At 71.1% G+C, this 57,671-nt stretch carries 44 protein-coding genes (1 of these 44 running past the window's edge); 9 read left to right on the forward strand and 35 right to left on the reverse strand.

The window, feature by feature from the left end:
- Positions 1 to 81: 81 nt before the first annotated feature.
- The 9 genes from ABZ880_RS33180 to rimP form a co-directional block, all read right to left on the reverse strand.
- Positions 82 to 1,029, reverse strand: a complete 948-nt coding sequence (locus ABZ880_RS33180) for a bifunctional riboflavin kinase/FAD synthetase (RefSeq protein WP_361270482.1) — start codon at positions 1,027 to 1,029, stop codon at positions 82 to 84.
- A gap of 127 nt (positions 1,030 to 1,156) precedes the next feature.
- Positions 1,157 to 4,645 carry a serine protease gene (locus tag ABZ880_RS33185; protein WP_361270484.1) on the reverse strand — a complete coding sequence of 1,163 codons (3,489 nt, stop codon included), beginning with the start codon at positions 4,643 to 4,645 and terminating at the stop codon, positions 1,157 to 1,159.
- Positions 4,646 to 4,895: 250 nt separating this feature from the next.
- A complete protein-coding gene (gene truB / locus ABZ880_RS33190) occupies positions 4,896 to 5,801 on the reverse strand; it encodes a tRNA pseudouridine(55) synthase TruB (protein ID WP_361270488.1) in 906 nt (301 codons plus the stop codon).
- Positions 5,798 to 6,244 (reverse strand): 30S ribosome-binding factor RbfA, encoded by a 447-nt coding sequence (gene rbfA / locus ABZ880_RS33195; RefSeq protein WP_361270491.1) that lies wholly within the window; start codon positions 6,242 to 6,244, stop codon positions 5,798 to 5,800. Before rbfA ends, truB begins: the two co-directional genes overlap by 4 nt.
- 33 nt (positions 6,245 to 6,277) lie before the next feature.
- Positions 6,278 to 6,571: a DUF503 domain-containing protein gene (locus ABZ880_RS33200; RefSeq protein WP_361270494.1), complete on the reverse strand. Its 294-nt coding sequence runs from the start codon at positions 6,569 to 6,571 to the stop codon at positions 6,278 to 6,280.
- A 130-nt stretch (positions 6,572 to 6,701) separates the two neighbouring features.
- Positions 6,702 to 9,818 (reverse strand): translation initiation factor IF-2, encoded by a 3,117-nt coding sequence (infB, locus tag ABZ880_RS33205; protein WP_361270496.1) that lies wholly within the window; start codon positions 9,816 to 9,818, stop codon positions 6,702 to 6,704.
- A gap of 162 nt (positions 9,819 to 9,980) precedes the next feature.
- A complete protein-coding gene (locus ABZ880_RS33210) occupies positions 9,981 to 10,262 on the reverse strand; it encodes a YlxR family protein (protein ID WP_361270498.1) in 282 nt (93 codons plus the stop codon).
- Positions 10,263 to 10,363: 101 nt separating this feature from the next.
- Positions 10,364 to 11,362 carry a transcription termination factor NusA gene (gene nusA / locus ABZ880_RS33215; protein WP_361270500.1) on the reverse strand — a complete coding sequence of 333 codons (999 nt, stop codon included), beginning with the start codon at positions 11,360 to 11,362 and terminating at the stop codon, positions 10,364 to 10,366.
- A gap of 2 nt (positions 11,363 to 11,364) precedes the next feature.
- Positions 11,365 to 11,862 carry a ribosome maturation factor RimP gene (gene rimP / locus ABZ880_RS33220; RefSeq protein WP_361270502.1) on the reverse strand — a complete coding sequence of 166 codons (498 nt, stop codon included), beginning with the start codon at positions 11,860 to 11,862 and terminating at the stop codon, positions 11,365 to 11,367.
- A gap of 226 nt (positions 11,863 to 12,088) precedes the next feature.
- Between rimP and ABZ880_RS33225 the strand changes: the two genes are divergently transcribed.
- The 3 genes from ABZ880_RS33225 to ABZ880_RS33235 are packed head-to-tail and all read left to right on the forward strand — an operon-like array spanning position 12,089 to position 13,984.
- Positions 12,089 to 12,610 (forward strand): hypothetical protein, encoded by a 522-nt coding sequence (locus ABZ880_RS33225; protein ID WP_361270505.1) that lies wholly within the window; start codon positions 12,089 to 12,091, stop codon positions 12,608 to 12,610.
- A gap of 14 nt (positions 12,611 to 12,624) precedes the next feature.
- Positions 12,625 to 13,065 carry a ferritin-like domain-containing protein gene (locus tag ABZ880_RS33230; protein ID WP_361270891.1) on the forward strand — a complete coding sequence of 147 codons (441 nt, stop codon included), beginning with the start codon at positions 12,625 to 12,627 and terminating at the stop codon, positions 13,063 to 13,065.
- Positions 13,066 to 13,090: 25 nt separating this feature from the next.
- Positions 13,091 to 13,984, forward strand: coding sequence for an aminoglycoside phosphotransferase family protein (locus ABZ880_RS33235; RefSeq protein WP_361270507.1), 894 nt, complete (start codon positions 13,091 to 13,093; stop codon positions 13,982 to 13,984).
- 88 nt (positions 13,985 to 14,072) lie between these two features.
- Here the strand turns inward: ABZ880_RS33235 and ABZ880_RS33240 are convergent, their stop codons facing one another.
- From ABZ880_RS33240 to ABZ880_RS33260, 5 genes are all read right to left on the reverse strand, one after another.
- Positions 14,073 to 15,287, reverse strand: coding sequence for a M20 family metallopeptidase (locus ABZ880_RS33240; RefSeq protein ID WP_361270510.1), 1,215 nt, complete (start codon positions 15,285 to 15,287; stop codon positions 14,073 to 14,075).
- A 142-nt stretch (positions 15,288 to 15,429) separates the two neighbouring features.
- Positions 15,430 to 15,639 (reverse strand): ferredoxin, encoded by a 210-nt coding sequence (locus ABZ880_RS33245; protein ID WP_361270513.1) that lies wholly within the window; start codon positions 15,637 to 15,639, stop codon positions 15,430 to 15,432.
- 1 nt (position 15,640) lies between these two features.
- The gene (locus ABZ880_RS33250) at positions 15,641 to 16,855 is read right to left on the reverse strand and encodes an NADH-ubiquinone oxidoreductase-F iron-sulfur binding region domain-containing protein (RefSeq protein WP_361270515.1); all 1,215 of its coding nucleotides are present in this window, start codon (positions 16,853 to 16,855) and stop codon (positions 15,641 to 15,643) included.
- Positions 16,852 to 17,433: a ferric reductase-like transmembrane domain-containing protein gene (locus tag ABZ880_RS33255; RefSeq protein ID WP_361270518.1), complete on the reverse strand. Its 582-nt coding sequence runs from the start codon at positions 17,431 to 17,433 to the stop codon at positions 16,852 to 16,854. Before ABZ880_RS33255 ends, ABZ880_RS33250 begins: the two co-directional genes overlap by 4 nt.
- Positions 17,430 to 18,452 (reverse strand): FAD:protein FMN transferase, encoded by a 1,023-nt coding sequence (locus ABZ880_RS33260; protein WP_361270521.1) that lies wholly within the window; start codon positions 18,450 to 18,452, stop codon positions 17,430 to 17,432. Before ABZ880_RS33260 ends, ABZ880_RS33255 begins: the two co-directional genes overlap by 4 nt.
- Positions 18,453 to 18,500: 48 nt before the next feature.
- On the opposite strand from ABZ880_RS33260, the gene ABZ880_RS33265 reads away from it, so the two are divergent.
- Positions 18,501 to 18,878 carry a hypothetical protein gene (locus ABZ880_RS33265; protein ID WP_361270524.1) on the forward strand — a complete coding sequence of 126 codons (378 nt, stop codon included), beginning with the start codon at positions 18,501 to 18,503 and terminating at the stop codon, positions 18,876 to 18,878.
- Between the two features lie 40 nt (positions 18,879 to 18,918).
- Here ABZ880_RS33265 and ABZ880_RS33270 read toward each other — a convergent pair whose 3' ends face one another.
- From ABZ880_RS33270 to ABZ880_RS33315, 10 genes are all read right to left on the reverse strand, one after another.
- A complete protein-coding gene (locus ABZ880_RS33270; protein ID WP_361270527.1) occupies positions 18,919 to 20,622 on the reverse strand; it encodes a proline--tRNA ligase in 1,704 nt (567 codons plus the stop codon).
- A gap of 251 nt (positions 20,623 to 20,873) precedes the next feature.
- Positions 20,874 to 21,443 (reverse strand): GNAT family N-acetyltransferase, encoded by a 570-nt coding sequence (locus tag ABZ880_RS33275; RefSeq protein ID WP_361270530.1) that lies wholly within the window; start codon positions 21,441 to 21,443, stop codon positions 20,874 to 20,876.
- A 54-nt stretch (positions 21,444 to 21,497) separates the two neighbouring features.
- A complete protein-coding gene (locus ABZ880_RS33280; protein WP_361270533.1) occupies positions 21,498 to 22,346 on the reverse strand; it encodes a GNAT family N-acetyltransferase in 849 nt (282 codons plus the stop codon).
- Positions 22,347 to 22,444: 98 nt separating this feature from the next.
- Complete coding sequence (locus ABZ880_RS33285) at positions 22,445 to 24,223, reverse strand: alpha-L-fucosidase (RefSeq protein ID WP_361270535.1); 1,779 nt, start codon at positions 24,221 to 24,223, stop codon at positions 22,445 to 22,447.
- A 194-nt stretch (positions 24,224 to 24,417) separates the two neighbouring features.
- Complete coding sequence (gene ispG, locus ABZ880_RS33290; protein ID WP_361270538.1) at positions 24,418 to 25,575, reverse strand: flavodoxin-dependent (E)-4-hydroxy-3-methylbut-2-enyl-diphosphate synthase; 1,158 nt, start codon at positions 25,573 to 25,575, stop codon at positions 24,418 to 24,420.
- A 268-nt stretch (positions 25,576 to 25,843) separates the two neighbouring features.
- Positions 25,844 to 26,110 carry a hypothetical protein gene (locus ABZ880_RS33295; protein ID WP_361270541.1) on the reverse strand — a complete coding sequence of 89 codons (267 nt, stop codon included), beginning with the start codon at positions 26,108 to 26,110 and terminating at the stop codon, positions 25,844 to 25,846.
- A 350-nt stretch (positions 26,111 to 26,460) separates the two neighbouring features.
- A complete protein-coding gene (locus tag ABZ880_RS33300; protein WP_361270893.1) occupies positions 26,461 to 27,753 on the reverse strand; it encodes a site-2 protease family protein in 1,293 nt (430 codons plus the stop codon).
- An 8-nt stretch (positions 27,754 to 27,761) separates the two neighbouring features.
- Positions 27,762 to 29,018, reverse strand: a complete 1,257-nt coding sequence (gene dxr, locus ABZ880_RS33305; protein ID WP_361270544.1) for a 1-deoxy-D-xylulose-5-phosphate reductoisomerase — start codon at positions 29,016 to 29,018, stop codon at positions 27,762 to 27,764.
- An 88-nt stretch (positions 29,019 to 29,106) separates the two neighbouring features.
- Complete coding sequence (locus ABZ880_RS33310) at positions 29,107 to 31,050, reverse strand: acyl-CoA dehydrogenase family protein (protein WP_361270547.1); 1,944 nt, start codon at positions 31,048 to 31,050, stop codon at positions 29,107 to 29,109.
- 112 nt (positions 31,051 to 31,162) lie between these two features.
- Positions 31,163 to 31,972 carry an endo-1,4-beta-glucanase gene (locus ABZ880_RS33315; RefSeq protein ID WP_361270550.1) on the reverse strand — a complete coding sequence of 270 codons (810 nt, stop codon included), beginning with the start codon at positions 31,970 to 31,972 and terminating at the stop codon, positions 31,163 to 31,165.
- A gap of 226 nt (positions 31,973 to 32,198) precedes the next feature.
- On the opposite strand from ABZ880_RS33315, the gene ABZ880_RS33320 reads away from it, so the two are divergent.
- Positions 32,199 to 33,215: a LacI family DNA-binding transcriptional regulator gene (locus ABZ880_RS33320; protein ID WP_361270553.1), complete on the forward strand. Its 1,017-nt coding sequence runs from the start codon at positions 32,199 to 32,201 to the stop codon at positions 33,213 to 33,215.
- A gap of 90 nt (positions 33,216 to 33,305) precedes the next feature.
- Positions 33,306 to 35,372: a TIM-barrel domain-containing protein gene (locus tag ABZ880_RS33325; protein ID WP_361270555.1), complete on the forward strand. Its 2,067-nt coding sequence runs from the start codon at positions 33,306 to 33,308 to the stop codon at positions 35,370 to 35,372.
- A gap of 123 nt (positions 35,373 to 35,495) precedes the next feature.
- Here the strand turns inward: ABZ880_RS33325 and ABZ880_RS33330 are convergent, their stop codons facing one another.
- The 8 genes from ABZ880_RS33330 to ABZ880_RS33365 all read right to left on the reverse strand — a co-directional run bounded on the left by ABZ880_RS33330 (position 35,496) and on the right by ABZ880_RS33365 (position 47,063).
- Entirely contained in the window at positions 35,496 to 36,077 is a 582-nt protein-coding gene (locus ABZ880_RS33330) for a chorismate mutase (RefSeq protein ID WP_361270557.1), read from the reverse strand.
- 27 nt (positions 36,078 to 36,104) lie between these two features.
- Complete coding sequence (locus ABZ880_RS33335) at positions 36,105 to 36,818, reverse strand: hypothetical protein (protein ID WP_361270560.1); 714 nt, start codon at positions 36,816 to 36,818, stop codon at positions 36,105 to 36,107.
- A gap of 39 nt (positions 36,819 to 36,857) precedes the next feature.
- Positions 36,858 to 39,047 carry a glycoside hydrolase N-terminal domain-containing protein gene (locus ABZ880_RS33340; protein ID WP_361270896.1) on the reverse strand — a complete coding sequence of 730 codons (2,190 nt, stop codon included), beginning with the start codon at positions 39,045 to 39,047 and terminating at the stop codon, positions 36,858 to 36,860.
- A 14-nt stretch (positions 39,048 to 39,061) separates the two neighbouring features.
- Positions 39,062 to 41,047, reverse strand: coding sequence for a beta-galactosidase (locus ABZ880_RS33345; protein ID WP_361270563.1), 1,986 nt, complete (start codon positions 41,045 to 41,047; stop codon positions 39,062 to 39,064).
- Positions 41,047 to 43,269 (reverse strand): 1,4-beta-glucanase, encoded by a 2,223-nt coding sequence (locus tag ABZ880_RS33350; RefSeq protein WP_361270565.1) that lies wholly within the window; start codon positions 43,267 to 43,269, stop codon positions 41,047 to 41,049. The genes ABZ880_RS33345 and ABZ880_RS33350 overlap by 1 nt, the downstream gene beginning before the upstream one ends.
- Positions 43,270 to 43,362: 93 nt before the next feature.
- Positions 43,363 to 44,310 carry a carbohydrate ABC transporter permease gene (locus tag ABZ880_RS33355; protein WP_361270568.1) on the reverse strand — a complete coding sequence of 316 codons (948 nt, stop codon included), beginning with the start codon at positions 44,308 to 44,310 and terminating at the stop codon, positions 43,363 to 43,365.
- Entirely contained in the window at positions 44,307 to 45,341 is a 1,035-nt protein-coding gene (locus tag ABZ880_RS33360) for an ABC transporter permease subunit (protein WP_361270571.1), read from the reverse strand. Before ABZ880_RS33360 ends, ABZ880_RS33355 begins: the two co-directional genes overlap by 4 nt.
- A 27-nt stretch (positions 45,342 to 45,368) precedes the next feature.
- Positions 45,369 to 47,063 (reverse strand): extracellular solute-binding protein, encoded by a 1,695-nt coding sequence (locus ABZ880_RS33365; RefSeq protein ID WP_361270573.1) that lies wholly within the window; start codon positions 47,061 to 47,063, stop codon positions 45,369 to 45,371.
- Between the two features lie 324 nt (positions 47,064 to 47,387).
- Between ABZ880_RS33365 and ABZ880_RS33370 the strand changes: the two genes are divergently transcribed.
- Positions 47,388 to 50,228, forward strand: a complete 2,841-nt coding sequence (locus ABZ880_RS33370; RefSeq protein WP_361270576.1) for a glycoside hydrolase family 3 C-terminal domain-containing protein — start codon at positions 47,388 to 47,390, stop codon at positions 50,226 to 50,228.
- A 114-nt stretch (positions 50,229 to 50,342) separates the two neighbouring features.
- Here ABZ880_RS33370 and ABZ880_RS33375 read toward each other — a convergent pair whose 3' ends face one another.
- From ABZ880_RS33375 to ABZ880_RS33385, 3 genes are all read right to left on the reverse strand, one after another.
- On the reverse strand, positions 50,343 to 51,788 hold the full coding sequence (locus tag ABZ880_RS33375) for an aldehyde dehydrogenase family protein (protein WP_361270579.1): 1,446 nt from the start codon (positions 51,786 to 51,788) through the stop codon (positions 50,343 to 50,345).
- Between the two features lie 132 nt (positions 51,789 to 51,920).
- The gene (locus ABZ880_RS33380) at positions 51,921 to 53,603 is read right to left on the reverse strand and encodes a PucR family transcriptional regulator (RefSeq protein ID WP_361270582.1); all 1,683 of its coding nucleotides are present in this window, start codon (positions 53,601 to 53,603) and stop codon (positions 51,921 to 51,923) included.
- A gap of 117 nt (positions 53,604 to 53,720) precedes the next feature.
- Positions 53,721 to 55,838 carry an ATP-binding protein gene (locus ABZ880_RS33385; RefSeq protein WP_361270584.1) on the reverse strand — a complete coding sequence of 706 codons (2,118 nt, stop codon included), beginning with the start codon at positions 55,836 to 55,838 and terminating at the stop codon, positions 53,721 to 53,723.
- A 156-nt stretch (positions 55,839 to 55,994) separates the two neighbouring features.
- Here ABZ880_RS33385 and ABZ880_RS33390 point away from each other — a divergent pair, with 156 nt between their 5' ends.
- The gene (locus tag ABZ880_RS33390) at positions 55,995 to 57,113 is read left to right on the forward strand and encodes a hypothetical protein (RefSeq protein ID WP_361270587.1); all 1,119 of its coding nucleotides are present in this window, start codon (positions 55,995 to 55,997) and stop codon (positions 57,111 to 57,113) included.
- A 114-nt stretch (positions 57,114 to 57,227) separates the two neighbouring features.
- Positions 57,228 to 57,671, forward strand: partial view of a 4-aminobutyrate--2-oxoglutarate transaminase gene (gene gabT, locus ABZ880_RS33395; protein ID WP_361270590.1) — the beginning only. It continues 891 nt past the right edge of the window; 444 of the gene's 1,335 nt are visible here — the first part of the coding sequence; it begins with the start codon at positions 57,228 to 57,230; the stop codon falls past the right edge of the window.

A 57,671-nucleotide genomic window follows, 5' to 3' on the forward strand; every position in this document is an offset into this window, starting at 1 on the left:
ACGCTCGCGCGGGTCACCGCGGCGGGGGGCCGGGGGCCTGGGCCCCCCGCCCGCCCCTCGTCTTAGGAGTAGGAGAGCCGTCTACTCGGCCGCCGCCACCAGTTCCCGGCAGCGCTTCACGTCCTCGGAGATCTGCTCCAGCAGGGCCTCCAGGGACTCGAACTTCGCCTGGCCGCGCACGAAGGCGAGGAAGTCGACGGCCACGTGCAGGCCGTACAGGTCGAGGCCCACGCGGTCGATGGCGTACGCCTCCACCGTGCGCTCGGTGCCGTCGAACTGCGGGTTGGTGCCGACGGAGATCGCGGCCGGCATCGCCTCGCCCTGGGCGTGCAGCCAGCCGGCGTAGACGCCGTCGGCGGGGATGGCAGTGTGGGGCAGCGTCTCGACGTTGGCGGTCGGGAAGCCCATCTCACGGCCGCGCTGGGCGCCGCGCACCACGACGCCCTCCACCCGGTGCGGGCGGCCCAGGATCTCCCCCGCGCCCTCGACGTCGCCCTCGGCGACCAGGCGCCGGGTGAGGGTCGAGGAGAAGGGTTCGCCGCCGCCCGCCTCGCCGGTCACGTACAGGTCGACGACCTCGACCTCGAAGTCGTAGACCTTGCCCTGCTCGACGAGGAACTCGACGTTGCCCGCGGCCTTGTGGCCGAAGCGGAAGTTCGGGCCCTCGACGACCGCCTTGGCGTGCAGCTTGTCGACCAGGACCTTGACGACGAAGTCGGCCGGCGAGAGCTTCGAGAACTCCGTGGTGAAGGGGAGGATCAGGAGCGCGTCCACGCCCAGGTCCGCCATCAGCTCGGCGCGGCGGTGGTGCGGGGCCAGCAGCGGCGGATGGCTGCCGGGGCGCACGACCTCGCTGGGGTGCGGGTCGAAGGTGACCACGACGGAGGGAACGCCCAGCTCACGGGCGCGGTCCACGGCATGCCGGATGATCAGCTGGTGCCCACGGTGGACCCCGTCGTAGGAGCCGATGGTGACGACGCTGCGCCCCCAGTCCTCGGGGATGTCCTCCAAGCCACGCCAGCGCTGCACTGTGACCGCTCCTCGAACCCGTGTCCGTGTCTACCGACCTCTTACGCAGGTCTAAGGGTGCCATGCCGGGCGCGCCCCGCCCGCATCGGCATGGGGGCTGTGACTCGACGCACGTGACGGCCCGCCCTCAGGCCGGTACTCGTACGCCCGACAGGTTCTCGAGCATCCGGCGGGTGCTGGGGCCCACCACCGCCGCCCAGGCCTGCGGGGCGTCGGTCAGCCAGCCCGTCATCCGCGCGGCGAAGCCGGGGACGTGCCGGGCGAGGTCGACCAGTCCGCGGTCGAAGCGGGCCGCGCCGTCCGGCGTGCGGACGAGGAGGAGGCCGGTGCGGTGGACGAGATCGCAGATGTCGTCGCCGGAGCGGTGGGCCGTGGCGTGCAGGAGGGCGTCCAGGACGGCCGGGTCGTGCTCGTGGGCCAGCAGGAATTCGAGGAGTTCGCGGCGCAGGGGCCGGGAGGCGGGCACGCCCGGAGCGGCGAGTACGGCGGCGAGGGCGGCCCGCACCTCCACCGGGCCGCCGTCGAGGAGGCCGGTGACCAGGGGCAGCAGCACGGCCCGGGCCGCCGGTCCCTGGTCCAGGCGGCGGTCGACGTACGCGGCCACGTCGTCGGCGACCTCCGGGCGCTGCTGCACGGCCTCCCGGACGAGGACGGCGACCCTTCGGGCGAGCGGGGGCGTGGTGACGTCTGCGAGCGTGCGCAGCGCCGCCCCCGCGTCCGGACCGCGCAGCCGGTCGCGGAAGGCGTCGAGGACCGGCTCGGGATGGGTCGTCAGCGCGGGCACCAGTGCGCTCGGCGGGAACTGCGGGTCGCCCTCCGCGAAGTGCCGCAGCGCCTGCGGGAGATGACGGGCACGCGTGCGTGGATCCCGTACGAGGAGGGCGAGCGCGCCGCCGTGCAGGGCGCGGTCGCCGGGGCGGGCGAGCAGGGCGAGCGCCGCGTAGCGCAGCAGCTCACGGTCGGCCTCCGTGCGGACATGGGGTGCCGCGCGCAGACCGTATGCCACCGCCGCCACCCGCCGGGCCGCCCGCTCGTCGTGCGCCCACCGGTCGACGGCCCGGCAGACCGCGGACGGCTCGTCCTGCGCCAGTACGGCGAGCAGCTCGTCGGCCCGCCGGTGCGCACTCTCGACGAGCGCTTCGGTCAGCTCGTCCAGGGCGAGGTGCCGATGGGTGTGCAGCAGGGCCTGCGCGGCCTTCGCCACGGTCGCGTGGGGGGTCGCGGGCAGCGGGCGGTCGTCCTCGAACCAGTGGGTGAGGAGGAGTTGTACGGCGGTGGGGTCGGCGGCGAGGAGCCGGGAGACGGCGTCGAGGAAGCGGGGGCCGGTGTCCTGCGGAGGGCCGTCGGTGAGGAGGAGGTCGCGCAGCAGGTCGAAGCGCTCGGTCTGCGGGAGCGCCAGGGCGGCCCAGAAGTCGGGGGTGAAGGCGGTGAGGATGTCCGGACGGTCCTGGCGGCGTGCCGTCACGAGCCGGTCGGCGAGCAGGCGCAGCACGGGCAGGTACGGCGTCGCGTCCGGTACCCGCAGCAGGGTCTCGGCGAGGAGGCGGGCGGCCCACCAGGAGTGCGCGTCCGCGTCCAGGGCGTGCGCCAACTCTTCGAGCCGGAGGGCGAGTTGGGGTGCTCCTTGCTGACGGGCGAGCAGCAGCAGGGCCTGTACGACGGGGCCGATGCGGTGGTGCGGTACGGGGAGGAGGTGGCCGTCGTCCGGGGCGGGGCGGCTGTGGACCAGGGCGCGCAGAGCCTCGTCGAGGTCGAGGTGCATGCCCTGGAGCCAGTCGGCGAGTTCCTCGTGGGCGAAGCGGTAGCCGCTGCCGGCGGGGACGAGGAGGCCCTCGGCGAGCACGGCGGACGCCCAGCCGGTGCCGCCACCGAGCCTTGCCGGAGCCGGTCCCCACGGGAACACCGCCTCGAACGCCTGCCGGTCCAGCTCGCCCTGCCCGGGTCCGAGGCTGCGGCGGGCGGCCTCGTGGACCTGGCCGGAGACCTTGGCGGCGAGCCGGCGTACGGCGGTGCCGCGCAGGCCGTTCTCGGCGGCCAGTCTGACGGCGATGCGCAGGCACATCAGGTCGAGGTGGGCCGAGAAGACCTCGTTGCGGTCCACGCGCGCGTGGAGGACGTCGGGGAGCGCGGCGCGGACCTCCGAGAGCAGGTGCAGGGTGAGGGGGTGCCGGGCGTCGACGGTCTCCAGCGCGTCTTCGGGGATGCGGTAGCGCGCGCGTGCTCTGCGGGCCTCGTCGTCCTGCAGGTCGCCGAGGCGTAGACAGGACGGCAGCCCTCCGTACGCAGACCCTCCGCATGCAGCCCCCTCGTACAACAGCTCCCCCGGAAACCCCGCCCCCTCCCAGTACTCCTCCCGGCACGCAACCACCAACCGCGCCCCGGTCTCCCGCAGCCAACTCGCCGTTCCCTCGGTCCAGTCGGGCAGGCGGTGGGCCAGGACCGGCGGCATTTCCTCGGGGCCGTCCAGGAGCAGCAGCAGCGGGCGGTCTGCCGCACCTGCCACGGCGGCCAGGCGCCCCGGTGTGATGTCGCCGAGGTCCGTCCCGCGCGCGGACTGCGACGCCTCGACGATGCGGGCCGCGCGGGTCAGTGACCGGCGGGCCGCGTCCGCGACCGACGTGTCGTCGTCCCTCAGGTCGGCGCCGCGCAACCACAGCGTGGGGGCCGGTTCGGGACCGCGGTTGCGGCGGGCGGCCAGGGAGGCCAGTTCCGTCGTACGGCCGCTGCCCGGGGCTCCGACGAGGCCGAGGACGACGGCCGGGCTCTGGGCGAACGCGGCGAATTCCCTTGCCGTAGCCGCCCGTTGGACCGGCTCGACGGAACCGCCCGGCGGGCCGTCCTGCCCCACCGACGTGGCCGTCAGTTCCAGGACACCCGCCAGGTTGAGGTCCACTCCGTACGCGGGCACCGTCGCCGCGTTCTCGGCGAGCAGGTCGGCGAGCGGGCCGCTCGGTGCGGGGCAGAGGGGGACGGCGAAGCCGACGTCGCGGTGACCGGACTGCAGTGCGGTGCCGAGGACGGCGACGACTGCACCCGTCTCGGTGTCCAGCACCGGTCCCCCGGCCGCGCCGCCGCCCATCCGCAGCGCGTCCCGGCCGGCCGTGCCGATCGCCAACTCCAGTGCGTCGTCGAGAAGATGGAAGCGGTCCGTCGCCGCATACGTAGCGGAGGTCGCGCCGAGCACGCGTGCCTCGCGCCAGCATCCGGCGGCGATCCGCACATACGTGCCCGTCTCGACCCGGTCCCGCACGGTGATCGGCAACGGGTCCACGTCCAGGCCTTCGGTGCGTACGAGGGCCAGGTCCAGGGCGGGCAGCGGGGTCACCGCGTCCGCGGTCACGAGGCAGGTGCGGTCACCGGCGGCGTGCAGGACGAGCCTGGGCAGGCTGTCGACGGCTTCGTGGCTGGTGATCACGGTGCCGTGGTGGTCGGCCACGAAGCCGGTGCCGCGGAGGCGGCCGGCGAGGTCGTGGACACGGACCAGAGCGTCGTCGCGGGCGGGTGCCGCGGCCGTGTCAGGGGCGGCGGGCGGCGGGCCCGCGTCACGGGCACGTCCGGCTCGCGCACCGTCCGCCGACCGGCGTCCGCCCCCGGTCCGCGGGCCCCGTCCCGCCATGGCCGAACCTCCCCGCCGTACATGTGTGCCCTTGTCTTCGACGTTAGGCGCGGGTTGATCAGCGGGACAGATCGCGCGTTGAACGCGCCCCCTTCCGCTCCCTCGGTTCACTCCGAGCGCCTGCCCGGACGGGTGAAAAGGCGGGGGTCGGTGGATACACCCTAGGGGTGGGGGAACCGAGGGGGGACCGTGGAGCGGCGGCACAACCCCGTGATCGCCGCTCCACGGGCAGGCAGCCCCGGCGACCCCGTCAGCCGAAGACCGCCAGGCTCTTCGCCTTGCCCTTGTGCTCCTCGACGAGCGCGAGGAAGCGGCCTTCGGGGTCGAAGACGGCCACCGGGCCGCGACCCGCGTACGTCTCGGGCATCTCCAGCCGCACGCCGTTCGTGAGCAGCCGGGCCCGCTTGGCGTCCACGTCCCAGCGCGGGAACGCGGCCGCAGCGGCCTCAGCGATCGGCATGACGGTGAGCTCCTGCTGCAACTGGTCCAGCGTCTTGGCGGAGTCCAGCTTGTACGGGCCCACGCGGGTGCGGCGCAGCGCGGTGAGGTGGCCGCCGACGCCCAGGTCGGCGCCCAGGTCGCGGGCCAGGGCCCGGATGTAGGTGCCGGAGGAGCAGACGACGGACACGACCAGGTCCAGCACCGGGGTGCCGTCCTCGGCGACCGCGTCCCGGACGTCGTACACCGCGAAGGACGAGACGGTGACCGGACGGGCCGGGATCTCGAACTCCTCGCCCTCCCGGGCCCGTTTGTACGAGCGCACGCCGTCGATCTTGATGGCGCTGACCTTGGACGGCACCTGCATGATGTCGCCGGTCAGCTTGGCGATCCCGGCGTCGACGGCCTCCCGGGTGACCTTCGAGGCGTCGACCGACCCCGTGATCTCGCCCTCGGCGTCGTCCGTCAGCGTCGTCTGCCCGAGGCGGATCGTCCCCAGGTACTCCTTCTCGGTCAGCGCGAGATGACCGAGCAGTTTGGTGGCCCGCTCGACGCCGAGGACGAGCACCCCCGTCGCCATGGGGTCGAGGGTGCCGGCGTGCCCGACGCGGCGGGTGCGGGCGATGCCGCGCATCTTGGCCACCACGTCGTGCGAGGTGAAGCCCGACGGCTTGTCGACGACGACAAGCCCGTCGGGCGTCCGGTTCTTCTGGGTCATTCGGTGCTGTCGTCCTCGTCTTCACCCGGCTTCTTGTACGGGTCCGCGTCACCGGCGTACGTGGCGCCCGCGGAGACCTCGCGCACCTTCTGGTCGGACTGGCGCGCCTTGTCGAGGAGGTCCTCGATGGTGCGCGCGGTGTCCGGCAGGGCGTCCGCGACGAAGCTCAGGGTCGGCGTGAACTTCACGCCTGCCGCCGCGCCGACCGCGGAGCGGAGCACGCCCTTGGCGCTCTCCAGACCGGCGGCCGCGGCCGCCCGCTCCTCCTCGCCCCCGTACACGGTGTAGAAGACGGTCGCCTCCCGGAGGTCACCCGTGACCCGGGTGTCCGTGATGGTGACGTGCGAGCCGAGCCGCGGGTCCTTGATCCCGCGCTGCAGCTTCTGGGCCACCACCTCTCGGATGAGGTCCGCCAGCCTCTTGGCACGCGCGTTGTCGGCCACTGGTCCGTCTCCTTTAAGTGCTTACTTCTTGCTTCAGTCTTCGTCGCTGTGGAGCCTGCGTCGAACCGAGAGCAGTTCAACCTCGGGCCGCCCGGCGACCAGCCGCTCGCAGCGGTCCAGTACGTCGGTGAGGTGTCCCGTGTCCCCGGAAACCACCGCGAGACCGATCTCGGCCCTGCGGTGGAGGTTCTGACTGCCCGTCTCCGCCACGCTCACCGCGTACTTGCGCTGGAGCTCGGCCACTATCGGACGGACGAGAGAGCGTTTCTCCTTCAGCGAGTGGACGTCGCCGAGGAGCAGATCGAAGGACAGAGTCCCCACATACATGTATGTCCGGATGTCCCGCCGGTTCGGGGTACGGGCGTCGCGCCGACGCCGATACGGGAACCGTACACGCAACGGCCGGGGCCGATCGACGGAATAAGTCCCGCCGACCGGCCCCGATCGCGTGCTGGGATCAGACGCGCGGCTTCTCGCGCATCTCGTACGTCGCGATGACGTCGTCGACCTTGATGTCGTTGAAGTTGCCGAGGTTGATACCGCCCTCGAACCCTTCGCGAATCTCGGTGACGTCGTCCTTGAAGCGACGCAGACCCTCGATGTTGAGGTTCTCCGCGACCACCTTGCCGTCGCGGATGAGGCGCGCCTTGGTGTTGCGCTTGACCTCGCCGGAGCGGATGAGAACACCCGCGATGTTGCCCAGCTTGGACGACTTGAAGACCTCGCGGATCTCCGCCGTACCGAGCTCGACCTCCTCGAACTCCGGCTTGAGCATGCCCTTGAGGGCCGCCTCGATCTCCTCGATCGCCTGGTAGATGACCGAGTAGTAGCGGACGTCCACGCCCTCGCGCTCGGCCATCTGCGCCGCGCGGCCTGCCGCACGGACGTTGAAGCCGATCACGATGGCGTCCGAGCCCATCGCCAGGTCGATGTCCGACTCCGTGACCGCACCGACGCCGCGGTGCAGGACGCGGATGTCGACCTCTTCGCCGACGTCCAGCTGGAGCAGGGAGGACTCGAGCGCCTCGACGGAACCAGAAGCGTCACCCTTGATGATGAGGTTGAGCTGCTGGACCTCGCCGGCCTTGAGCACCTTGTCCAGGTCCTCGAGGGAGACGCGGCGCGTGCGCTTTGCGAACGCGGCGTTGCGCTCACGGGCGGCGCGCTTCTCGGCGATCTGACGGGCCGTACGGTCCTCGTCGACCACCAGGAAGTTGTCGCCCGCACCCGGGACGTTGGTCAGGCCCAGGACCTGGACCGGCGTCGACGGGCCGGCCTCGGCGACGTTGTTGCCGTTGTCGTCGAGCATGGCGCGCACACGGCCGTAGGCGTCGCCCACGACCATCGTGTCGCCGACCCGCAGCGTGCCTCGCTGGACGAGGACCGTCGACACGGCACCGCGGCCGCGGTCGAGACGGGACTCGATGGAGATGCCCTGCGCGTCCTGGTTCGGGTTGGCCCGCAGGTCGAGCGAGGCGTCCGCGGTGAGGACCACGGCCTCCAGCAGGGAGTCGATGTGCAGACCCTGCTTGGCGGAGATGTCGACGAACATCGTGTCGCCGCCGTACTCCTCGGCCACCAGACCGTACTCGGTCAGCTGACCGCGCACCTTGGTCGGGTCGGCGCCCTCGACGTCGATCTTGTTGACCGCGACGACGATCGGGACGTCGGCCGCCTTGGCGTGGTTGAGCGCCTCGACCGTCTGCGGCATGACGCCGTCGTTGGCCGCGACGACCAGGATCGCGATGTCGGTCGACTTCGCACCACGGGCACGCATGGCGGTGAACGCCTCGTGACCCGGGGTGTCGATGAAGGTGATCTTGCGCTCTTCGTCGTTGACCTCGGTCGCGACCTGGTAGGCACCGATGTGCTGGGTGATGCCGCCGGCCTCGCCCGCGATGACGTTCGTCTTGCGGATGGCGTCGAGCAGTCGGGTCTTTCCGTGGTCGACGTGACCCATGACGGTGACGACCGGCGGACGGACCACGAGGTCCTCCTCGCCGCCCTCGTCCTCGCCGAACTCGATGTCGAAGGACTCGAGCAGCTCGCGGTCCTCCTCCTCGGGGCTGACGATCTGAACCGTGTAGTTCATCTCGTCGGCGAGGAGCTGCAGCGTCTCGTCGGAGACGGACTGCGTGGCCGTGACCATCTCGCCCAGGTTCATCATGACCGCGACGAGCGACGCCGGGTTGGCGTTGATCTTCTCCGCGAAGTCGGTGAGGGAGGCACCGCGCGACAGGCGAATGGACTCGCCGTTGCCGCGAGGCAGCATCACGCCGCCGACCGACGGGGCCTGCATGGCCTCGTACTCCTGGCGCCTCTGCCGCTTCGACTTGCGACCGCGACGCGCGGGACCGCCGGGACGACCGAAGGCGCCCTGCGTGCCACCACGGCCACCGGGACCGCCGGGACGACCACCGAAGCCGGGACGACCGCCGCCACCGGCGCCGGGACCACCCGGACGACCGGCGAAGCCGCCACCGCCGCCGCCACCGGGACCGCCGGGACGACCGGCGAAGCCGCCACCGCCGCCGCCACCGGGACGACCGGCGAAGCCGCCGCCGCCACCGGGACGACCGCCGCCACCGCCACCGGGACGACCGCCGCCGCCGGGACCGCGGCCGCCGGGGCCACCGCCGCCGGGACGCGGGCCGGCAGCAGGACGCTGCGGCATCATGCCGGGGTTCGGACGCGGGCCGCCGGGGCCGCCGCCGGGACGGGGACCGCCGCCCTGCGGACGGGGCATGCCGCCCGGGGACGGACGCTGACCGCCCGGAGCCTGCGGGCGGGGACCGCCCGCGGCGCCCTGGGGACGGGGACCGCCCTGGCCCTGGCCCTGCGGACGCGGAGCGCCACCGGGGCCACCCGGGCCGCCGGGACGCGGGGCACCGCCCGGACGGGGCGCCTGCGGGCGCGCCATGCCGGTGGAGCCACCAGAGGTGAACGGGTTGTTGCCCGGACGGGGACCGGCCGGACGGGCACCGGGACGCGGGGCGCCGGCCTGACGCGGAGCGCCGGGACGGTCGCCGCGGTCACCACGGCCCTGGCCGCCCTGACCGGGACCACCCGGACGGGGAGCGCCCGGACGCGGAGCCTGGCCGGCCGGACGCGGGGCGCCCGGACGCGGGCCGGAGCCCTGGGAGGCCGCCGGTGCGGCGGGAGCCGCCGGCGGTGCCGTGAACTCGGGCGTGGTCGGAGCCGGGGACGCCGGGGCGGGCCGCGGCGCGGGCTTCGGGCCCGGGGTGGGACGGGGGCCGGGAGCGGCCGGGGCGGCGGGAGCCGCGGGCCTCTCGGCGGCGGCCGGCTTGGGGGCCGGCGGGCGCGGGGCGGCCGGACGGGCAGCCTGCGCGGGAGAGGGGGCGCCCGGCTTCGCCGGGGCAGCCTTACGAGCGGGGGCGGACTTGCCGCCTCCGTTGCCCTGCTGGAGGGCGTCCGTCAACTTACGGACGACGGGCGCTTCGATGGTCGAAGACGCCGAACGGACGAATTCACCGAGTTCTTGGAGCTTGGCCATGACGACCTTGCTCTCAACCCCGAACTCCTTGGCGAGTTCGTATACCCGGACCTTAGCCACTTCGCTCCTTTTAGGTCCGGGTGCGTCCGGACCGTCGCTACTTCATGGGCGTACTCATCGCGTGCTCATCGAGTGCTCATCGCAATCTCGACCTACTTCCAACTCGCGGGGTACCAGGGCCGCACGGAGGTTCCGTACGACACGTCTTACGGTGTTGCCTGCTCAGCAACTCTCGGACTGCTCGACGTGGTGGCGCAACGCCTTTGTGTCGAGCGGTCCCGGGGCGCGCAACGCCCGTGGGAACGCCCGGCGGCGTACCGCCTGGTCGAGACAGACCAGGGCGGGGTGTACATACGCACCCCGGCCGGGCAGCGTACCGCGATGATCGGGGACGCATTCGTCCTCGATCGCCACGATCCGCAGCAGATCCTTCTTGGCCGCTCGCTGCCTGCACCCCACACAGGTGCGCTCAGGGCATGCGCGGGCACGCGTCCGGCCAGACACTCTTAAGTCTACCTCCCCGCGGCGACCTCACCCCTTTGGGGCAAGATTCGAACAGCTCCGCGCATACAACTGTCGTGATCCGAACCATGGACGGCTTGGATCTATTCCCCGCCCTGGTCTCCGGTCTGCTCGGTGTCCGGGCGGATGTCGATCCGCCAGCCGGTGAGCCGGGCCGCGAGCCGGGCGTTCTGCCCTTCCTTGCCGATCGCCAGCGACAGCTGGTAGTCCGGCACCGTCACGCGCGCGGAACGGGCCGCGAGGTCCACGACCTCCACCTTGGAGACCCGGGCCGGGGAGAGCGCGTTGGCGACCATCTCGGCCGGGTCGTCCGACCAGTCGACGATGTCGATCTTCTCGCCGTTCAGCTCGCCCATCACGTTGCGCACGCGCCCGCCCATGGGGCCGATGCACGCGCCCTTGGCGTTCAGACCCGAACGGGTGGACCGTACGGCGATCTTGGTGCGGTGGCCGGCCTCGCGGGCGATGGCCGCGATCTCCACCGAACCGTCGGCGATCTCCGGCACCTCCAGGGCGAAGAGCTTCTTCACCAGACTGGGGTGCGTGCGCGACAGGGTGACGGACGGGCCGCGGACGCCCTTCGCCACTCGTACGACGTACGACCGGATCCGCATGCCGTGCGGGTACGTCTCGCCCGGCACCTGCTCCTGCACCGGCAGGATGGCCTCGAGCTTGCCGATGTCCACGAGCACGTTCTTCGGGTCGCGGCCCTGCTGGACCACTCCGGTGACGATGTCGCCCTCGCGCCCGGCGTACTCGCCGAGCGTCGCGTCGTCCTCGGCGTCGCGCAGCCGCTGCAGGATGACCTGCTTGGCGGTGGTGGCGGCGATACGGCCGAAGCCGGACGGGGTGTCGTCGAACTCGCGGGCCTCCTGGCCCTCTTCGAGATCCTCGGGGTCCTCCTTCGCCCACACCGTCACGTGGCCGGTCTCCCGGTTGAGCTCCACGCGCGCGTGGCGGCGGCTTCCCTCGGTTCGGTGGTAGGCGATGAGGAGGGCCGACTCGATCGCCTCGACCAGCAGGTCGAAGGAGATCTCCTTCTCCCGTACCAAGCCCCGCAGGGCACTCATGTCGATGTCCACGGCTACGCCTCCTCTTCCTTCTTGTCCTTGCGGTTGAACTCGACCTGCACGCGCGCCTTCTCGATGTCGTCGAAGGCGAGTCTGCGGCCCGTTGCCTTGCGGCCCTTCACCCCGGGCACTTCAAGATCAAGACCTTCGTCGTCGACCTTGAGGATCCTGGCGACCAGTTCCCCGCCCTCGGCCAGCTGGAACTTCACCAGCCGGTCCACGGCGCGCACATAGTGCCGGTGTTCCTTGAGGAGGCGCTCCGCGCCCGGGGTTCCGACCTCGAGGGTGTACTCGCCCTCGCCCATCGCGTCCGACTCGTCGAGCTTCGCCGAGAGCGCTCGGCTCACATCGGCGATCTGGTCCAGGTCGGCACCGGTGTCCGAGTCGACGACCACGCGCAACACCCGCTTGCGTCCGACGGAGTCCACTGCGATCTCTTCGAGATCCAGGCCCTGGGAGCTGACGAGCGGTTCCAGGAGCTCTCGCAGCCTCTCGCTCTGGGTGGTGCTCATCCGGGTGACTCCTCGGCCGCGTGTGCTGTTGTGGGATGGGGCGCGTGTCTGGTCAAAGGGTATCGGGTCCGGGGGTGTGTTGCCGTCCACGTGTGCCTCTGCGGGGACGAGCCCCTGAGGTGGTCCACGAGCCGGTGACATGAGTCGGGGGTGTTCGCGGGTACCGTGATCAGCGGCGGGCCATTCCCCGTCCGTTTGTTCGTACGACCCCCCGAGGACGTCAGTCGTGCCGTACCCCCCGCCCTTGCGTGCCCTCTCGGGGCCGCGCAGAAGATCTCTGCTTGCCTCGGTCGCCGGTGCTGCTGTGCTGGTGGGCTGTTCGGGCGGTTCCGGCGAGTCCGGGGAGAGCACCGGTGGCAGTCCGTCGGTCTCCGAGAAGGCGCGTGCGCGTGCGGCTCGGGACAGTGTGGGGCTGGTGGGGCGGTACGACGCCGTGATCGCCGCGCATCCGGCGGTGGCGGAGCGGCTGGGACCGCTGCGGGCGGAGGTCGTGCGGCATGCGGAGGCCTTCGGGGGGACGGCCGCGAAGGCGTCCCCGACGGCGTCCGAGGCCTCGCCTTCCGCGCCGGCCGCCGTGCCGGTGAGCGAGAAGGACGCCCTGGCCGAGCTCGCCGCCGCCGAGCGGGCGCTGGCCGACCGCCGTACGACGGCGCTCCTCGACGTGCCGGGCGAGCTGGCGCGGCTGCTGGCCTCGGTCGCGGCGGCCGGGGCGGCGCACGCGTATCTGCTGACCGAGGGAGCCAAGTGAGCGAGAAGCAGGAGATGAAGGCCCTCCAGGCGGCGCTGGCCGCCGAGCACGCGGCGGTGTACGGCTACGGCGTGGTCGGCGGGCGGATCCGCGAGGGCCGTCGCAGCGAGGCCCGCTCGGCGTACGACGCCCATCGGGCCCGGCGGGACGCGCTGGTGCGCGAGGTGCGGGACCTGGGCGGCAGGCCGGTGGCCGCGGCGGCGGCGTACGCGCTGCCGTTCCCGGTGCCGGACTCGGCCGCTGCGGTGCGCCTGGCCGCCGAGTTGGAGGACCGGATGGCCGGGGTGTACTCCGACGTCGTACGGGCAACCGGGGGCGAGCGGCGGCGCACGGCCGCCGAGGCGCTGCGGGAGGCGGCGGTGCGGGCGGTGCGGTGGCGCGGCGAGAGCGTAGCCTTCCCTGGGCTCGCCGAGCGGGCGGCCACCGCCTCTGCCTCGCCGGCACCCACCGCATAACGCGTACGGAAGGAACGACTCGCGCATGGCTTTCGAACCGCCGCAGCGTCTGGTCAGGGCGCTCGGTGAGACGGCACCGGGCGGTGACGACTGGCTGGAGAAGCTGCCCGAGGCGGCCCGCCAGGCCGCCTCGCTACGCGAGTTGACCGTGGAGCGGGTGCAGGTCCCCGGCGGGCGCAGCAGCCTGGTGGTGCTGGTCCGGCGTTCCGACGGCACCCCCGCCGTACTCAAGCTGGCCCCGCCGCGGTGTCGGCCGGAGGCCGAGCGGGCCGCGCTCGCGCACTGGGGCGGGAAGGGTGCCGTACAGCTGCTCGACGAGCCGGTCGTCGAGGGTGTGCTGTTGCTGGAGCGGCTGCATCCGGATGTTTCCGTGCGGTCGTTGCCGGAGGCGAAGGCGCTGCTGGAGGCCGCGGGGACGCTGCGGCGGCTGTGGGTGGAGCCGCCGGGCGAGTACCCCTTCGAGACCGTCGCCGAGCGGACGGGGCGGCAGGCGGAGGCGATGAGGGCGAGCGCCGGTGCGGAGGTCGCTCCGCTGGTGGACGCCGCGTCGGCCGCGCGCGAGGAGTTGCTGGCGGCGCCACCTGAGCGGCGGTTGCTGCACGGGACGTTCCGGCAGAGCAAGGTGCTGGCCGGGGAGCGGATGCCGTGGCTCGCAGTGGGGCCCGATCCGGTGGTCGGTGAGTGCGCGTTCGATCTGGCGCGGCTGGTGCGGGACCGGGTGGAGGACCTGATCGCCTCGCCCAGCGGGGCGGCCACAACTCGGCGGCGGATCAAGAGACTTGCCGAGTCTCTCGACGTGGATCAGGAGCGGCTTCGGGGGTGGACGCTGTTCCGGGCCGTGGAGTCCGGGGCGCGGGCGCTTCGGGTGGGGCGGCCGAAGGACGCGGAGCTGCTGCTGGAGTTCGCCGGGTGGCTTTGAGGGACCGGCAAGCGCGCGGACGACCCCCACACGGGCATCCGCGGGAGGCCGAACCACAGTCCGTCGGTGTTGACGAACGGCAGGCGCACTAAGCCTCCTCGGAAAGGCGGTCGAGGCGGCGGACCGCGAGTTCGGCGAGCAGCGCGGCGCCGTCGGCGAGCACGCTGTCGTCGAAGGCTGCGAGCGGGGAGTGGTTGGTGGGTGCGGTCTCCGGGTCGCCGGTGGCGTCGGCGCCGAGGAAGACGAAGGCGCCGGGCACCCGGTCGAGGACCCGGGAGAAGTCCTCGGAGCCGGTGATCGGGTCGGCCATCGGCTCGAAGCGCTCCTCTCCGAAGGCCTCGCGGACGGTGTCGGCGAGGAAGTCGTACTCGGCGTCATGATTGACGGTGACCGGGTATTCGGGGACGAAGTCGGCCTCGGCGGTGAGGCCGTGGGCGGTGGCGATGTCCTGGCAGAGGCGTACGGCGACCTCGGCGGCGCGCTCCGCGGCTGCGGCACTGAACGTCCGTACCGTCGCCTCGAAGACCGCGTCGTCCGGGATGATGTTGCGCCGGGTCCCGGCGTGGAAGGTGCCGACGGTGACCACGACCGGGTCGAAGACGTCGAAGCGCCGGGTGACCATCGTCTGCAGCGCGGTGACCATCTCGCAGGCCGCCTGGATCGGGTCGAGGGCGTCGTGCGGCCGGGAGCCGTGCCCGCCCGCGCCGACCACGCGCACGTGCAGACCCGCCGAGGCCGCCATCAGCGTGCCGGGGCGGGAGGTGAAGACGCCGGTGGGGTACGACGACGAGCTCACGTGCAGTCCGTAGGCGGCGTCGACCGGGCGGCCCGCCGCATCCAGCACGCCCTCCTCGACCATGTGGCCGGCGCCGTCCCAGCCCTCCTCCCCCGGCTGGAACATGAACACCACGTCCCCGGCCAGGCTTTCCCGCCGGTCGGCGAGCAGCCGGGCGGCGCCGACCAGGCCGGCGGTGTGCAGGTCGTGGCCGCAGGCGTGCATGGCGCCGGCGATCAGGGAGGCGTAGTCGGCGCCGGTGCGTTCGGTGACCGGCAGGGCGTCCATGTCGCCGCGCAGCAGAACGACGGGACCCGACCGGGCGCCGGGTGCGCCGCCGCGCAGGACCGCGGTGACCGAGGACAGCGAGCTGCCGGTGCTGGTCTCCAGCGGCAGCGCGTCCAGTGCGGCCAGCACCTTCTCCTGGGTGCGCGGCAGGTGCAGGCCGATCTCCGGTTCCCGGTGCAATGCCCGGCGCAGGACGGCGAGTTCGCCCTGGAGCTCACGCGCGTCGTCTCGCAGACTCATCCCTCTCCCCTCACCTGTGCACCGCGTGTTGCGGGTACTGCCCACGTGACCGGCAATCATGAGAGATCAGCGCAGTGTCGCGCGGACATTGGCGGAATACGCCGCCCAGGGGCTCCGATTCCGAAGGATCCGGCCGCGCCCCTCAGGTGCGTTGCCCGGCCGTCAGTTTGAGAGCCAGGACGGGGCAGTTCGCTGCTGCTCTGCGGGCTCGTTTCACTGTTCTCGTGGGGACGGGTGTTTTGTCCACCAGAGGGTAGCCCCACTCGTCGAGCGTGATGTGTTCCGGTAGGAGTTCCGCGCAGAGGCCGTGGCCCTGGCAGGACGTCCAGTCGATGTCGATGCGCTCGTCCATGTCAGTGCTCCTGAGGTACGGGCAGCAAAGGTGTGCGGTCGGTCGCCGTGCACAACCCCCTTGCGTGGGCGTCGAGTTCGGGGGCGAAGGTGGTCAGGGCGCTGCGGACCAGGCGGATCGTGCCGTCGGGGTGGTGGCAGGCGCCTCGGCCTGCGACGAGGCCTGCCCAGCGGGCGACGTCGGTGCGGTTGGTGCCCTGGGGGCCGGGGGTGGCCAGGGTCTGGAAGGCGGCGGCCATGCGGGGGAGGCCGTTGAGGCAGGGGCCGCACTGGCCCGCCGACTGGAGGGCCAGGTAGCGCAGGATTCGGGCGGTTTCGGCGGGGCCGCAGCGGGTGGCCGGGAGGGCGGCGAGGACTCCGGCGCCCATCGTCGTTGCGTCCAGGGGGAGTTGGGCCGCCTCGGCGGTCGGGAGCCAGGTGCCGTGGTAGCCGCCCAGGAGGACGGCCGACATGCCGTCGAGGGTGACGATCCGGTGCAGCGGCATGCCGAACGGGGCTTCCACGACCCGCGGTTCGTGTCCCGGCACGTGCACCGTGCACAGGGCGCTGCCCGGCTGGGCCGGCGTCCCGGCGGTGCGGAACCAGTCGGCGCCGTAGCGGGCGACGAGTGCCAGATGGGCCAGGGTCTCCACGTTCTGGACGAGGGTGGGGGCCCTGCGCACGCCGCGTTCGCGCACCGGCGGGTTCTGGTGCGCGGGCAGCGCGGCGCCTCCGCCGACGTACTGGGCGAGGGCCGAGGCCTGCCCGGACAGGAACCGCTTCGGCAGTCGTACGACCTGGACGGCGACGGGATCGTTGCGGCGGGCGAGGGCGGATTCGAGATAGGAGGCGCCGTCCTCGACCGCGAGATGCGCCTCCGTCGCGCCGACCGCCCGGGCGGCCACCTGGATTCCGTCGAGGACGAGGTGGGGCGAGAGGCCCAGCAGCGTCTTGTCCTTGCGGCTCGCGGGCTCCCCCTCGGCGCCGTTGGCGACGACGACCGGGGCGCGGCCGGTGCGGCGGCCGGCCTCGGCGACCGCGGCCAGCTTGCGGTGCACGGGGAACGCCGCTCCCCCGCGCCCGGCGAGCCCGGACTCGGCGACGGATCTCAGGAGGGCGTCCGGATCGCCGTACGACAGTGGGCCGTAACGCTGTTCGTGGGTGGGGAGGTCGGCCGGGGTGCCGCCGGGGGCGAGCAGGCGCGGGGACATGTAGAGGTCGGGGAAGGTGGCGGTCATGAGCGGGCTCCCTCGGCGGTGCGGAGAAGGGCGGCGGGGGTGCGGCGGGGTGCGCGGGCGGAGTGCGCCACGCGGATGCCTCCGGCGGTGAGGACGGCGGCCACGCAGGCGATGGTCAGCCAGGTCATCCAGTCGGTGCCGGTGTCCGTGCCGATGCCGATGCCGTGGATCAGGGCGACGGGCCACGAGGCGTACGCGAGCCAGTGGATCGCGCGCCAGGTGCGGTGGCCCATCCGGGCGCGGAGCAGGCTGGTGATCAGTACCGCCAGCATCAGGTCGAGGGCGACCGTGCCGAGGCCGAGCCACAGGGGCTGGTAGTCCGACACGAAGGGGATCAGGACATCCACGACGGTGATGTCGACGTAGCTGTCGATCACCGCGAGTGCGATGTGCAGGGCCAGAAAGGCGGTCGCGGAGAGGGAGAGGGTGCGGTGGAGGCTGACGGTGCCGAAGCGGGGGAGGCCGGGGAGTTTGCCGCGGAGCTTCACGGCGATGCCGAGCAGGACGACGATCGTGAAGAGGACAAGGCAGACGGCGCCGGTGGCACGGTTGGCGTACCAGAGGGTTTCGCTCGTCATTCGGCTGCCCCCCGGTGGGTGGCTGAGCGCGCCCCGCGGCGGAGCCGCTCATCGGTACAGCCCCGCGCCCCTGGGGCAGTTGGCCAGCCCGGCGTTGTGATGACCAGGCCCTCTTGGCTCACCAATCGCGCCTGCAGCCCCATCCGGGTCAGCCGGCGCTCCGCACCTGCACCCCTCACCAAGGACGCGGTCGTTGCCGCGTTGGCGTCGGCGCAGGTGGTGGCGGCGACCGAGACAGTGCGCCACGGGGAGCGGACGGGCAGGCCCGTGCGGGGGTCGACGATGTGATGCAGGTCGTGGCCGCTGCGGCGCCAGTTGCGGGCGGCCGTGCCCGAGGTGGCGAGGCCTCCGCTGTGCAGGCCGACCATGGCGTACGGGCCCTGCGTCGGCGTCTCGTCGACCGGGCCGGTGACGTCCTGGACGCGGATCTGCCAGCCGCCGGCCGGTGCCTTGCCCGCGACGGCCGTGTCGCCGCCCAGGCTCACCAGGACTCCGCAGCCGGACGCCTCGGCGAGCATCGCGGCGGCCTTGTCGGCGGCCCAGGCCTTCGCCGTGGCGCCCAGGTCGAGGCGGACGCCGGGCGGGACGGTGACCGTGCCCGTCGCACGGTCGAGCGTCACGGTGCGCCAGCCCGGGGCCCGCTTCACCGTGAGCCGTACCGGGCGGTCGTCCTCCCGGACGAGGGTGAAGTCGCGGTCGTAGCCGATCGCTTCCATCGCCGAACCGACCGTGGGGTCCACGGCTCCGTCGGTCGCCTCGGCAGCGCGCAGGGCGACCGCGAGGGCCTCCGCGAGCAGCGGGCTGACCCGGACCGGGCGGCCCGCCGTCTCGTCGAGCGCGGCCAGCTCCGAGTCCGCGCGGAAACGGCTGCAGGCCGCGTCGACCTCGGCGAGGTGCCGGGCGAGGAGCAGGTTGCAGGAGTCCAGCAGGGCGGGGTCGGTGACCACCAGGCGGACCGTGGTGCCGAGAGCACGCCACTCGGTCGCGGCCGTGGTGCGGGTCTTCAGCAGCGCGCTCATCACGACGCCCCCGAGCTGGAGTCGGCGGAGCCACTGCCATTCGAGGACGTGAGGCCGCCGGAGGCCGAGGAGTTGTCCGAGGAACTGCTGCTCGACGAGGAGTCGTCCGTGGCGGAGCTGCTGCCGGACGACGTCGAGCTGTCCGACGAGGACGAGTCCGTGCTGCTGCTCGAGCCGGTGCTGCTGCTCGTCGTCGAGGACACGGCGCTGGTGTCCGTGTCCATCGTGCCGATCAGCGCGAACATGCCGGCGGCGGCCGCCAGTGTGACCGCCGCCGCGGTGGCCGCCGTGCGCCGGGCCCCTCTGCGGACCAGCGCGGCGGCGCCTCGCTCCCTGCCTCTGCCTTCCATGGCCGTACCCCTCCCGAGCCGTAGTGACGTTCTGTCACGCCCTACGGTCGGGGAACGGCCTGAGAGAAGTCTGTGAGCTCCCTTTAGGAGCCCAGAGACGTTTCTGAGGAGTTCCTTTAAGCGGTCAGCCGGGCGATCGCCTCGTCCACCGTCAGCTCCTCGCGCTCACCGCTCCTGCGGTCCTTCAGCTCCAGGACGCCCTCGGCGGAGCGGCGGCCCGCGACCAGGATCTGCGGGACACCGATGAGCTCGGCGTCCGTGAACTTCACGCCCGGGGAGACACCGGCGCGGTCGTCGACGAGGACACGGAGGCCGGCGGCGCGCAGCTTCTCGGAGACCTCGAGGGCGAGTTCGATCTGCAGCGCCTTGCCCGCGGCGACCACGTGCACGTCGGCCGGGGCGACCTCGGCCGGCCAGCACAGGCCCTGCTCGTCGGCGGTCTGCTCGGCGAGGGCCGCGACCGCGCGGGAGACGCCGATGCCGTAGGAGCCCATGGTGACGCGGACCGGCTTGCCGTTCTGGCCGAGGACGTCGAGCTTGAGGGCGTCGGCGTACTTGCGGCCGAGCTGGAAGATGTGGCCGATCTCGATGGCGCGGTCCAGCTTGAGGCCGGTGCCGCACTTCGGGCACGGGTCGCCCTCCTGGACGACCACGACGTCGACGTACTGGTCGACCTCGAAGTCACGGCCCGCCACGACGTTCTTGGCGTGCGTGCTTTCCTTGTTGGCGCCGGTGATCCAGGCGGTGCCGGGGGCCACGCGCGGGTCGGCGATGTACTTGACCTTCTCGCCCAGGCCCTGCGGACCGACGTAACCGCGGACCAGGTCCGGGCGGCCCGCGAAGTCCGCCTCGGTGACCATCTCGACGACGGCGGGCGCGAAGTGCGCCTCGACCTTGCCCATGTCGACCTCGCGGTCGCCCGGGACGCCGACGGCCACGATCTCGCCGTCGACCTTCACGAGGAGGTTCTTGAGGGTGGCGGAGGCCTCGACGCCGAGGTGGGCGGCGAGGGTCTCGATGGTCGGGGTGTCCGGGGTGGGGATCTCCTCGAGCGCGGCCACGCCGGCGGCGTCCACCGGCTTCAGCTCGTACGTGATCGCCTCGGTGTTGGCCGCGAAGTCGCAGTTCGGGCAGTCGGCGAAGGTGTCCTCGCCGGCCTCGGCCGGGGCGAGGAACTCCTCCGACTTGGAGCCGCCCATCGCGCCCGCGGTCGCGGCGCAGATGCGGTAGTCGAGGCCCAGGCGCTCGAAGACGCGCTGGTAGGCCTGGCGGTGCAGGGCGTAGGACTGGGCCAGGCCCTCGTCCTCGGTGTCGAAGGAGTACGAGTCCTTCATCAGGAACTCGCGGCCGCGCAGGATGCCGGCCCGCGGGCGGGCCTCGTCACGGTACTTGTGCTGGATCTGGTAGAGGATGACCGGCAGGTCCTTGTAGGAGGACGCCTGGTCCTTCACCAGCAGGGTGAAGATCTCCTCGTGGGTCGGGCCGAGGAGGTAGTCGCCGCCCTTGCGGTCGTTCAGGCGGAACAGCTCGGCGCCGTACTCGTCCCAGCGGCCCGTGGCGTCGTACGGCTCCCGCGGCAGCAGGGCGGGGAGCAGCACCTCCTGGGCGCCGATCGCGTCCATCTCCTCACGGACGATCCGCTCGACGTTGGCGAGGACCTTCTTGCCGAGGGGCAGCCACGACCAGATGCCGGCCGCCGTGCGGCGCACGTAGCCGGCGCGCACGAGCAGCTTGTGGCTGAGGACCTCGGCGTCCGCCGGGTCGTCGCGCAGCGTCTTCGCCATCAACTGGGACATGCGCTGGACCGGTGCGTTCGCCATGGTTCTCGTACTCCTGCCGGGAAAGGGTGATGGCTAGGGGGTGCCCGACACATTCCCGTCGTCCGCCCGAAGGGCGGGCCGCGCGCGGTCTGGTGCGTGCGATCGCAAGGCGCCGGAGCGCCCTCGTGGCGGAGCCACGTGGGCGGTTCGGCAACGCGGCGAGCGTGCGTGCCAGACCCCACGCGGCAGGCGGGAATGTGTCGGGCACCCCCTAGGAGGTTAGCCGCGCTTGCTGTGCCGGTGGAAATCCGTTACCGGCGGCGCAGCGGCAGCGGGGCGCCCATCACTGCGTACGGCTTCGGGGCGCTCGGGAAGAGGACCTGGCGGGCCAGATCCTGGTAGCCGAGGGAGCGGTAGAGGCCGCGGGCAGGACTGTCGACGTCGATCGCGGAGAGGATCGAGCGGGGTTCGGCGGCGCCGTCGGTGATGGTGGTGATCAGGGAACGGCCGATGCCGTGGTTCTGGTGGCCGGGGTGGACGTGCAGCTCGGTGATCACGAAGGAGTCGTCGAGCCAGCCGTCGTGGCCCTGGGCGCGGAGGTAGGGCTCCACGACGGTCGACCACCAGTGGGTGCGGTCGTTGGGCATGCCGTAGACGAACCCGATCAGGCGGCCCTCGATGGTGGCGCCGAGTGCGCGGGCTCCCGGGTACGTCATGTGGCGCAGCACGATCTGGCGGCGTACGGCGACCTCGTCCGCGCCCAGTCCGAACGCGACGGCCTGCACTGCAAGGGCCTCGTCGACCCGGGCGGACAGATCGAGCGGACCGATCACGACGTCGTCGGGCCGGCGGCGATGACCATGACCGGGAAAGTGCAGCATGCCGGGGAGACTACAGGTCTCGTACGAGGGTCAGAACAGCACTGTGAACAGCGGCTAGAAGAGCACGCTCATGAACGCGCCGACCTCCTGGAAGCCCACCCTGCGGTAGGTCCTCCTGGCCGGCGTATTGAAGTCGTTGACGTACAGGCTGACGATCGGGGCCACGTCCGCCAGGGCGTAGCGCAGCACCGCCGCCATGCCCGGTGCCGCGAGGCCCTTCCCCCGGTATTCGGGGGCCACCCACACGCCCTGGATCTGGCAGGCCTGGGCGGTCGCCGCGCCGATCTCCGCCTTGAAGGCGACCTTGCCGTGCTCGTCGAGGCGGGCGAAGGAGCGGCCGGAGCCGACCAGTTCGGCCACCCTCGCCTGGTAGAGCAGCCCGCCGTCTCCCGCCAGCGGCGAGACACCCACCTCCTCGGTGAACATCGCCACGCACGCCGGCATGATCGTCTCCATCTCGTCCTTGCGGATGCGGCGGACGTAGGGATCCGGGGCGATGTCGGCGGGCATGCGGTCGGTGACCATGAGCGGCTGGTGGGCGCGGACCTCGCGGGCCGGGCCCCAGCTGGGTTCGAGCAGGCGCCAGAGCTGGGTGGTGGGCTCCACGGGGCCGACGATGGAGGAGCACCGCCGGCCGGCCCTGCGCGCGCGGTCGGCGAAGGCGCGCACGGCGCGCGGGGTGGCGCAGATCGGGACCAGGTTGGCGCCGGCGTAGCAGAGGGAGGTGAGCATGCCCTCCTCGTAGAAGCCCCACATCTCGCCGCCGAGCCGCCACGGGTCGAGGCCGGCGATCTGGACCCGCGACGTCACGAAGGCGTTCGCGACCGGCTCGCGGTCGAGGACGGCGAGCGCGGCGTCCAGGTCGCTCGGTTCGAGCACCCGGGAGGTGGTCTGGGTCAACACGTGCGGGGCCTCACCCTGAGGGTTCTGCTGATCTCCGCACTGTACCTGCCGAATTTGTGCCGCGCCGCCCGATGGGACGGCGCGACGGGACACCGGCGTCAGCCGTGGCCCACGGGGTGACCGTGGCCGACCTCCACCTCGTCGATCCGCAGTTGGCGGTGGAAAGCGGGGACGGTTGCGGCGGCCCAGGTGGTCTGTACGTCCAGCCGGATGTAGCGGGTGCGCAGGCTCTCGCCGAGGTCCACGAACCGCACCCCGCGGGCGCTTTCGAGCACACCGGCCCTGATGTCACGCCAAGTCGAACCGTCGTCACTCACGGACACCGTGTAGTCCTTGATGCGCGCGGAGTCCTCCTTCCGCCCGAAGGTCTCCCTGTTGTACGTCGGCGACCACTCGCGCTGGTTTATCCCGAGGAAGTCGGCCTTGCGGACATGCCCCAGGTCGAGGGTGTAACTCACCGGCAGCACACCGGCGTTGTCGGTGTACGTGGTGAAGTCGCCGTCGGCGAGGGCGGGTTCGCTCGCTCGGACCGTGCGGGTGGGGTGGACGCCCTCACGGTGCGCGGCCGTGCGCACCTTGAAGACGGTGTCGTACGGGTCCCAGTCGGCGATGCCCTTGATGGCGAGGGTGCCGTCGCGCTGGTCGAAGTGGAGGCGCTTGCCGGTGCGCAGGTCGGTGATCCGCTCGATGCGGTAGCCGTTGTCGCGGATGCGCACCTGGTCGCCGGTGGTCGGCCCGGTGGTGACGTGGACGTACTGTGTCCGGCGGTCCGCACGGCTGACCGTGACATAGCCGTACGAGCCGTCGTTCCAACGGCCCGGCTGCATGCCGCCGTACATGAAGCCGCCGCCGTCGACGCCGTGCAGGGACTCCCAGATGGGCGGGAGGTAGTCCTTCATGAGGTCGATGAACTGCTCCTGCTGGGACGGGAACCGGCCGTTCACCATGGCGGTGAAGTCCATGAGGGACCTGATGGAGTTGCCGGCGTTGGCGATGTAGCGGTCGACGTTGAGGAGGGTGGAGACCGGGCGGTCCTGGCCGTCGTACCACCAACTGCCCGTGTCGGGGACCTTGTAGCAGGACTCGGTCAGGCGGGGCATGGGTGTCCAGATCGCCGAGGGCTGGTCGTACGGCGGGGTCATACCGGTCTTCTGCTCGTGGGACACCATGTCCATGATCGGGGTGTCCTCGTTGTTGTTGCTCAGCGTCATGTCGGGGCGCAGCTGCCGGATCTGCTCGTAGAGCTGGTGCTGCTCCCAGTACTCGTTGTCGTTGTCGATCCAGAAGCCGGACAGCTTCGGGTAGTTGCGCATGACTTCGAAGAAGTTGTCGTAGCTGAACTCGCCGAAGCCCTCGCGGGTGGTGAGGTCGACGTCGTGGCCCTTGTGGGCGGAGTAGGCGGCGGAGTCGAGGGTCTCGATGCCCTGTTCGTCGTGCCATTTGGGGTCGTCGGTCATATAGAGGATGACCTTGAGGCCCTTGGCGGAGGCGGCCTTGATCAGTTCGCCGAGGATGTCGCGCTTCGTGGAGCAGGAGCCGGGGATCTGCGAGGGCCAGGGGCGGGCGTAGCCGAGGCGGGAGTGGAAGGTGGCGAGCACGATGTAGCTCGCGCGGATCTTGCGGGCCTCGTCGACCCAGTACTCGGGACTCCAGCCGCCGTCGGTGACGGCCTGCTCCCAGGACGCGCAGTCGTAGTGCTTGGGGGCGGTGAACATGCCCCAGTGCAGGAAGAGTCCGGCGGTGGCGTTGCGGAGCACGGTCTGGCGGGGCGGCGACGGTTCGGCGGCCTCGGCGTTGGCGCCCGCGTTGGCCGCGGGGGCCGTGCACAGCAGGGCGAGAAGGGCGATCCAGAGGACGAGCAGCTTGCGGCGTCTCATACGGTCACCTTGGTCATCCGACGTATAGGCGGGCGTGCACGTATCACATGGGACAGTTGAGCCGGTGCGGCCCATAACTTCCCGCCATACATCGGAGCTGTCAAGAGAGCTGGAAGCACAACTGGAAACAACACTTACGCCCCGCCACAAGGGATGTGGCGGGGCGTAGGGATGTATCGGGGCGCCTGCCGGCGTCAGCCGGCGACGGAGACCTCGGGCTCGCCGGAGGCGACGCCGGCCGCCTCCATCTGCTCGGCCAGCTTCATGGCCTCCTCGATGAGGGTCTCCACGATCTTGGACTCGGGGACGGTCTTGATGACCTCGCCCTTGACGAAGATCTGGCCCTTGCCGTTGCCGGAGGCGACGCCGAGGTCGGCCTCACGGGCCTCGCCCGGGCCGTTGACGACACAGCCCATGACGGCGACGCGGAGCGGGACCTCCATGCCGGTCAGACCCGCGGTGACCTCCTCGGCCAGCTTGTAGACGTCGACCTGGGCGCGGCCGCAGGACGGGCAGGAGACGATCTCCAGACCGCGCTGCTTGAGGTTCAGGGACTCCAGGATCTGGTTGCCGACCTTGACCTCCTCGACCGGCGGGGCCGAGAGGGAGACGCGGATCGTGTCGCCGATGCCCTGGGAGAGGAGGGCGCCGAAGGCGACGGCCGACTTGATGGTGCCCTGGAACGCCGGGCCCGCCTCGGTGACACCGAGGTGCAGCGGGTAGTCGCACTGGGCGGCGAGCTGCTTGTAGGCCTCGATCATGACGACCGGGTCGTTGTGCTTGACGGAGATCTTGATGTCCCGGAAGTCGTGCTCCTCGAAGAGGGACGCCTCCCACAGGGCGCTCTCGACGAGGGCCTCCGGGGTCGCCTTGCCGTACTTCTGCAGCAGGCGCCGGTCCAGGGAGCCGGCGTTGACGCCGATGCGGATCGGGGTGCCGTGGTCCTTGGCGGCCCGCGCGATCTCCTTGACCTTGTCGTCGAACTGCTTGATGTTGCCGGGGTTGACGCGGACCGCGGCGCAGCCGGCCTCGATGGCGGCGAAGACGTACTTGGGCTGGAAGTGGATGTCGGCGATGACCGGGATCTGCGACTTCTTCGCGATGGTGGCGAGCGCGTCCGCGTCGTCCTGGGTGGGGCAGGCGACCCGCACGATCTGGCAGCCGGAGGCGGTCAGTTCGGCGATCTGCTGGAGGGTCGAGCCGATGTCCGACGTACGGGTCGTGGTCATGGACTGCACGGACACGGGCGCGTCCCCGCCCACGGCCACGGTCCCGACCTGGATCTGCCGGCTCTTCCGACGCTCGGCAACCCTGGTCGGAACGGACGGCATGCCGAGAGAAATCGCAGTCATCTGCTGTGCAACCCCAAGTCGTGGATCAAGGTCCGGTCCCGTAATCAGCGGGCTCCGAGCTTCGAGATTACGGCACGGACATGAACGGCGGCACACAGCGTGGTGGACGTCCACCCGATGGCGGGGCACGACCGCCGACCTGGCATGGACCCTGATCGGCGGGTCATGCTCTCGCGTTGTGATGACCATCACGGGTGACCGTCACGGAGATCTGGCGCCTGCGCATCGCCTGGCGGACACGGCCGACGCCATTGCGCTACGGCATCTCTCATCCACCGGCGGGCTCGCCGTGCGGGCCAAGGGCGACGGAAGCCCCGTCACCGAGGCCGACGGGGAAATCGAGGACGTACTGCGCGAGTTGATCCGGCAGCGGCATCCGTACGACGTCTTCCTCGGAGGGGCGTCCGGCGGGCCGCCCGGGCGCGCGAGCCGTCGGTGGATCGTCGAGGGCATCGAGGGGACCGCCGCCGTCGTCGGAACCCGAGCCGAGCACGCTGATCGCCCTCGAGGAAGGCGGCGAGGTCTCGCTGAGCATGGTCTCGGCGCCCGCGCTCGGCCGGCGTCGGTGGGCGGTGCAGGGATTCGGCGCCTGGTTTCGGGGCCCGCCCTTGCGCCCCGCCCCCGGCCAGGCTGAGCGAACCGGTACGGGTCGTGGCCGCCGCGCCGGCGGTCCGCACCCTCGGGGCCCGGCCGGAGCTCGACCGGTCGAGCCCTGCCGAGCGGCCCGTCCGCAAGCCGTCCTCCGGCTCCGGCTCCGGAGGCGGACGGCGCCTTCGGCGACCTCATGGCCGAGCAACGGAGCGGCGCAGGAGCCGTGCTGTTCGCCGGAATCGGCCTCCAGCGGCGGCTCCTGCGGATCGTCACCCGAACGTGAAGTACCGGCCCCTAGCTGATCTTCACCGGGTTGACGACGTCGGCCACGAGCACCAGCAGGGTGAAGCAGACGAAGACGCTCGCCACCACGTAGGCCACCGGCATCAGCTTCGCCACGTCGAACGGACCCGGGTCCGGCCGGCGCAGCACCCGCGCCACGCTCCGCCGCAGCGACTCCCAGAGCGCGCCTGCGATATGGCCGCCGTCCAGCGGCAGCAGCGGAAGCATGTTGAACAGGAACAGGGAGAGATTGAAGCCCGCGAGCAGCATGACGAACATGGCGAGCTGCTGTGAGGCCGGGATGTCGAGGGTCGCGATCTCGCCGCCGACGCGGGCCGCGCCGACGATGCCCATCGGGGAGTCCGGCTCGCGCGGGCCGTCACCGAAGGCCGCGTCCCACAGGGCCGGGATCTTGGCGGGCAGGGACGCGATGGAGTCGACGGCGTCGCCGACCCGGTCGGTCATCCAGGTGACGGAGTCGCCGAAGTCCTGTTTGACGACGCCGGTGGCCGCGCTGAAGCCGAGGAAGCCGGCCTTGACGTACTGGCCCTGGACGTAGGTCCCGCTGGAGTCCTTCTTCGCGACCTGGTTGGTGGCGATCTTCGCGTGCAGGGTCAGCTCCTGGCCCTTGCGGTCGACGACGATCGCGACCTCCTTGCCGGCGCTGACGCGGATCAGGTCGGAGAGGGTGTTCCAGTCGTCCGTCCTGGCGCCGTTGAAGGAAACGATCTTGTCGCCCTGCTTCAGGCCCGCGGCCGCGGCCGGGGAGGCCGGGTCGGACTTCTTGCAGGTGTCGCGGTTCTCGCTCTGCGCGATGACGCACGGCGAGACGGAGGCGACGGTGTTGGTCTGCTGCTGGATGCCGAAGCCCATCAGGACGGTCAGGAACAGCCCGATCGCGAGGATCAGGTTCATGAACGGGCCCGCGAACATCACGATGACCCGCTTCCACGGCTTGCGCGTGTAGAAGAGGCGGGTCTCGTCACCGGGCCTGAGCTCCTCGAAGGCCGCCGAGCGGGCGTCCTCGATCATGCCGCGCCAGGGCGAGGTGGACCGGGCTTCCAGGCGGCCGTCCGGGCCCGGCGGGAACATGCCGATCATGCGGATGTAGCCGCCGAACGGGATGGCCTTGATCCCGTACTCGGTGTCGCCCTTCTTGCGCGACCAGATGGTCGGGCCGAAGCCGACCATGTACTGGGGCACACGGATGCCGAAGAGCTTGGCGGTCGACAGGTGCCCCAGCTCGTGCCACGCGATCGAGACGAGCAGGCCGAACGCGAAGACCACTATCCCGAGGATGAACATCAGGGTCGTCATGCACGGGCCTCCGCCGTCTGTGCCGCCAGTTCCCGGGCACGCCTGCGCGCCCAGCTCTCCGCTTCGAGGACGTCCGACACGGTGAGTGAAGTTCCCGTGACCGGCGTGCCGTGTTCCTGCACCACCCTGGTCACCGTCTCCATGATCCCGTTGAACGGCAGTGCGCCACCGCGGAACGCCTCCACGCACTCCTCGTTGGCCGCATTGAACACCGCCGGGGCGGTGCCCGCGAGCTCGCCCACGTGCCGGGCCAGGTCGACCGACGGGAACGCGTCATTGTCGAGCGGGAAGAACTCCCAGGTCGACGCCGTGCTCCAGTCGAAGGCCGGTGCCGCGTCGGGGACGCGCTCGGGCCAGCCGAGGCCGATGGCGATGGGCCCCCGCATGTCGGGGGGCGTCGCCTGGGCGATTGTCGATCCGTCCGTGAACTCAATCATCGAGTGGACATACGACTGCGGGTGCACGACCACCTCAATGCGACTGAAGGGAATGTCGTAGAGAAGGTGTGCCTCGATGACCTCCAGGCCCTTGTTGACGAGGGTCGCGGAGTTGATCGTGATCACGGGCCCCATGGCCCAGGTCGGGTGCGCGAGCGCGTCCTCGACCGTCACGTTCGCCAGCTGTTCCTTCGTACGACCGCGGAAGGGGCCGCCGGAGGCCGTCACGACCAGCTTGCGTACGTCGGCGCGCGTGCCGGCCGCGAGCGCCTGGAAGAGCGCCGCGTGCTCCGAGTCGACCGGAATGATCTGCCCCGGCTTGGCGAGCGCCTTGACCAGCGGGCCGCCGACGATGAGCGACTCCTTGTTGGCGAGCGCGAGGGTGCGGCCCGCCTCCAGGGCGGCGAGGGTCGGGGCGAGGCCGATCGAGCCGGTGATGCCGTTCAGGACGGTGTGGCAGTCGGAGGCGGCGAGCTGGGTGGCCGCCTCCGCTCCGGCGAGGATCTCGGGGAGCGTCTCGCCCGTGCCGTACTGGGCCTGCAGGGCCTCCCGCAGCGCCGGTACGACGTCCTCGCGGGCCACCGCGACGGTCCGCACCCGCAGCTGGTACGCCTGCTCGGCGAGGAGGGCGACCCGGCCGCCGTTCGCGGACAGGCCGGTGACCCGAAACCGGTCGGGATTGCGCAGTACGAGGTCGATGGCCTGGGTGCCGATCGACCCGGTGGAGCCGAGGATCACCACGTCCTTCGGGCCGCTGCCCGCCACGGGGTCGTAGACGAGGTGCGGGTCGGCGAGTTGGGCTGGACTGTCGCTCATCCCTCCATTGTTGCCGTAAGGACGGTGTGTGAGGACAGCGCGTCCCCCCTCGGGGGGATCCGAGGGGCGACGCGCTGTCATGCGTCGGTCACCGGATCGGCCGGTGCATGTTCTCCTTCTCCGAGGCTCCGGGGGTGGCGTCGGCGATCCACGGCCCCTCGCCCGACGGGTCGACGATGCCCTCCTCCAGCCATTCGTACGTGCCGGACATGACGCCCTTGACCAGCTTGCGGTCGAGGTCGTCGGTGTTGGTCCACAGGCGGTTGAAGAGTTCCTCGACGCGGATGCGGGACTGGCGGCAGAAGACGTCGGCCAGCTGGTAGGCCTCGCGGCCGTGGTTGCCCTGGCTGCGCAGGAGCTCGGCACGTACGCAGGCCGCGCTCATGGCGAAGAGCTCCGCGCCGATGTCGACGATCCGGCCGAGGAAGCCCTGCTTGGTCTCCATCTTTCCCTGCCAGCGGGACATGGCGTAGAAGGTGGAGCGGGCCAGCTTGCGGGCGTGCCGTTCGACGTAGCGCAGGTGCGGCGAGAGGTCGACATCGTGCTTGAACTCGCCGTAGGAGACCGGGAGTTGACCTGGTCCGGCGACGAGCTTCGGTAGCCACTTGGCGTAGAAGACGCCCGCGTTCGCGCCTGCCTTCGCCTTGTCCTGCAAGGACTTCTCGGGGTCGATGAGGTCGCCGGCCACGGTCAGGTGGGCGTCGACCGCCTCGCGGGCGATGAGGAGATGCATGATCTCCGTCGAGCCCTCGAAGATGCGGTTGATGCGCAGGTCGCGCAGGACCTGTTCGGCGGGGACGGCGCGTTCGCCGCGGGCGGCCAGGGAGGCCGCCGTCTCGAATCCGCGGCCGCCGCGGATCTGGACGAGTTCGTCGGCGATCAGCCAGGCCATCTCGGAGGCGTAGAGCTTGGCCAGGGCGCCCTCGATGCGGATGTCGTTGCGGTCCTCGTCGGCCATCTGCGAGGACAGGTCGAGTACGGCCTCCAGGGCGAAGGTGGTCGCCGCGATGAAGGAGATCTTCTGGCCGACCGCCTCGTGGTGGGCGATCGGCTTGCCCCACTGCTCGCGCGCGGCAGACCACTCACGGGCGATCTTCAGGCACCACTTGCCGGCGGCCACACAGGAGGCGGGGAGGGACAGCCGGCCGGTGTTCAAGGTCGTGAGCGCGATCTTGAGGCCCGCGCCCTCCGGACCGATGCGGTTCGCCGCCGGGACCCGGACCTGGTGGAAGCGGGTGACGCCGTTCTCGATGCCGCGCAGGCCCATGAAGGCGTTGCGGTTCTCGACGGTGATGCCGGGCGAGTTGGTCTCGACGACGAAGGCGGTGATACCGCCCTTGTGGCCCTCGCTCTTCGGCACCCGTGCCATCACGACCAGCAAGTCGGCGACGACGCCGTTGGTGGTCCACAGCTTCACCCCGTCGAGGACGTAGTCGTCCCCGTCGGGCACCGCGGTGGTCGCCAGCCGCGCCGGGTCGGAGCCGACGTCCGGCTCGGTGAGCAGGAAGGCGCTGATGTCGGTGCGGGCGCACCGCGGCAGGAACTGCTCCTTCTGCTCCTGCGTGCCGAACAGCTTCAGCGGCTGCGGTACGCCGATCGACTGGTGCGCCGACAGCAGCACGCCGATCGCGGGGCAGGCCGAGCCCGCCAGCGCGAGCGCCTTGTTGTAGTACACCTGGGTCAGGCCGAGGCCGCCGTACTTGGTGTCGATCTTCATGCCGAGGGCGCCGATCTCCTTGAGGCCGTTGATGACCTCGTCGGGGATAAGGGCCTCGCGCTCGATGAGGGCGCCGTCGACCTTGGTCTCGCAGAAGTCGCGGAGCTTGGCGAGGAACTCCTCCCCGCGCTCCACGTCCTCGGTGGGCGGGGTCGGGTGCGGGTGGACCAGGTCCAGGCGGAAGCGGCCGAGGAACAGTTCCTTGGCGAAGCTGGGCTTGCGCCATTCCTGTTCCCGGGCCGCCTCCGCCACCTGGCGGGCCTCACGTTCGGAGACGGTAGGGCGTCCAGCAGAGTCGGTGGGGCTGGCGGACATGAGGCTCACCTCGCCGCGAATCGGGATCTTGGACCGTAATTGGTTACCGACGGGTGCTACCCGATCGTATGTACCCGATCCCGGGCGCCCCCACCACCCTTCGCGCAGCCGTTCAGCCGATGTTGACGGAGTACGACTTGGTGTCCAGACGCCCTGTGCCCTTGAAGACCTCGGTGCCGGACTCGATGCCGGAGACGTATTTGTCGTTCGCGAGCAGCTTGCGCCGTACGAGTGCCTGGGTGAAGTCGTCGAGGTTGAGCGTGGCCTTGCTGGTGTTGGCGCGGCGGACGAAGGAGTAGACGTTCCAGCCGATGTCACCCCGGTAGATGTCCCACATCGAGCCGCCGAGGCTGACGCTGCCGTACTTGGTGCCGAGAGGGCCCGCGCCGCCCTGGCGGTTGAGCCAGATCATGATTTCGTCGGTGGGCTGGTCCTGCCAGTCCGCGTTGTTCTTGGCGTGCAGCCACAGGTCGTACGAGACGTTCATGGTGCCCGGGTCGGACGGCAGCGAGAAGTCCCAGGTGGTGGTGACCTTCTTGCGGTCGCCCACGCGGAGCGGCAGTCCGGTGGTCGCCTTGTCGACCTTCCAGCCCCAGTGCCAGCCGAGGACCGTGCTCGCGTACGACTTCACGTCCGCGTCGGTGCCCTTGCTGTTGTTGGCCCAGGAGTAGTTCGTGCCCCAGGAGATCGTCGAGCCGGACTGCGAGTCGTCCCAGACGCACTGGCTGCCGGTGGCCTTGTCCTGACCCCAGAGGTTGTTGTTGACGTAGTACTTGCCGAGCGTGATCGTGTCGAAGGCCGTGCACTTCTTGTCCGTCTCGCCGGCCTGCGCGACCGTGACACCGGCGGCGGCCGCGAGGGCGACCGCGGAGGCGAGGAGGGTCTTCCTCTTCTTGGACAGGCGCGGTCTGCGGTGTTGCATCGGGGGTCCTTCCGGGGGACGGTTCGCGTACGACCAGTCAGTGGCCACCGAGGGCCGGGCAGGTTGCCGCGCTCCCAGAAACGACACGACGGAAAAGAAAGCTGTCGAAGCGCTTCGACAGCCTATGGACACTCGCCTCCGCCAGAGCTAGTGTCGAACCACCCTCACACCCGCCCCTGTAAGCAATGCGCACTGTCGAAGCGCTTCACACCGCTTGGAGAGCTGGATGGTCACCCTCGCCGAGGTCGCCCAGCACGCCGGAGTCTCGGCGAGCACGGTGAGCTATGTCCTCAGCGGCAAGCGGTCCATCTCCACCACCACCCGGCAGCGGGTCGAGCAGAGCATCCGCGAGCTCGGCTACCACCCGAACGCGGGCGCCCGGGCCCTGGCCAGCAGCCGGTCGAACATCATCGCGCTGATGGTCCCGCTGCGCACCGACATGTATGTGCCGGTGATGATGGAGATCGCGATCGCGGTCGCCACGACGGCCCGGACGCACGGGTACGACGTGCTGCTGCTGACCGGCGAGGAGGGCCCCGACGCCGTGCGCCGGGTCACCGGCAGCGGGCTCGCCGACGCGATGATCCTGATGGACGTCGAACTCGACGACGAGCGGCTGCCGTTGCTGCGGGGCACCGACCAGCCGTCGGTGCTGATCGGACTGCCCGCCGACACCTCCGGACTGACCTGCGTCGACCTCGACTTCAAGGCGACGGGCGCGTTGTGCGTGGAGCATCTGGCGATGCTCGGCCACCGCGACATCGCTGTCATCGGCGAGGCCCCCGCGGTCTACGAGCGGCACACCGGCTTCGCCGAGCGCACCCTCGACGGACTCCGTTCCCGGTCCCGGGAGTTGGGCATCCGGGTGCTGCACCGGCCGTGCGAGGGCGGCTACGACGCGATGGCCGTCACCCTCGCCCGCATCCTCGACGAGCGGCCGGGCACCACCGGGTTCGTCGTGCAGAACGAGTCGGCGGTCGAGCCGCTGCTCGCCCTGCTGCGCCAGCAGGGCCGTGCCGTGCCCGAGGACGTGTCCGTGGTGGGGATCTGCCCGGACCAGGTGGCCGTCCAGGCCTCGGTGCGGCTCACGTCCGTCGCCATCCCCGCGCAGGAGATGGGCCGGCACGCCGTGGAGCGTCTGGTCGCCAAGCTCGACGGCCGCGGCGAGGAGGAAGTCGTGCTGATCGCACCGGAGTTGACGGTACGGGCGAGCACGGGACCGGCGCCCTCCAGCACCTCCTGACCCACCGCCCGCAACACCTGACGACGCACCTCCTGACCCCATTTCCGGTGCCCCCGCGGGCACCCTCATGTCCTTTCGGGAGCACCCCTCGTGAACCAGCCTGCCGAAAACCAGACCAGTCACGGCACGGTGAGCCTCGCGCAGTCGTCGCCCACCGTCGGCACCTTCCGCGAGCGCGACGGCGCGCTGGAGTGGAGCGGCCGCCAGGAGACCCTGCGCATCGAGCCGTGGGGTCCGGACGCGGTCCGGGTCCGAGCCCGGCTCGGCGGCCCGATCCTCGAGGGCCTGCCGGGCGCCCTGCTCGACGAGGCGCCGGCCACCGAGAGCAGCGTCAAGATCGGTGACGGGGAAGGGCAGTTGACCGTCGGCGCACTGACCGTCGAGGTCGACGCCGAGGGCCTGATCCGCTTCCTGCGCACCGACGACTCCACGGAGCTCCTGGCCGAGGCCCGCGCCCACTTCTGGTGGCCGGGGTCACGGTTGTACACGGCCGTCGGCAACGGCCACCACCGGCTGGAGCAGCGTTTCGCCGCCTACGACGACGAGAAGCTGTACGGCCTCGGTCAGCACCAGCACGGCCGCTTCGACCAGAAGGGCCTGGTCCTGGACCTGGTCCAGCGCAACGCCGAGGTCGGCATCCCGGTGCTCTCCTCCAGCCGCGGCTACACCCTCCTCTGGAACAACCCGGCGATCGGCCGTGTGGAGCTGGCCGGCAACGGCACGCGCTGGGTGGCCGACTCGGCCCGGCAGATCGACTACTGGATCACCGCGGGCACTCCGGCCGACGGGCAGCGCCGCTACAGCGCGGTGACGGGCCGTACGCCGATGCTGCCGGAGTGGGCGGCGGGTTTCTGGCAGTGCAAGCTGCGCTACCGCACGCAGGACGAACTCATGGCCGTGGCACGGGAGTACAAGCGCCAGGGTCTGCCGATCTCGGCGATCGTCTGCGACTTCTTCCACTGGACGCACCTCGGCGAGTGGAAGTTCGACCCGGCGGAGTGGCCGGACCCGGCGGCGATGGTCCGTGAACTGGACGAGCTGGGCATCAAGTTGGTGGTCAGCGTCTGGCCGTCGGTGTCGCCGCTGAGCGAGAACCACCCGGTGATGGAGCAGCGCGGCTACTTCATCGGCACGCAGTACGGCCCGATGGCGCACGCCGACTGGCCGGACAAGGAGGTCGCGTCGACGGTCCAGGTGGCCTTCTACGACGCGACGAACCCCGACGCCCGTGACTTCGTGTGGTCGAAGGTCCGCGACAACTACCTTGTCCCGTACGGCATCACGGCCTTCTGGCTGGACGCCTGCGAGCCGGAGCTGAAGCCCGGCTTCCAGGAGAACCTGCGCTACTGGACGGGCCCGGGCCTGGAGGTCGGCAACAGCTACCCGGCCGAGAACTCCCGCACCTTCTACGAGGGCCTGCACGCCTCCGGCGAGACCGATGTGGTGACGCTCAACCGCTCGGCCTGGGCGGGCAGCCAGCGCTACGGCGCGGCCCTGTGGTCCGGCGACATCGGCACCGACTTCCCGACCCTGCGCCGCCAGATCGCGGCCGGTCTCAACACCGCGCTGTCGGGCATCCCTTGGTGGAACACGGACATCGGCGGCTTCCACGGGGGCGACCCGGACTCCCCGGCGTACCAGGAGGTGATGGTCCGCTGGTTCCAGTTCGGCGCACTGTCCCCGCTGATGCGCCTGCACGGCTTCCGCGACCCGGGCATGCCGCTGGGCCCGGAGATGACCGGCGGCCCGAACGAGGTGTGGTCCTACGGCGAGGAGGCCGGGGCGATCCTGGAGCGCTATCTGCGGCTGCGCGAGCGTCTGAAGCCGTACGTCCTGGACGTCATGCGGGAGGCGCACGAGGAGGGGCTGCCGGTCATGCGGCCGCTGTTCCTGGAGTTCCCGGAGGACCCGGCGACGTGGGCGGTCGACGACGCGTATCTGTTCGGGCGGGATCTGCTGGTGGCGCCGGTCCTGGAGGCGGGGGTGACGACCTGGGCGACGTATCTTCCGGTGGGCGCGATTTGGACGGATGCGTGGACCGGGGAGACGTACGAGGGCGGTGCGACCGTGACGGTCGACGCCCCGCTGGACCGCATCCCGCTGTTTCTGCGGGACGGGGCACGGCTGCCTGTTGCTCCGCAGGAAGCGCCGCGGTAGGTCGTTGATCGACTGCGGCGCCGTTGTGGCTGGTCGCGCCCACGCGGCGGAGCCGCATATCGATACAGCCCCGCGCCCCTTGAAAGACAGGGGCGCGGGCGGTCCCCTTCTTCAGAAGGGCCGTCAGTTGCGGCAGACCGAGACGAGGGAGCGGACCAGCGCACGTGTGTGGAGCAGGTCCGGGTGTTTCTCGTGGTGGACCTCCACGACGGCGACGACGAGTTCGGGGCGGCACGTCGGGGCCGTGCGCTGCGGGGTGGTGTCGGCCAGGGACTGGACCAGGTCCGTGTTGATGCGGTTGATGGTCTGTCGGACGACGTTCAGGTCGGGCTTGGTGGTCGGGGCCTGGTCCGGGTGGGCGGTCCACTCGGCGTAGAGGCCGCGCTGGACGACCTTGTTGGCCTCGATCTGGTCGCGGAAGATCCGGCGGACCTCGTCGGGGTCGGCGCCGATCTGCTGCGCCTGCGCGGCGACGTTGTCGAGGACCTGCTGCTCGCGCGCCGGGTCGTCGATGGGGCTGTCGGTGCCCCACTTGGCCGCGGCCACGAGGTCGGCGGTGGCGAGGCGTTCTGCGGCGAGGGAGGCGACCGGCCGCAAGGGGGATGCGGGAGTCCCGGAGGCGGGTGCCGCTGCCGCGGTGCCCGGTATGGCGAGCACCGCGACGGCGGCGAGCACGGTGATGCGGAGGGGGGTGAGGTTATGCATGGGTCCATGAAACCTCACCCGGGCCGGTCAACTGCTGCTGACGCTCTCGCTGTTGACGGCGAAGTCCAGACCGCCGGACGAGGACGTGATCTCGAAGCCGAACTGCAGGTCCCCGATGGTCACGTTGCCGAACCAGCCCTTGGTGTCCTTGATCCACTTCAGGATCGGCAGGACGTTGACCGTGCCGGAGGTCGAGTTGGAGGTGCGGACGAAGGAGAACACGTCGTTGGAGCCGTTGTTGCCCTTGTAGACGGTCCAGGTGTGACCGCCCAGCGTGACGTTGCCCTGCGAGGTGCCGAGCGGGCCGACGGCCCCGGTCTTGTTGACCCAGAGCATGATCTCGTACCTGTAGCCGGTGTCCCAGATGTCGTACGACGTGTTGTACGAACCGGACGACGGGACCGTGACGTTGTAGCTGCTGGAGAGTGAACCGAGCGAGGTGATCGACTTGTTGATCACCTTCTTGGCGTTGGGGTAGGACTTGATGCCGCCGGTGTTGGGGTGGTTGGCCCAAACCCCCCAGTTGGTACCGGAGTTGGCCCAGATGCACTGGCTGCCGGCGCCGGAGCCCCAGATGTTGTTGTAGAGCGTGTAGCCGTTCAGGGTCGTGTTGCCGTACTGCTCGCAGGAGTTCCAGACGGCGGCCGACGCGGGCGCGGAGGCGAGGCCGACCGTGGCGCCTATCGCCATCGCCGGGGCCAGCACGGCCATGGTGACCTTGCGCAGAGTGCTCTTTGCCATGGGTGTCCCTTCCATGGGTGGGGGGAGTTGCGGGGGTGGTTACCACGCCCCCAGGGCGAGGACGTGGTCTTCTCCGGCGACGAGGTCGAGCGGTCGGGTGCCGGAGGAAGTCCTGAGTTCGACCCGGTGGCTGCGGGTGGGGCGCAGCACCGCGGTCGCTTCGTGTGGGCTCCAGGCCAGGTCGAGCTCCGCCCCGAACCGGGTGCGGATGCCGAGGAGTCGGCCCTTCGGGTACGCCGTCGGGAGCGCGGGCAGCAGGACCAGGCGGTCCGGGGTCGACTGCACGAGCATCTCGATCAGCACGGCGGGGAGGGTGTGCGCGGCGTCGGCGTTGTAGACGTCGCGGTTCGGGTAGTGCGCGCTCATCAGGGAGTTGTGGAAGAAGTCGCCCTTGAGGACCTGCCCGAGGGCGTGCGCGACCCGTTCGCCGTCGCGCAGCCGGGCGGCGACGAGGGCGTGGTGCAGATGGCCGTGGGCCGAGTCGTTCTCGGCGCCGCGGAGTTCGAGGGCACGGTGGGCTGCCGCCGCGAGGTCCGGGGTGTCGTACGGATTGATCTCGTCGAGCGGCCAGACGCCGTACAGGTGGCTGAGGTGGCGGTGGTCGTAGGTGTCGTCGAGTCCGGGCCAGGCCCATTCGGCGAGGGCGCCGTCGGCGTTGATCCGGTGCGGGGGCAGCCGGTCGGCGAGGGCGCGCCAGCGGTCCGCGTCGGGTCCCGGGTGGTAGTCGGCGGCGGTCAGCAGGGCGTGCCGGGCGGCCGAGAGGTCCATGGCCGCGTTGATCGCGCCCCAACTGGCGTTCGCCGGGCGGTTCTCCGGCGAGTACGACGGGACGACGACCAGTCGGCCCTCCTCGTCGGTCCGGGTGAGGAAGTCCTCGTAGAACAGGGCGACTTGGGCGAGTGCGTGGGCGGTGTGCGGGTCGCGGGTGCCGTCGGTCTCGTCGTGGTCGACGAGGGGCTTGAGCAGCCAGTCGGCGCCCGCCGTCCACAGGTGCAGGGGGTATTCGCGGCTGAAGTGGTACGTCAGCCCGGAGTCGCCGTCGGTGTGCGCGGGGGCGACGACGCCACGGGCGCCGAGGACCGCGCGGGCGTTCTCGGCCCAGTCGGGCAGCTGACGTCGAATCAGGGAGGCGTGGGCTGCCGTGACTTCGGGGAGAGCGGCGGCCGCTGCGGAGGCGGTCTGGAGGTTGAGGTTGGCGTCGTTGGTGAACGCCCCCGCCCATGCCGTGTTCCAGTCGCCGGTCCACAGGCCGACGAGGCGGGGTGGGAACAGGCCGCTCGCGGACAGCAGGTGGTAGCGGCCGGCGGCGAAGAGACGCTCCAGGAGGGCGGGACTGCCGGGGCGGGCGAGCAGCTCCGAGCCGGGCAGGGCGCGTTCGGCGGGGTCCGCGTCCAGGTCGAGGGTGACGCGTTCGTAGGCGGTGCGGTGGAGGGCGGTGTGGCGGTCCAGGAGGCGGTCGTACGACTCCTCGTCGCCGGCGGCCAGTTCGCGCAGGGCCCGGGTGTGGGGTGTCGTGTCCAGCTCGCCGGTGTGGCGTACGACGCGGGTCAGGAGGAGGACGGATTCGGCGCCGGTGACGTGTGCGCCCGGGGGGACGAGCGCGGTACGGCCGCCCGTCGGCACGACCAGGGTGATGCCGGTGTAGCGGCGGTCGCTGTCGGGGTGGCGGACCCGGAGGGTGAGAAGGGCTGCGTCACCGGCGCGGACGATGCTCTGGCCGACCACCAGTGTGTCGGGCGCGCCCGTAAGCCGGTGGTCCAGGCCCACGACGAGATCCGCCGCCTCGACCCGCTGGACGACGACGCCGTCCGCCCGCGAGACGAAGACCCGGCTGCTCCACCCTTCGCACTCCGCGTGCGCGACACCGGTGGTGAAGTCGACGGACCGGCGGTAGCCGCGGCTGTCCGCGCGCGGATGGCGCAGCCGCACCTGAAACGCGGGATGGAAGGGCTGCACCCACTGCAGGTCTCGCCCGTCGGTGAAGCTCTCGGCCGCGTGCAGGTCGCCTGCGAGCAACCGGTCCTGGAGCGCGGGGAGTTCGGCGGCGAGCTGGGGCGGGCGGGCCTGCTCGCCGCCGTTGGGGCGGACCAGGGTGTGGTGCGTGACGACGACCCGTTCGTCGTTCGGATCGCCGAACACAAGGGCGCCGTGGTGGCCGTTGCCGCTCAGGAAGCCGTCCTCCCAGCGGGCGGCGGGGAGGGGCTCCCAGGTTCCGTGGACGATGTTCATGGCATTCATGGCGTTCATGGGCGCAACACCACCACGCCGTACCGGCCCAGCGTGAACTCGCCCTCGTACATCGCCCCCGTCAGCAGGTCGTGGTGGGTGCCCGGCGCCTCGACGGTCACCGACTCGCGCCCGTGGTTGAGGACGAAGAGCAGGTCACCGCGGCGGACCGCCTCGACCCGGTCGGGCAGTGCGGCGAGGACGGGGCGGACGCCGGCGTCCTCCGCGATCCGGGCGAGGAGCGTGCGCAGGGCATGCTCCTCGGGGAGTGTGGAGACGTACCAGGCACGGCCCTTGCGCAGCACGGCGGGCAGTCCGTCGAGTTCGCCGCCCTTGTACGCGGCCTCGACCGACGTGTCCCCGTCCGTCTCGATCTCCTCCGACCACAGGGTCCCGTGGAAGCCGTCGGTCTCGACCCGCTCGTCCGCGTCGAGGGGCCACCACTCGTGCAGCGTGCGGATGCCGAGCAGTTCGCGCAGCCGGGGGTCCATGCCGCCGGGGCGCACCCGGTCGTGCTCGTCGGCGATGCCGGTCAGGAAGCCGCAGACGAGGGTGCCGCCGGCGCGGACGTACGCGAGAAGGTTGTCGATCGCGGCGTCCGTGAGAGCGTACAGCTGCGGGACGACCACCAACTTGTAGGCGGTCAGGTCGTGTTCGGGGTGGGCGAAGTCCGTGGTGAGGTTGGCCTGCCAGAGGGCGCGGTGCCAGGTGGTCAGCACCTGCGGGTAGTCGACCCGGGTGGAGAGCCGCCCCTCGTGGGCCCCGGCCCACCAGGAGTGCCAGTCGTGGAGGATCGCGATGTCGTGGGCGGTGTGACTGCCCGTCACCTCGCTGCCGATCCGGGCGAGTTCGGCGCCCAGCTGCTTGACCTCCTGGTACGTCCGCCCCTCCTCCCCCGCATGACTGACCATCCCCGAGTGGAACTTCTCCGCGCCCTGCCGGGACTGCCGCCACTGGAAGTAGCAGACGGCGTCGGCGCCGCGGGCCACGGCCTGGAGGGACCAGAGCCGGTTGAGGCCGCGGGGTTTGGGGTGGTTGACCCCGCGCCAGTTGACGGGTCCCGCCGCCTGCTCCATCAGCATCCACGGGCCGCGGGCCTGCGAGCGGGTCATGTCCTGCACGAGAGCCCCGTGTTGGGCGCCGAGCGGATCCCGCGGATCGGGATACAGGTCGACGGAGACGACGTCCTCCTCCCCCACCCACCGCCACGCGTCCTGCCCGACCCACAGCGGCATGAAGTTGGTGGTGACCGGAGTGCGGGACGGGCTGTGACGGCGCACGATGTCACGCTCGGCGACGTAGCACTCCAGGAGCATGTCGGAGGTGAACCGCTTGAAGTCCAGCACCTGCCCCGGGTTCTTGAGGTAGTGGGCGTGCCGCGGCGGCATCACCTCCTCCCAGTCGCCGTAGCCCTGGCTCCAGAAGGCCGTTCCCCAGGCGGAGTTGAGGGCGTCGAGGGTGCCGTACTTCGTCTGCAGCCAGCGGCGGAAGCGGGCGGCGGCCTCGTCGCCCCAGTCGTAGGTGCAGTACTCGTTGTTGATGTGCCACATGGTGAGGGCGGGGTGGCCGCCGTAGCGGGCGGCGAGGTCCTCGGTGATGGCGGCCGCGTAGTGCCGGTAGACGGCGCTGGAGTGCGAGAAGTGCTGCCGGCCGCCCCACCACTCGGTGCGGCCGTCCTCGTCGCGGGGCAGGGTCTCGGGGTGCAGCCGGCCCAGCCAGGGTGGGGGCGAGGAGGTGGGGGTGGCGAGGACGACGCCGATGCCGCCCTCGTGCATCAGATCCATCAGCGTGTCGAGCCAGCCGAACTCCCGCTCCCCCGGCCGGGGTTCGAGCTTGGCCCAGGAGAAGACCCCGAGGGTGACGGAGTTGACGCCGGCGTCCTTCATCAGCCGGACGTCCTCGTGCCAGGTCTCCTCGGGCCACTGCTCCGGGTTGTAGTCACCGCCGAAGAGGATGCGGCCGCGGGTGGCGTCGGCGAGCGTGGGCTTTCCGGCAGCGGCCATCAGACGGGCTCCCCGTACTGGATGCCGCGCCCGTTGGTGGCCAGGTAGACGCGGCCGTGGACCCGGGGGTCACCGACGATGACGTCGCCGATGTACCCCCACTGATGTTGGTCGTCGTTGATCCGCACCCAGCTCCTCGCACCGTCGTCGGAGCGGTAGACGGCGGTGATCGTCTCCGTCGAGCCGACCTGGTAGATCGCCGGGTAGTCGGCGCCGTCGGCCGCCTTGCCGAAGCCGAGGGTGTACGAGGCCCAGCAGCTCCCGATCTTCGAGAAGGTGGCCCCGCCGTCGGTCGACCGGTACAGCCCGTTCCACTTGGCGCTCAGCCACAGGTCACCGGACCGACCCGGCGCCGCGACCAGCTTGAACTGACTGTCCCCGGAGGGCAGCCCGGCTGCACGCTCGGTGAACGTGAGGCCACTGTCAGTGCCGGCAAGTAGCGTTCCTGTATCGGTGTCGTACGCGTAGAAGAGCGTCGGGTCGGCCGGGTCGGCGACCGGCGTGGCGCCCTTCGGGAAGGAGGAGATCTCGGTCCAGGTCGTGCCGTTGTCCGCCGAGCGGTGGGCCGCGTACTTCGTGCCGTCCCAGTGCACGAAGCTCCACAGCAGCACACTGCCGTCGGCGCTCACGGCGATCGGCCCCGGTGCGTCCTTGGCGATGGTGGGCTGGGCCGTGAAGGGCGCCCAGGTCTGTCCGCCGTCGTTCGAGTAGGCGCCGTTGCCGTGGTCGCCCCAGCCCGCGCGGACGACGTACGTCGGCTTCGCCGCGGCCAGCGCGAGTCCCGTCGCCGACCCGAACACGGGGTTCGAGGCCATGCCGCGTGCCGGCGAGGCCGTGAGCCGCTCGTGGTACAGCACGCCGATGTCCCCGGACCCGCTCAGCAGGTGCGCCTCCCCGACCGGGGGCGACACCAGCTGCCGCACGGCCGTCTCCTCCAGGCCGCGGATCTGCGGGGCCCAGTGCTTGAGGTCGCGTGTGCCGTAGAGGGTGGCGCCGGTGCCGTAGACGACGTGCGCGGAGTCGTACGGATCGACGCCGACGGCCTGGATCCACCACCCGAACTTTGGCTTGTCGGCACCCCACTTGAGGAAAGGAGTCTCGGACACGTCGAAGACAGCAGCGTCCTTGAGGGACGTCCAGGTACGGCCGCCGTCGGTGGTCCGGAACAGTGTGTCGACGTCCGCCCAGCGGTTGTTGGTGGAGACGACGACGGTGCCGGGCCGACGGGCGTCGACGGCGACACCGCCGTAGCCGAAGGTGTCGGCGCTGCCGTCGCTCGTGGTCCCGCCGGGCTTCACGGGCGTGACGTCGGTCCACTTGCCGGTGGTCGTCGCGAGCTTGTGCACGCTCCCGTCGGACTGTCCGTTGGGCCCGGGCGCGTTGGCGTACGTCAGGTACAGCTCACGGGTGTGGCAGTCGTACGCGGCACGCACGGGGACCTTCGCGGAGGTGCCGGTGGGCTGCCCGGGCACGGCCTCCCAGCTGCTCCCGTCGGCGGTCCGGTAGAGGTTCACCGCACTCGCGGTGCCATCGCCGTCACCCCAGCCGGCGTACAGGGTGCGCCCGGCGGCGACGAGGAGAGTGACACCCTGCCCACTCGCGCCCGGGCTGCCCGGAAAGCCGTCGGCGGCTGCCCAAGTGGCGCCCCGGTCGGTGGACTTGAGCAGCCCGTCGTGCCGGGTTCCCAGCCACAGGGTGTCGCTGTCCCGCGGGTCGACGAGCAACCGCTCCCCCGCACCCCGCCCGTCCTCGTTGGCACCGAGCTTCACGGTGAGGTCGGCGCGGGTCCAGGTGGCACCACGGTCGTCGGACCGCAGCACGGCACCGTTGCCGGCCCAGGGCTGGGCGTAGGTGCCGAGCGCGAGGTACACCCGGTCCGGGTGGCCGGGGTCGACGGCGACGGCCTCGACGCCGAGGAGGTTCCAGTCGTCCCAGCCGATGTGGTCGATCAGCGGAATCCAACGGCCGTCCCGGTCGTCCCACCGGTGGGCGCCGCCGATATCGGTCCGGGCGTAGGCGAGCCCGCGCACGGAGGGGTGGAACAGCACACCGGTGACGAACCCGGTGCCGCCGATGACGGCGTTGCGCCAGCGGTAGGCCGGTGTGGTGGCTTCGGCCTCCGCAGCTTGCGCGCGACCGGGGCGAAACGGTACGGCGGTGAGCGCGGCGGCGACCGCGGTCCCGGCGAGAACGGAACGTCTGCTCAGTCGGGACGCGTGCATGACACATACCTCGTTCTACGTAAGGGGGAGTTCAACGCGAGGGGGGAGTGAAGAGGCTTCCTGAGGGCGCGGGACTGGATCGACGGCGCCCGGTCAGCCCTTGACCGCGCCGGTCAGCATGCCCTTCCTGAAGTGCCGCTGCACGAACGGCGAAAGCACGGCCACCGGCAGCAGCGCCATCACCATGACCGCCATCTGCACGGCAAGCCCGGACAACTGCCCGGTCCTGATCGCCTGCCCCAACCCCACCGGCGCCTGCTGCTTCTGCACCAGCTGGATCATGACGTTCTGCAACGGCATCATGTCCTGGTCGTTCAGGTACAGCGAGGCGTTGAACCAGGCGCTCCAGTACCCCACGGCGTAGAACAGCGTGATGACCGCGAGCACCGCCCGCGACAACGGCATCACGATCTGCCAGAGAATGCGGAAGTCCCCGGCCCCGTCGATCCGCGCGCTGTCGATGAGTTCCTGCGATATCCCCATGAAGAACCCGCGCAGCACAAGGATGTTGAAGACGCTGATCGCACTCGGCAGGATCAGCGCCAGATAGGTGTCCGTCAGTCCGAGGGACTGCACCAGCAGATACGTCGGAATGAGGCCGGCGCTGAAGAACATGGTCGCCAGCAGGATCATCAGAATCCACCGGTGCCCCAGCGACCCGGTCCGCGAGAGGCCGTACGCGCACAGCACGGACACCGTCATCGAGAACAACGTGCCGACCAGAGTGATCAACACGCTGATGCTCGCGGCCCGGGTGACCTGTCCCCCGCTGAGCAGTTCCTTGTAGGCGATGAACGTGATCCCCTTGGGCACCATCACCAGTCCGCCGGCCTCGTCGATGGTCTTCCGGGACGACAGACTCGTGACCACGACGATCCACAGCGGGAACAGGATGCCCAGACAGGCGAGGGTGAGAACCAGTCCCTTGCCCGCCAGGCCGGCCTTGCTGGGCTCCTCCTCCCACACCGGCCGGGGCGGGGCGGCCCATCGGCCAGGTGCGGCCACGGATTCGTGCACGGGCTTGTCGATGACGGCGGTCACTTCTTGTACACCCCCTGCTCGCCCATGAGATGGGCCACCTTGTTCGCGGCGAGCACCAGTCCGATGCTGACGACGCCCTTGACGAGGCCGGCGGCGGCCGCGTAGCCGAAGTCCTGGTTGCGGACACCGTTCCACCACACGAAGGTGTCGAGCACCTCCCCTGCTCCGGGCCCGACGGCATCACGCTGGAGCAGGATCTGCTCGAAGCCGACGGTGAGGGCGTCGCCCACGCGCAGCACCAGCAGCAGGGCGATCACCGGTCGCAGCGCCGGCAGAGTGACGTGCCACATGCGCCGCCAGCGCCCGGCGCCGTCCATCGCGGCGGCCTCGTACAGGTCCGGCGGGACGGAGGCGAGCGCGGCGAGGAAGACGATGATCCCCCAGCCGGCGTCCTTCCACACGCTCTGCGCGGTGACGAGGAACTTGAAGGTCGACGGATCGGTCATGATGTCCAGCCCGTCGAAGCCGTGCTGCCGCAGCAGCTGCGACAACAGCCCGGCGCCGCCGAAGAGTTGCTGGAAGACGGCGATGACCAGCACCCAGGAGAAGAAGTGCGGCAGATAGAGGATCGCCTGGGAGAACGCACGCACCCGGGGCCGGACCACGCTGTTGATGAGCAGTGCGAGCAGGATCGGGATCGGGAAGTAGAGCACGAGCTGGAGGAAGAACAGCACCAGCGTGTTCTGGACGGCGTTCCAGAAGGCCGAGTCGGCGAAGATCTGCTGGAAGTTTTCCAGGCCCACCCAGGGGCTGTGCAGGATGGAGACGACTCCGTTGTCACTGATGTAGGGGTCGTAGTCCTGGAAGGCGACCACGTTGCCGAGGATCGGCAGGTAGTTGAAGACCAGGACCAGCACGATGGCCGGCACAGTCATCAGGATGAGGACACGGTCGCGTCTGAACCTGAGCCGGAAGCTCAGCCTGCCCGACGCCTTCTTCTCCCGGGAACCGGTGGCGTGACCGGACGCCACCGGGGTCGTCACCGGCGTACTGGCCTCGGCACTGCTCCGAGGCACCGTGCTGTGGGACACGGCGGGTCTCCTTGCCTCGGTGCCGGGTCAGCTCGCCGCCGAGCCGTTGTCGTCGAGAAGCTTCTTGTACCAGTCGCGCAGCTTGTCCCCGCCCTTGCTCTTCCAGTCGGAGATGAACTGCTGCATGTCGCTGATCTTCTTGTGGCCGCGGACGATGTCGTCCTCCAACTGCTCCATGTCGTTGGTGAGGTTGGTCCAGCGGTTGGGCTCGACGATCTGCAGGCCCCAGAAGGACGACTTCTTGGTGAAGGCGCCCATCCGCTGCTGCCACCCGACCATGCCCTTGGTGTAGTCGGGGAAGTCGGGGTGGGCGATGGTCGAGGCCGGGCTCGCGACCATGACGAAGGCGTTGGCGACCTCGAGGTTGCCCTTGTCGGTCTTGACGGGCACACCGTTCTTGACGGTGTAGTGGGTGCCCTCGACGCCGTAGTTGGTCATCATCCACTCCTTGGTGCCGTACGGCGCCGCGGTGACGTTGGCGATGGCCAGCACGTCGCGGATGACGGACTCGGAGGCCTTCTTGTTGACGAAGGCGAAGATGCCGGCCGGGTTCGCGGCCCACAGGACCGGGTTGCCGCCGTCGTGACCCCAGAGGTCCATGCCCCAGACCTTGAAGTCCGGGTTCTGGGCGGCCTGGATGGCCTGCTGCCCGTACCAGTTGGAGATGTCGTTGTTCCAGATCAGGAACTCGCCGGCGGCGAACTTGGAACTCGGGTCGGTGGCCTGGCTCTTGCCCAGCTTGAAGTCGGGGTGGACGTACCCGTTGGCGAACAGCTTGCGCGTCCACTCCAGCGCCTCGAGGTACTCCGGGGTCTCCATGCGGTGGGTCATCTTGCCGTCGACCACGGTCCAGCTGAGCGACTTCTCCCCGCCGCTGATCACGCCGAAGGTGTTGAACGCGGTCCACTTCATGTCGCCGCAGGCCCACCTCTTGGCCTTGGCGTTGGTGATCTCCTTGGCCAGGGCCATGAACTCGTCGGCGGACTTCGGGACGTCGTAGCCCTGCTTGTCGAAGATGTCCTGGCGGTAGAGGGGCACGATGTTCTGGACGTACGAGGCCGGCATCGGCAGGCCCATCAGCTTGCCGCCGAAGATGGAGCGCTGCCAGGCGTCGGACGGGATCGCCGCCAGGTTGGGGTACTCCTTGACCTTGTCACCGGACAGGTAGGGGCCGAGGTCGGCGAACTTGCCGATGATGGCGCTGGGTATCTTGGCGGTCATGTTCCAGCCCGGGATGACCACCGCGTCCGGGATCTCGCTGGAGGCGAGGACCGCGCCCAGCTTCTGGTCGTAGGTGTTGCCGTCCTGGTTCTGCCATTTGACGTCGACGCCGATCATGGCGTTCGCCGCCGTGTAGTAGGCGCAGTTCCCCTTCGGCGGCGAGCCCCAGAACGGCGACATGATGGTGACCTCGCCGCCCTTGCCGAGCTTCTTGGGCACCGAGGTCTTGAGGCTGTCGACGTCGAGCTTGCTGGTGAAGCCCATGGACGAGCCGTTCTTGGACGGGATGTCCGGCGTCACCACGTTGCTGGCCGCGTAGGCCGGGAGGATCTTCTTCGCGTTCTTTCCCGACGTGGTGCCTCCGCCCGACCCGCTCTCCGATCCCCCGCAGGCGGCAAGCAACGGCATCCCCCCGGCCACCGCTGCGGTGGCGACCGCCGTCGAGGCGAGGAAGCTTCTCCGGCTCGGTCCGGAGGAGGCGGAAGCGGCGTTCGGCGTCATTGCGTCAACCCTTCATGGCGCACCAGGACACCCGGCGGTGCCGTCGGCTGCGGTGTCTCGAGTGGAACTGGCTGAGCTGAAGCGGTTCTTCGAACGCGTGGAGCCTGGACCGCAGTCGAAGCGCTTCGATGTTGCTGTGAGGTTAAGTGAACCCCTGGGGGCGCACAAGGGTCGATTCCAAGATTCCTGTGGGTTCTCGAGGACGACCTTTCCTTATGCACCGCACGAAATAACGGCGAGGGTCTCTTGACACCGCCCATTCGTCGAATCAGCATCGAAGCGCTTCGAAAGCGAGCCGCCGCTCCATCGCAAGGGGATCCCCACGTGACCGCACAGACGCCGCCCACACCGCCGTTCCGCGATCCGCAACTGCCGTTCGCGAAGCGCATCGACGACCTGCTTCAGCGGCTGACGCTCGACGAGAAGATCTCCTTCCTGCACCAGTTCGCACCCGCCGTCGAGCGCCTCGGCATCGATGCCTTCCGCACCGGCCAGGAGGCCCTGCACGGCGTGGCCTGGATGGGCCCGGCGACGGTGTTCCCGCAGGCGGTGGGCCTCGGTGCGACCTGGAACACCGATCTCGTACGACGGGTGGGCGAGGCGGTGTCCAAGGAGACCCGCGCGATGCGCGCCGGCGACGACCGCGTCGGCCTCAACGTCTGGTCCCCCACGGTGAACCTGCTGCGCCACCCGCTGTGGGGCCGCAACGAGGAGGGCTACTCGGAGGACCCGAAGCTGACCTCGGCCATCGCCACCGCGTACACCCGCGGCCTGCGCGGCGACCACCCGACGTACTGGCGCACGGCGCCCGTGCTCAAGCACTGGCTCGCCCACAACAACGAGACGGACAGGGCGACTTCGTCGAGTTCGGTCCGTCCGCGCGTCCTGCACGAGTACGACCTGCGCGCCTTCCGCGAGACGGTCGAGGCGGGCGCGGTGGCGGGGGTGATGCCGGCGTACAACCTGGTCAACGGCCGCCCCAACCACGTCTCGCCGTATCTGCGCGAGCACCTGCGCGCCTGGACCGAGGAGGATCTGCTGGTCTGCTCGGACGCGGGCGCGCCCTCCAACCTGGTCGACTTCGAGCACTACTACGACACCCACGAGGAGGCGACGGCGGCCGCGCTGGTCGCCGGCGTCGACAGCTTCACCGACCACGGGACGGACAGTTCGCAGATCGTCGGGCGGGTCAAGAAGGCGTACGAACAAGGGCTGTTGACCGAGACGGACATCGACACGGCCGTCCGCCGGCAGCTCTCGGTCCGCTTCCGGCTCGGCGAGTTCGACCCGCACTACGACCCGCACGCCGGCACCAAGGACTTCGACACCCCGGCCCACCGCGCCCTCGCCCGGGAGGCGGCGGAGCAGGCGGTCGTGCTCCTCAAGAACGACGGCCTGCTGCCGCTGGCCCCCGACACCCGCCTCGCCGTGGTCGGCCTGCTCGCCGACGAGTGCAAACTCGACTGGTACAGCGGCACCCTCATCCATCGCTCGACCCCTCTTGAGGGCCTGTACGAGCGGTTCGGCGCCGAGCGCGTGGAGTTCGCGGAGGGCGTGGACCGGGTGCTCCTCAAAACCCGCGCAGGCACGTTCCTCCAGGTGCCGGCCGCCGAGGACGCCGACGACGAGGTGCGCGGCGCCGAGGGCGCCCTGGACCCCGCCCTGCTCGCCGGTCGCACGGACCTGCCCCCGCTCACCGCAGGCGACACCGGCACCGAACTCGCGCTGATCGACTGGGGCGAGGGCGTCCTCACGCTGCGCGCCCCCGACGGCCGCTATCTGTCGGTGGCCGACGACGGCTACGTACGCGCCTCCGCCGACCAGCCCGGCGGCTGGGTCGTCCAGGAGACGTTCCGCCTGGAACCCCATGAAGGCGGCCACCTCCTCAGGCACATCGGTACGGGTCGCCACGTCTCGGTCGCCGCCGACGGAGTAAAGGTTGCCGACGGAAATCCGGAAATCTTCGAGCTCATCGTGACCGAACCCGGCGAGGACGCAGTAACGCAGGTCACTGCCCGCGCCGACGTGGTGCTGGTGGTCGCGGGCAACGACCCGCACATCAACGGCCGTGAGACCGAGGACCGCACGACCCTGCGGCTGCCCGCCCACCAGGAGCGCATCCTGCGCGCCGCCCGCGCCACGAACCCGAACACGGTGCTGGCGCTGGTCTCCGCCTACCCCTACGCCGTCCGCACGGGCGCCCTCCCGGCGGTCCTGTGGACCGCGCACGGCGGCCAGGCCGCGGGCACCGCCCTGGCCCGCGTCCTCGCCGGCGACGTCTCCCCCGCGGGCCGCCTCCCGCAGACCTGGTACGAGGACGACGCCGACCTGCCCGACCTCTTCGACTACGACGTGATCGGCGGCCGCCAGACGTACCTGTACTTCGAGGGGACGCCACTGTTCCCCTTCGGACACGGCCTGTCGTACGCGTCGTTCACGTACGGCGACCTGTCGGTGCGGGTCGACGGCACGGCGGTGCATGTGTCCTTCACCGTCACGAACACCGGCGACGTCACCGCCGACGAGGTCGCCCAGCTCTACACCCGCGCCGTGGAGCCGACGGTGACACGCCCGCGCCGCGAACTGCTCGCCCACCGCCGGATCACCCTCGCGCCGGGCGCGAAGGCCGACCTGTCCTTCGAAGTCCCGCTCTCCGCCTTCGAGTTCTGGGACGTGGCCCGTGGCGGCCGGCGCCTGGAGCCCGGCCCCTACGACATCCTGGCCGGCGCCTCCAGCGAGGACATCCGCCTGCGTACGACGGTGATCCTGGACGGCGAGCACGGCGCCCCGCGCCCCGTCCTCCGACTCGGCCTGAACGCGGCCGACTTCGACGACCAGAGCGGCGTCGCGATCGTGGACCGTACGAAGGTGTCGGGCGACGCGGTGACCCCGGCGGCGGGCCGGACGGCCGAACTGATCTACCGCGACTGCGACTTCGGGGACGGCGTCACGGAAGTGACGGTCTCCGTGGCGGGCGAGGGGGTCGTGGAGCTGTCCCTCGACGGCGGCGCGCTGCTCGCCGTACTGACGCCGGACACGGAGACCTCGGACGATCCGTACGCCTACACCACGCTCGGCGCCGGCATCGTCGCCGAGGGCGTGCACGACGTCCACCTCAGGCTGCGCGGCCCGCTGCGGCTCGCGCACGTCGGCTTCTCCGGTTGAGGGTCCGGACCAGGCCGACACAAGGAAGGGGCCCGGCACCGGAAGGCATCGGTGCCGGGCCCTTTCTCGGAGCCTATATGAAAATGGTTACCATTAGCTAGGGGGTGCAGGCCCTTACAGCGCGAGTCCGGTCAGCACCAGCACCCGCTCGTACGTGTAGTCGTCCATCGCGAACTTCACGCCCTCGCGGCCCACTCCGGACTGCTTGGCGCCGCCGTACGGCATCTGGTCGGCGCGGTAGGAGGGGACGTCGCCGACGACGACGCCGCCGACCTCGAGGGCGCGGTGGGCGCGGAAGGCGACCTGGAGGTCGTGCGTGAACACGCCCGCCTGGAGGCCGTACTTGGAGGAGTTGACGGCGGCGAAGGCCTCCGCCTCCCCGTCCACCTTCTGCACGGTGAGGACGGGCCCGAAGACCTCCTCGCAGGAGATGGTGGTGTCGGCCGGTACGTCGGTGAGAACGGTCGGCGCGTAGGAGGCGCCGTCGCGGTCGCCGCCGGTGAGCAGGTTGGCGCCGGCCTCGACGGCCTCCTTCACCCAGGACTCGACGCGCTTGGCCGCGTCTTCGCCGACCAGCGGGCCGACGTCGGTCTTGTCGTCGCCGGGGTCGCCGGTGACCTGGGCCTCGACGGCGGCGACGATGCGGGGCAGCAGCCGGTCGTACACCGACGCGTCCGCGATGACCCGCTGCACGGAGATGCAGGACTGGCCGCCCTGGTAGTTGGAGAAGGTGGCGATACGGGTGGCGGCCCAGTCGAGGTCGGCGTCGCTGGCGAAGTCGCCGAGGACGACGGCCGCGCCGTTGCCGCCGAGCTCCAGGGTGCAGTGCTTGCGCGGCACCGAGTCCATGATCGCGTAGCCGACCTTCTCGGAACCGGTGAAGGAGATGACCGGCAGGCGCTCGTCCTGGACGAGGGCGGGCATCTTGTCGTTGGCGACCGGGAGGATGCTCCAGCAACCGGCCGGGAGGTCGGTCTCGGCGAGCAGGTCACCGATGATCAGACCGGAGAGGGGGGTGGCCGGCGCCGGCTTGAGGATGATCGGCGCACCGGCGGCGATCGCGGGTGCGATCTTGTGGGCGCACAGGTTGAGCGGGAAGTTGAAGGGCGCGATGCCGAGGACGACGCCCTTGGGGAAGCGCCGCGTGAGGGCGAGCCGGCCCTGACCGCCGAGGTCGGTGTCGAGCCGCTGGGCCTCGCCGCCGTTGAACCGCCGGGCCTCTTCGGCGGCGAACCGGAAGACGGAGACGGCACGGCCGACCTCGCCCCGGGCCCACTTGATGGGCTTGCCGTTCTCGGCGGAGATCAGCTGGGCGATCTCCTCGGTGCGCTCGACGAGCCGCCGGCTCACATGGTCGAGGGCGGCGGCGCGGACGTGCGCGGGGGTGGCGGCGAACTCGTCACGTACGGCGTACGCGGCGGCCACGGCCTCCTCGACCTGCGCGTCCGTCGGCACGCTCACCTTGCCGACGAGCCGGCCGTCCCACGGGGAGGTGACGTCGAAGGTGTCCTCGCCGGTGACCTGGCGGCCGGCGAGCCAGAAGGCGTGAGTGGAAGTCATCGTGGAGTCCCGGCCCTTCCGCGTTGAGGGTGTACTTGGCTGTCGTGGTCCACGGTAGGGCGGGCCCGCACGAGGGACGTTTGTCCGGCTCGTAGCAGTGGACGTCGGCGGTACGCCTCTTTGTCCTACGAGCTACTCCGACGAGGTCGCCTTCAAGGCGAGCCACAGCTCCATCCGCACGTCGGGGTCGTCCAGGCTGCGCCCGAGGATCTCCTCCACCCGCCGCATCCGGTACCGCAGCGTGTGCCGGTGAACCCCCAGATCCGCGGCCGCCGCATCCCACTGCCCGTGCCGCGACAGCCACGCCCGCAGCGAGGCCACCAGATCGCCCCGCCCGGTCGCGTCGTGCTCGTACAGCGGCCGCAACAACCCGTCCGCGAAAGCCTTCACCGCGTCGTCGGCCAGCAACGGCACCACGGACCCCGCCGCCAGCTGCTCGTGCTCCACACACACCCGTCCCCGCCGCCGAGCCACCGACAACGACTGCTCGGCCTGCTTGTACGCGGCGGCCGCGGCAACGGGTCCCACCGGCGCCGACACCCCCACCACCAGCTCGTCCTCGTCCCCGCCCTCCGCCCGCTCCCGCACCGCGGCCCCGGTTCGCGCAGCCTCCACCGCCGCCGCGTACTCCCCGCAGGCGCCGACCGCCGCACCGCCGTCCGCGGCCAGCACCACCAGCCGCTGCCCCTCGCCCTCTCCTTCGGGTACGACCAGCACGGCCTCCCCGGCCCGGGCCGCCGCCGACTCCACGATCTCGGCGAGCGCGGCCAGCGGTTCGCCCTGCACGTCGGCCACGGCCAGCGTCGCGGCGGTGGTCCTGGGCACCGTCACGGGCGCCTCGGTGTCGACGGCGGCCCGCGCGGCGGAGGCGGAGGCCGACTCGGCGACGATCATCCGGAAGGGGGCGTCCAGCAGACCGCCGTACAGATCCCCGGCGACGGCACGCGCATGGTCCGGCTCCCCGGCCAGCAGCATGCGCAGCACCGCCGCGCCGATCCGCTGCTCGGCGGCCTGGAGGGACCGCGACCGTTCCGTGGTGAGCGTCAGCAGCGCGATGGCCGAGTGGACGGCGTACCGCTCCGCCGTACCGAGCGCAGCGGCCGTCCCCACGGCCAGCGCCGACCGCGGCCGCCGTCCGGTGCCCAGCGAGTGCAGCTCGACCCGGTCCTCGTTCTCCGGCCCGCCCACCACCGAGGACGCCGGCGCGGGCCGCTCCCGCAGCCGCTCCACGTCCGCCGTGAGCCGCGCGGCCCGCCGGCCCGCCCACTCCGGTGCCGTCGCGACCACCGCACCCGAGGCGTCGTAGAGCGCCGCCCAGCCGTCGACCTGCGAAGCGAGCGCGGACAGCAGCCCCTCCGGGCCCTCGGCCAGCGCCTGCTTGGTGAGCTCCCGCTGGGCCGCGAACCCCGCCGTCACCGCCCGGTACTGGTCGGCCGCGATCGCCGCGGAGACGGCCTTGCTGATGGCGAGGAAGGGCGTGCGCCGGGGCACCTCCAGCAGCGGCAGGCCCTCGTCCCGCGCCGCGTCGACGAGCGCCTCCGGGATCTCCTCGTAATTGACGCCGACGGCGAAGCCGAGCCCGACCACCCCCGCCCCGACCAGCCGCTTCACATACCGCCGCATCGCCTCCGGATCCTCCGCGTCCAGCTTCAGCGCGGTGATCAGCAGCAGTTCCCCGCCCTCCATGTAGGGCACGGGATCGGCGAGTTCACTGACGTGCGCCCAGCGGACGGGCACATCGAGGCGGTCCTCGCCCGCCCGCACGGTCAGCTTGAGCGCGGAATGATGGATGAGCGAGGCAAGCGTCGGGGGCATGAGGCCTTCAGGTCTGCGGGGATCAGGCGAACCTTGTGATCATTTGGCCGCCGCGTATGAACGACCTATGCCGATTCTGCCTCACCGTATGGTCGCCCCGCCCTGTGAAGTCCGGACCTAACCCCTCAGATCCACCAGCAGCGGTGGCGCGTGCTCACCCTTCACATTGGTCAGGGACAGCACCGCGTGCCCCGGCGGCACCGCGTGTGCCAGTTCGGACGCGGACCAGCGCTCCCGTTCGACCTGGCGGACGGTCACGGCGCGCTGGGTGGGTGCCTTGCCGGTGATCACGCGGCGCAGCACGTGCAGGGCCTTGCCGGCCGGGGTCTCGGCGATGATCTGCCGGTCGGTGACGTCCCGGGCCTCGGTCCACTCCTTGCCCCACACCTCGGCGAAGTCCTGCCCGTCCCACGGGGTGAGCCCGGACAGTGCCATACGGCATCCGGTGGCGCCGAGCAGCGGACCGCGCAAGGGCCGCGGCACGTCGTCCAGCGTCCGCAGGGTCACCACGACCCCGGCGTTCCCCGACCGCAGCCGCTGGATCCCGCGCACCGCCTCCGGAGTCACGACGCCCGTCGCGTCGTCCAGCACGAGGCAGGCGAACAGCGACCGGTCCTCCCGTACCGCCACGCTGGCCGTGAACTGCGCGAGCACCAGCCGCGCCAGCATCCGCGAGGCGTCCGCGTGCCCGCGCTCGGGCAGGTCGATCCGTACCCGGACCGGGTGGTCGAGGGCCTTGAGCGAGAAGGGTTTGGACTGCCCGGAGGTGTCGAAGAAGCCCGCGAAGGCCGGCCGGTCCAGCAGCGCCACCCGATCCGCGAGCACCGGAGCCACATCCCCCGGGTGCCCCAACTGACGCTCCCGCGCGTCCAGTTCACGCAGCAGCGACTCCTGCCCGGAGCCCTGCAGCGCCGTACGCAGCGCGTCCAGCGGCCCGGGCGCCCCGTCGAGCAGCTGCCGCAGCTCCGGCACGGAGGGGAAACGCCCGTGAACGGCCCTGAAAGGACCGAGGAGTTGGGCGAGCACCGTCGTCGACCGACGGCTGTCGCTCCCCGGGTGCGGATCGGCGAGGTCCCCGACCAGCGCCTCCGCGAGCACGGCCGCGGCCTCGTCGGGGTCGCCCGTCCCGCCGTACAGGTCCAGGTCGTACACCGATTCCGGATTCCCGACCCGTACGACGACGTCGTAGGAGTCGACCGGTCCGAGCCCCGCGCCCGCCGCACCGACCACGACCACGGCGGCCCGCCCGGCGAGCGCCTGCAGACACAGCGACTCGGCGAGCGGCTGCACCACGGTGCCGGTCTTGCCGGAGCCGGCCGGTCCGACGGCGAGCAGCGAGGTGCCGAGCAGATCGGTGCCGAGACCGAGGCCGGCGCCGCGGTAGGCGTACGGGTTGCGGGGGTCGTCGGCGGTGGTGCCGAGCCGTACCTGACCGGTCAGCAGGTCGTGCCGGGCGATCCGGGCCGGCAGGTCGCGTTCCCCGGAGGGGTGCAGACAGGCGGCGGCACCGTCGCTGAGCACCGCGCCGGTGAACGCGGCGAGGCTGTGCCGGCCGCTGCGCACGCCCTGCCAGGCGCGGACGATCCGGGCGTGGTCCACGTCCCGCATCAGCCCCGCCCGGGCCTCCGTGGCAAGCCGCTCGGCGGCGTCCACGGCTCCGGCGGCGCGCAGTTGGGGCCACTCGGCGGGGTCCTGCTCGGGAACGGGCGGGCGCTCGGCGTGGGGTGCGGTCGCCCGGCTCCAGGCGGGCGGGCCGTAGCGGCGCCAGATCTCGCTCCAGCGGCCGAGCCGGCCCACGCCGATCATGATGACCAGGGCGATCAGCACGTAGTAGGCGTAGACGACCACGACCGAGGCGAAGCTGTGCGGCTGGACCCAGGAGTCGGGGATCATCGCGTAGAGCGGCAGCAGCCACCAGCCGCCGAGGTAGCCGTTCCACAGCAGCGACCAGATCAGCCAGCCGACCAGGAAGGCGATCACCGCGCCGCTGATCAGCTGGCGGGCGGGGATGAGTTCCGGCTCCTCCTCCGGCCGCGGCCGGTGCCCGAACCGCCACACGCCGGGCAGCGCGTCCGGCCGTGGCGCCCGAAGCCACGTCAGGAACGCCGCCCCGTCCGGCCGCGGCGGCACACCCGGCGCGGTCGTGGGCCTCGGCGGTACCTCCGGCGGACCTGCCGGACGCGGCACAGGGTTCGCATGTGTACCCCGCGCGTCCTGCGTCCCGTCGCTGTCCATCGCCCTCGCTCCCTGACCAGCCGTTCCGTCCACCGTCAGCGGTCAATCTAACGCCCTTGCCAAGGGAGTTCACCGATTGCGGGGCCGAGCGGATCGAACAGTTCCGGATAGGGTCGTGCGTTCGCGCCGAAGACGAAGCGGAAGAGGAACCTCCAGTTGACCGGGCAACGGCCCCCGGGCCACCCGGACTTCACCCCCACGGCACCCGGCACCACGGGCACGGCCTGGGCCGATCCGGCGACGCGCGGGGTGTGGCGGCGACAGACGGGACGGAGCCTGCTGTTCCTCGCGGGCCATGCCGCCGGTTGGACGCTGTACATCGGGAGCAGCGCCGTACGCGAGCACCTGATCTGGCTGTGCGTCGTCTTCGCGCTGTTCTCGGTGTGCCGAGTGCCGGTCGAGGTCTTCGGCGAGCTCATGAACGCGATGTCGGTACGACGTGTCCTGCGCGCCCACCCCTGGCACATCGCGGAGAACCCGCCGCACGGTCTCTCGGACCACCCGCAGGCGCGCAACGGGCACAACGCCTGGTTCGAGGTCCCCGATCCCGCCGATCCGGAGCGCCGCGTGCCCTTGATCATCGATGCGCCGCTGTGGTGGGTGCGCCGCATGCGGGCCGACGCCCCACCGGAGCGCAAGGCCCGGATGGCCGTGCTCTGGTACAGCGGCATCCCGGGCGAAGAGGTGGTCATCGCCGCCTCACGCGCCGATGAACGCACCCCGCACCGCCTGCGCCACCGCCATCTCCGGCACAGCCTGATGCCGGAGACGCCCGCCCGCACCGAGGTGACGCCACCACCCGGCCCGCTCAACGCCCTCTCCCACCCGGCGACGCGCCGCGCGATGCGCCACCGTACGTACGGGCTGGTCACCGCGCTGCTGCTCATCTGGCCCACGGTGCTCTTCGTGCAGATCGCCGAGGTGGTCGCCGACGAGGACCACGACAAGGTGGGACTGTTCGGGATCGCCCTGCTTCTCGAGCTGACGTTCCTCCCCCTCCACGTCTTCCTGATCGTCGCCGCGCGCCGGATGGCCCGGACCCTGGCCACGAACAGCTGGCGAATGGTCGACTGCACGATCCGCAGGCGCGGCAGACAGCAGCTGATCCGCATCGGCGACCGCACCCTCACCACCCCGCCGAGCTCGTACGTCGACTCCCGGCTCACCCGGCTGTGGATCGCCGGCCACCCGCACCGGCGCTGCGTGATCTCCGCTCCCGGCGGTGCCGAACCGCTCCGTGTGGCTATGTCCACGACGGACAACCGAAACCCCTGACAACGCCCACATGGAGCATGCCCACCCCCCTCTCCCGGTCCTAGCCTGCGAGAAAAGAAGGCAAGAGTCCGAGAAACACCGTCCGTGAAGCCCGCAACACCCCAGGAGCCCCTCATGAGCGCACTTCCGCAGGAGCGCCGCGTCGTCACCGCCATCCCCGGTCCGAAGTCGCAGGAGCTGCAGGCCCGCCGTACCGCCGCGGTCGCGCAGGGCGTGGGCTCCGTGCTGCCCGTGTTCACCGCGCGCGCGGGCGGCGGGATCATCGAGGACGTCGACGGGAACCGGCTCATCGACTTCGGTTCCGGCATCGCCGTGACCTCGGTCGGCGCATCCGCCGAGGCCGTCGTACGCCGGGCCTCCGCGCAGCTCGCCGACTTCACCCACACCTGTTTCATGGTCACCCCGTACGAGGGCTACGTGGAGGTCGCCGAGGCCCTCGCCGAGCTCACCCCGGGTGACCACGCCAAGAAGTCCGCGCTGTTCAACTCCGGCGCCGAGGCCGTCGAGAACGCCGTCAAGATCGCCCGTGCGTACACCAAGCGCCAGGCCGTCGTCGTC

It is taken from the genome of Streptomyces sp. NPDC047043 (assembly GCF_040644055.1).
Taxonomy (GTDB): domain Bacteria; phylum Actinomycetota; class Actinomycetes; order Streptomycetales; family Streptomycetaceae; genus Streptomyces.

Excerpts from the sequence above, each read along its gene's own strand:
- dxr (WP_361270544.1), bottom strand. The coding sequence starts at position 29,018 with ATGAGCGACAGTCCAGCCCAACTCGCCGACCCGCACCTCGTCTACGAC.
- ABZ880_RS33340 (WP_361270896.1), bottom strand. The coding sequence starts at position 39,047 with ATGAACATCGTCCACGGAACCTGGGAGCCCCTCCCCGCCGCCCGCTGG.
- ABZ880_RS33200 (WP_361270494.1), bottom strand. The coding sequence starts at position 6,571 with ATGTATGTGGGGACTCTGTCCTTCGATCTGCTCCTCGGCGACGTCCAC.
- rimP (WP_361270502.1), bottom strand. The coding sequence starts at position 11,862 with ATGAGCACCACCCAGAGCGAGAGGCTGCGAGAGCTCCTGGAACCGCTC.
- ABZ880_RS33380 (WP_361270582.1), bottom strand. The coding sequence starts at position 53,603 with ATGCCCCCGACGCTTGCCTCGCTCATCCATCATTCCGCGCTCAAGCTG.
- ABZ880_RS33330 (WP_361270557.1), bottom strand. The coding sequence starts at position 36,077 with ATGCATAACCTCACCCCCCTCCGCATCACCGTGCTCGCCGCCGTCGCG.
- ABZ880_RS33345 (WP_361270563.1), bottom strand. The coding sequence starts at position 41,047 with ATGGCCGCTGCCGGAAAGCCCACGCTCGCCGACGCCACCCGCGGCCGC.
- ABZ880_RS33235 (WP_361270507.1), top strand. The coding sequence starts at position 13,091 with ATGGCTTTCGAACCGCCGCAGCGTCTGGTCAGGGCGCTCGGTGAGACG.
- ABZ880_RS33255 (WP_361270518.1), bottom strand. The coding sequence starts at position 17,433 with ATGACGAGCGAAACCCTCTGGTACGCCAACCGTGCCACCGGCGCCGTC.
- ABZ880_RS33310 (WP_361270547.1), bottom strand. The coding sequence starts at position 31,050 with ATGTCCGCCAGCCCCACCGACTCTGCTGGACGCCCTACCGTCTCCGAA.
- ABZ880_RS33245 (WP_361270513.1), bottom strand. The coding sequence starts at position 15,639 with ATGGACGAGCGCATCGACATCGACTGGACGTCCTGCCAGGGCCACGGC.
- ispG (WP_361270538.1), bottom strand. The coding sequence starts at position 25,575 with ATGACTGCGATTTCTCTCGGCATGCCGTCCGTTCCGACCAGGGTTGCC.
- ABZ880_RS33350 (WP_361270565.1), bottom strand. The coding sequence starts at position 43,269 with ATGCACGCGTCCCGACTGAGCAGACGTTCCGTTCTCGCCGGGACCGCG.
- ABZ880_RS33285 (WP_361270535.1), bottom strand. The coding sequence starts at position 24,223 with ATGAGACGCCGCAAGCTGCTCGTCCTCTGGATCGCCCTTCTCGCCCTG.
- ABZ880_RS33385 (WP_361270584.1), bottom strand. The coding sequence starts at position 55,838 with ATGGACAGCGACGGGACGCAGGACGCGCGGGGTACACATGCGAACCCT.
- ABZ880_RS33240 (WP_361270510.1), bottom strand. The coding sequence starts at position 15,287 with ATGAGTCTGCGAGACGACGCGCGTGAGCTCCAGGGCGAACTCGCCGTC.
- ABZ880_RS33295 (WP_361270541.1), bottom strand. The coding sequence starts at position 26,110 with ATGCTCAGCGAGACCTCGCCGCCTTCCTCGAGGGCGATCAGCGTGCTC.
- ABZ880_RS33335 (WP_361270560.1), bottom strand. The coding sequence starts at position 36,818 with ATGGCAAAGAGCACTCTGCGCAAGGTCACCATGGCCGTGCTGGCCCCG.
- ABZ880_RS33365 (WP_361270573.1), bottom strand. The coding sequence starts at position 47,063 with ATGACGCCGAACGCCGCTTCCGCCTCCTCCGGACCGAGCCGGAGAAGC.
- ABZ880_RS33320 (WP_361270553.1), top strand. The coding sequence starts at position 32,199 with ATGGTCACCCTCGCCGAGGTCGCCCAGCACGCCGGAGTCTCGGCGAGC.
- ABZ880_RS33375 (WP_361270579.1), bottom strand. The coding sequence starts at position 51,788 with ATGACTTCCACTCACGCCTTCTGGCTCGCCGGCCGCCAGGTCACCGGC.
- ABZ880_RS33230 (WP_361270891.1), top strand. The coding sequence starts at position 12,625 with ATGAAGGCCCTCCAGGCGGCGCTGGCCGCCGAGCACGCGGCGGTGTAC.
- ABZ880_RS33260 (WP_361270521.1), bottom strand. The coding sequence starts at position 18,452 with ATGAGCGCGCTGCTGAAGACCCGCACCACGGCCGCGACCGAGTGGCGT.
- truB (WP_361270488.1), bottom strand. The coding sequence starts at position 5,801 with ATGACCCAGAAGAACCGGACGCCCGACGGGCTTGTCGTCGTCGACAAG.
- ABZ880_RS33315 (WP_361270550.1), bottom strand. The coding sequence starts at position 31,972 with ATGCAACACCGCAGACCGCGCCTGTCCAAGAAGAGGAAGACCCTCCTC.
- ABZ880_RS33300 (WP_361270893.1), bottom strand. The coding sequence starts at position 27,753 with ATGTTCATCCTCGGGATAGTGGTCTTCGCGTTCGGCCTGCTCGTCTCG.
- ABZ880_RS33185 (WP_361270484.1), bottom strand. The coding sequence starts at position 4,645 with ATGGCGGGACGGGGCCCGCGGACCGGGGGCGGACGCCGGTCGGCGGAC.
- ABZ880_RS33275 (WP_361270530.1), bottom strand. The coding sequence starts at position 21,443 with ATGCTGCACTTTCCCGGTCATGGTCATCGCCGCCGGCCCGACGACGTC.
- ABZ880_RS33270 (WP_361270527.1), bottom strand. The coding sequence starts at position 20,622 with ATGGCGAACGCACCGGTCCAGCGCATGTCCCAGTTGATGGCGAAGACG.
- ABZ880_RS33250 (WP_361270515.1), bottom strand. The coding sequence starts at position 16,855 with ATGACCGCCACCTTCCCCGACCTCTACATGTCCCCGCGCCTGCTCGCC.